Source organism: Brevibacillus sp. Leaf182 (genome assembly GCF_001423865.2).
Classification (GTDB): Bacteria; Bacillota; Bacilli; order Brevibacillales; family Brevibacillaceae; genus Brevibacillus; species Brevibacillus brevis_C.
This window is the reverse complement of record NZ_LMPN02000021.1, coordinates 115,344-171,950: the sequence shown is the minus strand read 5'-3', so window position 1 is coordinate 171,950 and position 56,607 is coordinate 115,344. Positions and strand designations below refer to the sequence as shown.

The 56,607-nt window shown below is 48.1% G+C and carries 60 protein-coding genes (2 of these 60 running past the window's edge); 47 read left to right on the top strand and 13 right to left on the bottom strand.

Features of this window, described 5'->3' with window-relative positions; all coding sequences use genetic code 11:
* Positions 1–427: the final stretch of a YcdB/YcdC domain-containing protein gene (locus ASG16_RS12875; protein ID WP_056491543.1), read on the top strand. The gene continues 950 nt to the left of window position 1, outside the view; only the last 427 of its 1,377 coding nucleotides appear in the window; its start codon lies beyond the left edge, outside the window; its stop codon occupies positions 425–427.
* Positions 428–490: 63 nt separating this feature from the next.
* On the opposite strand, the gene hcp is transcribed toward ASG16_RS12875, so the two are convergent.
* Positions 491–1,786 carry a hydroxylamine reductase gene (gene hcp, locus ASG16_RS12870; protein ID WP_056491541.1) on the bottom strand — a complete coding sequence of 432 codons (1,296 nt, stop codon included), beginning with the start codon at positions 1,784–1,786 and terminating at the stop codon, positions 491–493.
* A gap of 145 nt (positions 1,787–1,931) precedes the next feature.
* Between hcp and ASG16_RS12865 the strand changes: the two genes are divergently transcribed.
* Complete coding sequence (locus ASG16_RS12865; protein WP_056491539.1) at positions 1,932–3,431, top strand: nitrate/nitrite transporter; 1,500 nt, start codon at positions 1,932–1,934, stop codon at positions 3,429–3,431.
* An 83-nt stretch (positions 3,432–3,514) separates the two neighbouring features.
* Here the strand turns inward: ASG16_RS12865 and ASG16_RS12860 are convergent, their stop codons facing one another.
* Positions 3,515–4,222, bottom strand: coding sequence for a Crp/Fnr family transcriptional regulator (locus ASG16_RS12860; RefSeq protein ID WP_056491537.1), 708 nt, complete (start codon positions 4,220–4,222; stop codon positions 3,515–3,517).
* Positions 4,223–4,407: 185 nt separating this feature from the next.
* Between ASG16_RS12860 and ASG16_RS12855 the strand changes: the two genes are divergently transcribed.
* The 10 genes from ASG16_RS12855 (at position 4,408) to ASG16_RS12810 (ending at position 11,870) form a co-directional block, all read left to right on the top strand.
* Positions 4,408–5,448: a hypothetical protein gene (locus ASG16_RS12855; protein WP_056491535.1), complete on the top strand. Its 1,041-nt coding sequence runs from the start codon at positions 4,408–4,410 to the stop codon at positions 5,446–5,448.
* Positions 5,435–7,609, top strand: a complete 2,175-nt coding sequence (locus ASG16_RS12850) for a molybdopterin oxidoreductase family protein (protein WP_056491533.1) — start codon at positions 5,435–5,437, stop codon at positions 7,607–7,609. Before ASG16_RS12855 ends, ASG16_RS12850 begins: the two co-directional genes overlap by 14 nt.
* Entirely contained in the window at positions 7,602–8,171 is a 570-nt protein-coding gene (locus tag ASG16_RS12845) for a 4Fe-4S dicluster domain-containing protein (RefSeq protein ID WP_017251305.1), read from the top strand. The genes ASG16_RS12850 and ASG16_RS12845 overlap by 8 nt, the downstream gene beginning before the upstream one ends.
* A gap of 16 nt (positions 8,172–8,187) precedes the next feature.
* Entirely contained in the window at positions 8,188–8,721 is a 534-nt protein-coding gene (locus ASG16_RS12840) for a Rieske (2Fe-2S) protein (protein ID WP_056491531.1), read from the top strand.
* Positions 8,705–8,908 (top strand): hypothetical protein, encoded by a 204-nt coding sequence (locus ASG16_RS12835; protein WP_056491529.1) that lies wholly within the window; start codon positions 8,705–8,707, stop codon positions 8,906–8,908. Before ASG16_RS12840 ends, ASG16_RS12835 begins: the two co-directional genes overlap by 17 nt.
* A 28-nt stretch (positions 8,909–8,936) precedes the next feature.
* Positions 8,937–9,254 carry a hypothetical protein gene (locus ASG16_RS12830; protein WP_056491527.1) on the top strand — a complete coding sequence of 106 codons (318 nt, stop codon included), beginning with the start codon at positions 8,937–8,939 and terminating at the stop codon, positions 9,252–9,254.
* 57 nt (positions 9,255–9,311) lie between these two features.
* The gene (locus ASG16_RS12825; protein ID WP_241970749.1) at positions 9,312–9,824 is read left to right on the top strand and encodes a hemerythrin domain-containing protein; all 513 of its coding nucleotides are present in this window, start codon (positions 9,312–9,314) and stop codon (positions 9,822–9,824) included.
* 163 nt (positions 9,825–9,987) lie between these two features.
* A complete protein-coding gene (locus tag ASG16_RS12820) occupies positions 9,988–10,272 on the top strand; it encodes a DUF4183 domain-containing protein (RefSeq protein WP_048034488.1) in 285 nt (94 codons plus the stop codon).
* Between the two features lie 107 nt (positions 10,273–10,379).
* Complete coding sequence (locus ASG16_RS31520) at positions 10,380–10,781, top strand: DUF4183 domain-containing protein (RefSeq protein WP_056491523.1); 402 nt, start codon at positions 10,380–10,382, stop codon at positions 10,779–10,781.
* Positions 10,782–10,970: 189 nt separating this feature from the next.
* A complete protein-coding gene (locus ASG16_RS12810; RefSeq protein WP_048034487.1) occupies positions 10,971–11,870 on the top strand; it encodes an SDR family oxidoreductase in 900 nt (299 codons plus the stop codon).
* A gap of 7 nt (positions 11,871–11,877) precedes the next feature.
* On the opposite strand, the gene ASG16_RS12805 is transcribed toward ASG16_RS12810, so the two are convergent.
* Both ASG16_RS12805 and ASG16_RS12800 read right to left on the bottom strand, forming a co-directional pair.
* Positions 11,878–12,477, bottom strand: coding sequence for an undecaprenyl-diphosphatase (locus tag ASG16_RS12805; RefSeq protein ID WP_056491522.1), 600 nt, complete (start codon positions 12,475–12,477; stop codon positions 11,878–11,880).
* 152 nt (positions 12,478–12,629) lie between these two features.
* On the bottom strand, positions 12,630–13,262 hold the full coding sequence (locus ASG16_RS12800) for a hypothetical protein (RefSeq protein WP_056491520.1): 633 nt from the start codon (positions 13,260–13,262) through the stop codon (positions 12,630–12,632).
* Positions 13,263–13,536: 274 nt separating this feature from the next.
* Between ASG16_RS12800 and ASG16_RS12795 the strand changes: the two genes are divergently transcribed.
* From ASG16_RS12795 to ASG16_RS12755, 9 genes are all read left to right on the top strand, one after another.
* Entirely contained in the window at positions 13,537–14,382 is an 846-nt protein-coding gene (locus tag ASG16_RS12795; RefSeq protein WP_056491589.1) for a MurR/RpiR family transcriptional regulator, read from the top strand.
* A gap of 131 nt (positions 14,383–14,513) precedes the next feature.
* Positions 14,514–15,845, top strand: a complete 1,332-nt coding sequence (locus tag ASG16_RS12790) for an ABC transporter substrate-binding protein (RefSeq protein ID WP_056491518.1) — start codon at positions 14,514–14,516, stop codon at positions 15,843–15,845.
* 29 nt (positions 15,846–15,874) lie between these two features.
* Positions 15,875–16,822 carry a carbohydrate ABC transporter permease gene (locus tag ASG16_RS12785; protein ID WP_056491516.1) on the top strand — a complete coding sequence of 316 codons (948 nt, stop codon included), beginning with the start codon at positions 15,875–15,877 and terminating at the stop codon, positions 16,820–16,822.
* Between the two features lie 17 nt (positions 16,823–16,839).
* On the top strand, positions 16,840–17,667 hold the full coding sequence (locus tag ASG16_RS12780) for a carbohydrate ABC transporter permease (RefSeq protein WP_056491514.1): 828 nt from the start codon (positions 16,840–16,842) through the stop codon (positions 17,665–17,667).
* A 23-nt stretch (positions 17,668–17,690) separates the two neighbouring features.
* A complete protein-coding gene (locus tag ASG16_RS12775) occupies positions 17,691–18,653 on the top strand; it encodes a GNAT family N-acetyltransferase (protein WP_056491512.1) in 963 nt (320 codons plus the stop codon).
* A gap of 30 nt (positions 18,654–18,683) precedes the next feature.
* Positions 18,684–20,297 (top strand): glycoside hydrolase family 3 protein, encoded by a 1,614-nt coding sequence (locus tag ASG16_RS12770; protein ID WP_056491510.1) that lies wholly within the window; start codon positions 18,684–18,686, stop codon positions 20,295–20,297.
* Between the two features lie 38 nt (positions 20,298–20,335).
* Positions 20,336–21,250: an N-acetylmuramic acid 6-phosphate etherase gene (gene murQ, locus ASG16_RS12765; RefSeq protein ID WP_056491508.1), complete on the top strand. Its 915-nt coding sequence runs from the start codon at positions 20,336–20,338 to the stop codon at positions 21,248–21,250.
* A gap of 174 nt (positions 21,251–21,424) precedes the next feature.
* Positions 21,425–22,360 carry a cation diffusion facilitator family transporter gene (locus ASG16_RS12760; RefSeq protein WP_048034478.1) on the top strand — a complete coding sequence of 312 codons (936 nt, stop codon included), beginning with the start codon at positions 21,425–21,427 and terminating at the stop codon, positions 22,358–22,360.
* Between the two features lie 121 nt (positions 22,361–22,481).
* Positions 22,482–23,099, top strand: a complete 618-nt coding sequence (locus ASG16_RS12755; RefSeq protein ID WP_056491506.1) for a DUF3267 domain-containing protein — start codon at positions 22,482–22,484, stop codon at positions 23,097–23,099.
* Here ASG16_RS12755 and ASG16_RS12750 read toward each other — a convergent pair.
* Entirely contained in the window at positions 23,096–23,437 is a 342-nt protein-coding gene (locus ASG16_RS12750; RefSeq protein WP_056491503.1) for a DoxX family protein, read from the bottom strand. The two genes, ASG16_RS12755 and ASG16_RS12750, sit on opposite strands and share 4 nt — an antisense overlap.
* A 109-nt stretch (positions 23,438–23,546) precedes the next feature.
* On the opposite strand from ASG16_RS12750, the gene ASG16_RS12745 reads away from it, so the two are divergent.
* Positions 23,547–24,251, top strand: a complete 705-nt coding sequence (locus ASG16_RS12745) for a Crp/Fnr family transcriptional regulator (protein ID WP_082517255.1) — start codon at positions 23,547–23,549, stop codon at positions 24,249–24,251.
* 109 nt (positions 24,252–24,360) lie between these two features.
* Here the strand turns inward: ASG16_RS12745 and ASG16_RS12740 are convergent, their stop codons facing one another.
* A complete protein-coding gene (locus ASG16_RS12740) occupies positions 24,361–25,029 on the bottom strand; it encodes a hypothetical protein (RefSeq protein WP_056491501.1) in 669 nt (222 codons plus the stop codon).
* A gap of 174 nt (positions 25,030–25,203) precedes the next feature.
* A complete protein-coding gene (locus ASG16_RS12735; RefSeq protein WP_056491500.1) occupies positions 25,204–25,398 on the bottom strand; it encodes a YgaP family membrane protein in 195 nt (64 codons plus the stop codon).
* Between the two features lie 158 nt (positions 25,399–25,556).
* Between ASG16_RS12735 and cuyA the strand changes: the two genes are divergently transcribed.
* Positions 25,557–26,555, top strand: a complete 999-nt coding sequence (gene cuyA / locus ASG16_RS12730) for a D-cysteate sulfo-lyase (RefSeq protein WP_056491498.1) — start codon at positions 25,557–25,559, stop codon at positions 26,553–26,555.
* Between the two features lie 62 nt (positions 26,556–26,617).
* On the opposite strand, the gene ASG16_RS12725 is transcribed toward cuyA, so the two are convergent.
* Positions 26,618–27,142: a DinB family protein gene (locus tag ASG16_RS12725; RefSeq protein WP_056491496.1), complete on the bottom strand. Its 525-nt coding sequence runs from the start codon at positions 27,140–27,142 to the stop codon at positions 26,618–26,620.
* Positions 27,143–27,301: 159 nt separating this feature from the next.
* Between ASG16_RS12725 and ASG16_RS12720 the strand changes: the two genes are divergently transcribed.
* The 4 genes from ASG16_RS12720 (at position 27,302) to ASG16_RS12705 (ending at position 32,514) form a co-directional block, all read left to right on the top strand.
* Positions 27,302–28,600 (top strand): hypothetical protein, encoded by a 1,299-nt coding sequence (locus ASG16_RS12720; protein ID WP_056491495.1) that lies wholly within the window; start codon positions 27,302–27,304, stop codon positions 28,598–28,600.
* 234 nt (positions 28,601–28,834) lie between these two features.
* Positions 28,835–30,064 carry an MFS transporter gene (locus ASG16_RS12715; RefSeq protein WP_056491493.1) on the top strand — a complete coding sequence of 410 codons (1,230 nt, stop codon included), beginning with the start codon at positions 28,835–28,837 and terminating at the stop codon, positions 30,062–30,064.
* Between the two features lie 25 nt (positions 30,065–30,089).
* Complete coding sequence (locus ASG16_RS12710; protein ID WP_056491491.1) at positions 30,090–31,511, top strand: M20 family metallopeptidase; 1,422 nt, start codon at positions 30,090–30,092, stop codon at positions 31,509–31,511.
* Between the two features lie 19 nt (positions 31,512–31,530).
* Positions 31,531–32,514 carry a glutaminase gene (locus ASG16_RS12705; RefSeq protein WP_056491489.1) on the top strand — a complete coding sequence of 328 codons (984 nt, stop codon included), beginning with the start codon at positions 31,531–31,533 and terminating at the stop codon, positions 32,512–32,514.
* A 51-nt stretch (positions 32,515–32,565) separates the two neighbouring features.
* On the opposite strand, the gene ASG16_RS12700 is transcribed toward ASG16_RS12705, so the two are convergent.
* A complete protein-coding gene (locus ASG16_RS12700; RefSeq protein WP_056491487.1) occupies positions 32,566–32,781 on the bottom strand; it encodes a hypothetical protein in 216 nt (71 codons plus the stop codon).
* Positions 32,782–33,021: 240 nt separating this feature from the next.
* Between ASG16_RS12700 and ASG16_RS12695 the strand changes: the two genes are divergently transcribed.
* From ASG16_RS12695 to ASG16_RS12680, 4 genes are all read left to right on the top strand, one after another.
* Positions 33,022–33,987: a PfkB family carbohydrate kinase gene (locus ASG16_RS12695; RefSeq protein ID WP_056491485.1), complete on the top strand. Its 966-nt coding sequence runs from the start codon at positions 33,022–33,024 to the stop codon at positions 33,985–33,987.
* A gap of 12 nt (positions 33,988–33,999) precedes the next feature.
* A complete protein-coding gene (locus ASG16_RS12690) occupies positions 34,000–34,893 on the top strand; it encodes an AEC family transporter (protein ID WP_056491484.1) in 894 nt (297 codons plus the stop codon).
* Positions 34,894–34,922: 29 nt separating this feature from the next.
* Entirely contained in the window at positions 34,923–35,699 is a 777-nt protein-coding gene (locus ASG16_RS12685) for a GNAT family N-acetyltransferase (RefSeq protein WP_056491483.1), read from the top strand.
* A 186-nt stretch (positions 35,700–35,885) separates the two neighbouring features.
* Positions 35,886–36,818, top strand: coding sequence for an aldo/keto reductase (locus tag ASG16_RS12680; RefSeq protein ID WP_056491481.1), 933 nt, complete (start codon positions 35,886–35,888; stop codon positions 36,816–36,818).
* Between the two features lie 141 nt (positions 36,819–36,959).
* On the opposite strand, the gene ASG16_RS12675 is transcribed toward ASG16_RS12680, so the two are convergent.
* Positions 36,960–37,436, bottom strand: coding sequence for a hypothetical protein (locus tag ASG16_RS12675; protein WP_056491479.1), 477 nt, complete (start codon positions 37,434–37,436; stop codon positions 36,960–36,962).
* Positions 37,437–37,582: 146 nt separating this feature from the next.
* Positions 37,583–38,035, bottom strand: coding sequence for a VOC family protein (locus ASG16_RS12670; RefSeq protein WP_056491477.1), 453 nt, complete (start codon positions 38,033–38,035; stop codon positions 37,583–37,585).
* Between the two features lie 199 nt (positions 38,036–38,234).
* On the opposite strand from ASG16_RS12670, the gene ASG16_RS12665 reads away from it, so the two are divergent.
* From ASG16_RS12665 to ASG16_RS12640, 6 genes are all read left to right on the top strand, one after another.
* Positions 38,235–38,510, top strand: a complete 276-nt coding sequence (locus ASG16_RS12665) for a DUF2277 domain-containing protein (protein ID WP_056491475.1) — start codon at positions 38,235–38,237, stop codon at positions 38,508–38,510.
* A 241-nt stretch (positions 38,511–38,751) separates the two neighbouring features.
* Positions 38,752–39,081, top strand: a complete 330-nt coding sequence (locus ASG16_RS12660) for a cupin domain-containing protein (protein WP_056491473.1) — start codon at positions 38,752–38,754, stop codon at positions 39,079–39,081.
* Between the two features lie 196 nt (positions 39,082–39,277).
* A complete protein-coding gene (locus ASG16_RS12655) occupies positions 39,278–39,970 on the top strand; it encodes an FHA domain-containing protein (protein WP_056491471.1) in 693 nt (230 codons plus the stop codon).
* 169 nt (positions 39,971–40,139) lie between these two features.
* A complete protein-coding gene (locus ASG16_RS12650; RefSeq protein ID WP_056491469.1) occupies positions 40,140–42,191 on the top strand; it encodes a penicillin-binding transpeptidase domain-containing protein in 2,052 nt (683 codons plus the stop codon).
* 11 nt (positions 42,192–42,202) lie between these two features.
* Complete coding sequence (locus ASG16_RS12645) at positions 42,203–44,212, top strand: peptidoglycan D,D-transpeptidase FtsI family protein (protein ID WP_056491467.1); 2,010 nt, start codon at positions 42,203–42,205, stop codon at positions 44,210–44,212.
* Between the two features lie 95 nt (positions 44,213–44,307).
* Positions 44,308–44,604, top strand: coding sequence for a hypothetical protein (locus tag ASG16_RS12640; protein WP_048034452.1), 297 nt, complete (start codon positions 44,308–44,310; stop codon positions 44,602–44,604).
* An 84-nt stretch (positions 44,605–44,688) separates the two neighbouring features.
* Here ASG16_RS12640 and ASG16_RS12635 read toward each other — a convergent pair whose 3' ends face one another.
* Positions 44,689–45,567, bottom strand: coding sequence for a proline iminopeptidase-family hydrolase (locus tag ASG16_RS12635; protein WP_056491465.1), 879 nt, complete (start codon positions 45,565–45,567; stop codon positions 44,689–44,691).
* A 174-nt stretch (positions 45,568–45,741) separates the two neighbouring features.
* Here ASG16_RS12635 and ASG16_RS12630 point away from each other — a divergent pair, with 174 nt between their 5' ends.
* The 10 genes from ASG16_RS12630 (at position 45,742) to ASG16_RS12585 (ending at position 56,432) form a co-directional block, all read left to right on the top strand.
* Positions 45,742–46,647, top strand: a complete 906-nt coding sequence (locus ASG16_RS12630) for a hypothetical protein (RefSeq protein WP_056491463.1) — start codon at positions 45,742–45,744, stop codon at positions 46,645–46,647.
* A 27-nt stretch (positions 46,648–46,674) separates the two neighbouring features.
* Positions 46,675–48,132, top strand: coding sequence for a sensor histidine kinase (locus tag ASG16_RS12625; RefSeq protein ID WP_056491461.1), 1,458 nt, complete (start codon positions 46,675–46,677; stop codon positions 48,130–48,132).
* Positions 48,129–48,824 carry a response regulator transcription factor gene (locus ASG16_RS12620; protein WP_056491459.1) on the top strand — a complete coding sequence of 232 codons (696 nt, stop codon included), beginning with the start codon at positions 48,129–48,131 and terminating at the stop codon, positions 48,822–48,824. The genes ASG16_RS12625 and ASG16_RS12620 overlap by 4 nt, the downstream gene beginning before the upstream one ends.
* Before the next feature lie 146 nt (positions 48,825–48,970).
* On the top strand, positions 48,971–49,966 hold the full coding sequence (locus ASG16_RS12615; RefSeq protein WP_048034447.1) for a beta-ketoacyl-ACP synthase III: 996 nt from the start codon (positions 48,971–48,973) through the stop codon (positions 49,964–49,966).
* Entirely contained in the window at positions 49,956–51,131 is a 1,176-nt protein-coding gene (locus tag ASG16_RS12610; protein WP_056491458.1) for an ATP-grasp domain-containing protein, read from the top strand. The genes ASG16_RS12615 and ASG16_RS12610 overlap by 11 nt, the downstream gene beginning before the upstream one ends.
* 15 nt (positions 51,132–51,146) lie before the next feature.
* On the top strand, positions 51,147–52,148 hold the full coding sequence (locus tag ASG16_RS12605; RefSeq protein WP_056491456.1) for an NAD-dependent epimerase/dehydratase family protein: 1,002 nt from the start codon (positions 51,147–51,149) through the stop codon (positions 52,146–52,148).
* Positions 52,135–52,989, top strand: coding sequence for an MBL fold metallo-hydrolase (locus ASG16_RS12600; protein ID WP_241970747.1), 855 nt, complete (start codon positions 52,135–52,137; stop codon positions 52,987–52,989). Before ASG16_RS12605 ends, ASG16_RS12600 begins: the two co-directional genes overlap by 14 nt.
* Positions 52,977–54,311 carry a F390 synthetase-related protein gene (locus ASG16_RS12595; protein WP_056491452.1) on the top strand — a complete coding sequence of 445 codons (1,335 nt, stop codon included), beginning with the start codon at positions 52,977–52,979 and terminating at the stop codon, positions 54,309–54,311. Before ASG16_RS12600 ends, ASG16_RS12595 begins: the two co-directional genes overlap by 13 nt.
* A complete protein-coding gene (locus ASG16_RS12590; RefSeq protein ID WP_056491450.1) occupies positions 54,292–55,449 on the top strand; it encodes a GNAT family N-acetyltransferase in 1,158 nt (385 codons plus the stop codon). Before ASG16_RS12595 ends, ASG16_RS12590 begins: the two co-directional genes overlap by 20 nt.
* Positions 55,450–55,544: 95 nt before the next feature.
* On the top strand, positions 55,545–56,432 hold the full coding sequence (locus ASG16_RS12585; protein WP_056491448.1) for a DMT family transporter: 888 nt from the start codon (positions 55,545–55,547) through the stop codon (positions 56,430–56,432).
* Here the strand turns inward: ASG16_RS12585 and ASG16_RS12580 are convergent, their stop codons facing one another.
* Positions 56,433–56,607: the final stretch of an ArsR/SmtB family transcription factor gene (locus ASG16_RS12580; RefSeq protein WP_056491446.1), read on the bottom strand. The gene runs 533 nt beyond the window's last position; 175 of the gene's 708 nt are visible here — the last part of the coding sequence; its start codon lies off the right edge, out of view; its stop codon occupies positions 56,433–56,435.

Sequence of the window (56,607 nt, the reverse complement as noted above, 5' to 3'; positions counted from 1 at the left end):
CCGTGATCAGCTTGCAAATATTTATATGCTTGATCCACAGCCGTATGATGGAGGTCTGAGGGGGAAAGAGACGAATTGGCGGGACTATAAAGTGCATTTTGGATGGTTGAAAAATGGTCTTCTGATTGAGGGCGCAAGATTTAAAGTATCTGTCAACCCGTACTCAGGCAGCAGTATTATAGGGGATGACCAGCTTCCTCCGCCCGTTATTCTCGACAATAACATGCAGAGAGTAGACCTGGCCTTTGCGAAAAAAACGGAGCAAGCCGTAAAAAAATCGCTCGAACTCTACTACTTGCTACCGGATTTAGACTTTAACGAGGTAGAGGAACCAAAACCGCGGCTTGTTTACCGCCTCAGCGGAGACAAAGGAGTTGTCGACGCACACACAGGAAAATGGATCAGTTCCTTAAAAGGTAAAGAATGAAAAAACGGCCGTCATTGGTTAGTCTTACCACTAACTCTCTGACAGCCGTTTTTTCTATTATGCCTACTGAGTGATTCCGAGCATTTGCTTCATATCTTCTTGGGCGTCACCAATCAACTGGATGTGGAACAAGTCTTGCAGTACTTGCAGAACCCCGGGCTGAATGAACTCAGGCAATTTTGGGCCAATCCGTATATCTTGTATTCCCAGGCTAAACAGACCGAGCAGGATGGCAACCGCTTTTTGTTCAAACCAGGAAAGAACGATACTTACCGGCAGCTCGTTCACTTCACACTCAAAGGCATCGGCTAATGCAGCCGCAATCGTAATGGTAGAAACCGAGTTATTGCACTGTCCCAAATCGATATATCTTGGGATGTTGGTACCTGGCACGGTGCCGAAATCTACATCGTTAAAACGGAATTTTCCGCAGGAGGTAGTCAGAATGACTGTTTCTGGCGGTAAGGACGTAGCCAATTCGCGGTAATATTCGCCTCCCTTGCCAGGAGCGTCACAACCAGCGATGACGAAGAAGCGTTTGATCTGTCCTTCCTTGACTGCCTGAATAATTTCAGGGGCGATGCCGAGAACCGTTTTGTGATGATACCCGGTCGTCAATGTCAGTTCCGATTCGATGGAAACCTCAGGGAGAGACAATGCTTTCTCAATGAGCGGCGCAAAATCGTTATCTACAATTTTCGTCACATTTTCCAAACCGGTTATATCATAGGAAAAGAAACGATCGGCGTAGCTGCCTCGAATAGGCATCACACAGTTTGTTGTAGCCAATATGGCACCTGGAAATTTCTCGAACAATTGGCGTTGATCGTACCATGCTTTCCCGATGTTTCCTTTCAAATGAGGATATTTCTTCAGTGCGGGATAGCCATGTGCAGGCAGCATTTCGGAATGCGTATACACATTGATTCCTTTGCCTTCTGTCTGTTTTAACAGCTCTTCGAGAGCAAACAGATTGTGTCCCGTAACAACGATGCATTTTCCTTCGATTTTATTTTGCGAGACTGTAATTGGCTGCGGGACTCCGAAATGATCCGTATGAGCCCGATCCAAAAGCTCCATGACTTTTATCGCAGCTTTGCCTACTTTCATGGCCATTTGCAAATGTTCATCCAAGTTAAAATTCACATTCGTCAATGTAAAATAGAGAGCTTCCTGAGTAATCCCATCCACTTCAGGATCGATATAGCCGAGTTGACGAGCATGTGTGGCATAAGCTGCAATTCCTTTTAAAGCAAAAATTATTGTATCCTGAATACTCGCAAGATCTTCATTCTTTCCGCAAACGCCGATGACCTTACAACCACCTGATGGAGTCTGTTCACATTGATAACAAAACATGTATAATCCACTCCTTCGATTCAAGATTTCGCTTTGATTATAAGCGGATCGTCTGGAAGGAGCTGTGATTAAAATCACAACGAAACCAAACTTTGCCTCTTATCATAGTGGATGAAGAAGATTTCCCAAGTGAGGGGTGTTGTTTATGGTACGAAAATGGCAGTTGCCGTTACAGACGTTGAGTCTTACGGTCGGTTTCATGGTATGGGTCATTCTGTCATCGCTCATGCCTTTTATCAAAGAAACCGTACCCATGAGTGCAAGCGAAGTGGCGTGGGTGACAGCGATTCCAGTCTTGCTTGGATCGTTGCTGCGAATCCCCGTAGGATATTGGAGTAACCGGTTTGGCGCGAGAATACTATTTAGCATCAGCTTTCTCTTGCTGCTGGCTCCTGTTTTTTATATTAGCCAGGCGACCACTTATACAGATTTGTTAATCGGCGGGCTATTTATAGGGATAGGCGGAGCGGTGTTTTCCGTTGGTGTCACGTCTCTACCTAAATACTATCCGAAAGAAAAGCATGGTTCTGTAAACGGAATCTACGGTATGGGGAATATTGGTACAGCAATCACCACTTTTGCAGCGCCAGTTCTGGCTAAATCATTTGGATGGGCCACTACTGTACAGATGTTCATGCTATTGCTTGTGGGATTTGCTGTGCTTACCTTCTTGATGGGGGATAAAAATGAACCGAAGGTAGTGACTCCCCTTGGTCAACAGATCAAGAGTGTCTACAAAAACGAAAAGCTATGGTTAATCAGTTTGTTCTACTTTATTACGTTTGGTTGCTTTGTTGCTTTCACCGTGTATCTCCCGAATTTTTTAGTGAGCCATTTCCAATTGGATAAAGTAGATGCAGGGATGAGAACAGCAGGGTTCATTCTTTTGGCGACACTTGCAAGACCTTTGGGAGGCTGGCTAGGTGATAAGTGGAACCCCTTCAAGGCATTGATAATTGTGTTTGCCGGGCTCGCCTTGTCTGGTATTGTCTTATCGTTTTCGCCATCGATTTTGATGTATACGGTAGGGTGCTTGATGGTGGCGATATGTGCTGGAATCGGTAACGGTGCCGTGTTCAAATTAGTGCCGATGTATTTCTCGCGACAAGCGGGGATTGTAAATGGGATCGTATCTGCGATGGGGGGATTAGGAGGCTTTTTCCCGCCGTTGATCTTGACGATGCTGTTTAATTTGACCGGGCATTACGCGATCGGGTTCATGGCGTTATCTCAGTTTGCGCTGGTAAGTTTGGTTTTGGTGATGTGGATGTTTTATCAAGAGAAGCTACAGCTCGCCGCAACCATTATGGAAAAGACGGGAGAGGCGATACTGATTACCGATACACGAGGAGTTATTAAAAGTGCGAACCACGCTTTTACGAAAGTGACCGGTTATGAGATGAATGAGGTGATTGGCAAGTCTCCCAATATTTTAAAATCAGGCAGACAGGGTGCGGACTTCTATCAAAAGATGTGGGACTCGATCAAGAAGAATGGCTATTGGCAAGGAGAGATCTGGAATCGCCGGAAAAATGGAGATCAGTATCTCCAATGGTTAACGATCAGCGCGATTAAAGACGATGCAGGAGACGTCGAGTACTATGCTGGCATGTTCAGTGAGCTCGCGGAGCAAAGACATGGATAAAGAAGCTTGAATCACTTATGAAAAAAAGTCTTGGACGGACAAGTCCAGGACTTTTTTTGTCCACGAAAATATGTAGAGTTTGCTCACATTTGGCAAATATCAGGAGGGCAATCATCACAATAAATCGCTTCTTTTAAATAGGCAAGGTCCTTAATCAAGATATGCCCGTGGGGAAGCAGATCGATAGAATCCTGTTTTTTCAGATCGGAAAGCATCCGGTTGACACTTTCTCTTGTCAGACCAATGAATTGCGCCAAATCACGATTGGTAAGGGAAAGGTCGATGAGGATTCCGTCGGGGTGTGGCTTGCCGTACGTGTTACTCATGCGGATGAGCGTTGAATACAAGGCGCCAATTTTGCCATTGAGTAGCAAATCACGAAATTTGGACTGCATCCGCCTGTTCATCAATCCCATCCACCGCAGGAAGTCTACGCAAAATTGACCGTTTTTGATGAGCATTTTTTCCAACCCTTGTCGGGGGATGATCCATATCTCACCCTCCATCAGCATGGTGCCTGTGGAGGTGTACGTTAATTCCTGTTCGAAGAGCCCGGAGACGCCGACTAGCTCTCCAGCACCAAACACTTGCAGTGTTAGTTCTTTTCCATCATTTGTGTTCTTTGTGAGCTTGATTTGGCCCGACGAAATTAAGAATAGCTGATCGGCTCTTTCACCATCCAAAAACAGAACGGCTCCGGGAACGAAATTTTTCCGAACAGAAAACGTTTCAAGACTATTCACAAAATCGGAAGAAATCTGCTCCACAAACGTTGTGCCATTTCCGGTCATGTGGGTCCCCCCTAAACCAAGGATACATAGGTAACTCATTATATCATCATAAATTGATGGTTGGGGGTAGGAAATCGTCCTGATTGTGGCAGGGGTGTGAGGTAAATCACAACCTGGGTTACGAGCCATTGCTACAATGGTCTCGAGCGAAAGGAAAAAATGAGCAGCAGCAGGGAGGGTGTTGTATGAACTATCTATTTGCTTCCAAAGTGGCGAAGCGTGCTTTTATCATCATTGCTTGCTTGTTCGTCCTAAGTTACGTGGGAACACGTTTTTTCACGCATATTGATTTGGCGCTTTACGGCTATATGGTGGGGACGCTTGTCTTTATTGGAGGCTTCCTATACCGATTTTCTGCGTGGGCAGATCGCCCGCCAACGAATGTCATTTTGAAAAAGGGGCTACGCCTTCTCTTTCGAAAAAGCACGGCGAATACAACGGTGGATCATCTGGCCATCTATCGCTTTATTTGGAATCGGGGATGGTACCGCTGGACACAACATATTTTGCTGGGATGGGGATGCATCTTGGCCGCGTTTGTCACCTTTCCGTTAGTGTTTGGCTGGATGTATTTCACGATGACGGACAATGGCTACTATCAGGTCGTGTTCATGGGTGTGGATGTTCTGACCGTACAAGCGGATGGCTGGGTTGCTTTTCTCTTTTACAACGCGTTGAACATTACTGCTTTTATGGTCATCGGCGGAGCAGTCATGGCTTTGTATCGCAGACACAAGAACATGCAGGCACGGGCTGAGCAATCCTTTGTCTACGACTTTTTACCTTTATACCTGCTACTGTTTATCAGCCTGACAGGCTTGATGTTAACCGCAAGCAACATGTTCCTAGGCGGCTTTGGGCACCCGGTCATTTCAGTCACGCATCAATTTGCAGTGATTGTGACGTTGATTTATCTGCCATTTGGAAAACTGGCTCACATACCGTTCCGTCCCATGAGTGTGTTTGCACGCAATTATCGCGAGCACTATGGCGAACAGGAAATGAAAAAGTGCAAAGTGTGCAGCAATGAGTTTGTTTCTGCGGAACAATCGGCAGATGTAATCAACGTGCTGGGTAAAAACGAAATGGCTTTTCAAATGGAAGAAGGATTCCACTTGGCTGAACTTTGCTTGCCGTGCCGCAGAAAATACCGGATGTTCCGCTTCACAGGAGTTCCTACGCACGAGATCAATGCCAGGGAGGCAAATCAACATGCCAAAGGATAAATTTTTTAAAGTAATGGAAAACAAGATACATCCGAACGAGAAATTGGTTAGTACGCACTGCTGCTACTGCGGTATGCAATGCGGGATGAACCTGCGTGTAGATACAACGACGAACAAGATTATCGGAGTGGAGCCACGATACGATTTCCCTGTCAATCTGGGTAAGATGTGCCCAAAAGGGGTGACGGCTTATCAGCAGGTGAACCATCCGGATCGGATACAGCGGCCGTTGATTCGAACAGATGCATCATTAAAAGGCACGGCAGAAGGTTTTCGGGAAGCGTCATGGGAAGAAGCACTTGACTTGATCGTTTCCAAGTTCAAGGAGTTGCAGCACAACTATGGCAAAGATACCTTGTCTGTTTACTCTGGCGTTTCCATGACGAACGAAAAATGCTACCTCACGGGTAAGTTTGCGCGGGTCGCCCTGCAAACCCGCTATATCGACTACAATGGACGCTTCTGCATGTCCTCCGCTGCGGCCGGATTGAATCGAAGCTTGGGGATTGACCGCGGTTCTACCGTTCCGTGGACGGACATTCACCAAACAGACTGCTTGTTTTTGGCCGGTTCAAACGCGGCTGAGTGTCATCCAACCAGCATGTTCCGTATTTGGGAAGTGCAAAATCGGGGCGGCTATCTGATCGTAGCCGATCCAAGGGAAACACCATTGGCACGTCGAGCTGATATCCACCTGGATCTGCGACCCGGTACAGATTTGGCGCTGGCAAACGGAATCGTTCATCTCCTGATCAAGAATGGGCATATTGATGAAGATTTTATTCGAAATCATACGAATGGTTTTGAAGAAACAAAAGAAGTGGTTGCTACCTTCACACCAGAGTATGTCAGCGAAATAACAGGGGTTTCGGTGGAGAAGATTGTGCGGGCTGCCGACATTTTCGGGAGGGCACCCGAGGCGATTGTGATGTTTTGCCGTGGTGTGGAACAGCAGTCGAAAGGGACGGACAACGTATCGGCCTATACCAATATGTCGCTCGTCACAGGCAAGATTGGCCGTCCAAAATCAGGTGTGGCAACCCTTACTGGACAAGGAAACGGTCAGGGGGGGCGGGAACACGGGCAAAAAGCCGACCAATTGCCTGGCTACCGCAAGCTCGACAATCCTGAACATGTGCGTGAAATAGCATGTGCCTGGGGCATTTCCCCGGAAGAGATGCCGCAGAAAGGTGTCTCTGCCTATGAGATGTTCCAGTTGATGAAGGATAAAACGATTCGCAGCTTATACTTACTCTGCTCCAATCCGGTTGTAAGTGCGCCAAATCTAAACCATGTTCGGGAGTCCCTGAAAAGTCTGGATTTTATGGTTTGCTGCGACTTTTACTTGTCCGAATCGGCTGAATACGCCGATGTCGTTCTTCCCGTTACGACTTGGGCAGAGGACGATGGAACGACTACCAATCTAGAAGGACGCATCATTCGTCACCGTCAGGCGCAGGAATGGTTTGCCGAATCCAAGCCTGACTGGTGGATTCAGATAGAAATCGCCAAAAGAATGGGGCGCGGACAATTCTTTACTCACTTGAAGTCTCCTCAGGATATTTTTCATGAAATACGTCAGGTCTCCAAAGGCGGAATAGCTGACTATTACGGGGTCACCTACGAGAAAATTGATCAAAACAATGGTGTTTTCTGGCCGTGCCGTGAAGAGGGTGACGAGGGACAGCCTCATTTATTCCTGGATAAAAAATTTTATCACCCGGATGGCAAAGCCAAAATATGTGCGCTGCCTTACCGCCCGCCAGCGGAAGAGCCGGATGAAGAATATCCTCTGCGGCTAACGACGGGACGAGTTGTGTTCCACTATTTGTCCGGGAACCAGACAAGACGAATCCCGTTTTTGAAGGACATGTATCCTGATCCTTTGCTAGAGGTTCACCCAAAAACAGCGACACGTTATGGGATTGAACACGATGAGCTGGTCACTCTGAAAACAAGAAGAGGCGAGGCGCAGTATCGCGTGAAAGTGATCGAGGCCATTCGAGAGGATACGGTGTTTGTCCCGTACCACTGGGGAAAAGCACAGTCTATCAATCTGCTGACCAATCCGGCTTTGGACCCTTACAGCAAAATGCCTGAGTTTAAAGCGTGCGCCGCGAAAATTATCAAGCACAAACATGGAGGAGTTCGCCATGGGTAAACAAGTCTTATACATCGAAATGGACAATTGCATCGGTTGTCGAAGCTGCTTGGCGGCGTGTACACAGTGTGGAGGTCACGACAACCGAAACCGAAACTACGTACTGGATGTGGACCCGTTTATCAACAGACAAACGATTCCTCTCATGTGCTTCCATTGTGTCAATCCTGCTTGTGCCCGTAGCTGTCCTGCTCAGGCGATTCAAATCGCAGATAATGGGGCCGTATTGTCAGCTTTGGTAGAGAAATGCATCGGTTGTCAAAATTGTACGATTGCCTGCCCCTATGGGATTCCCAAATTTGATGAAGAACAGAATCTCATGTACAAGTGTGATCTATGCTACGACCGTACGAAAGAGGGAATCCCGCCGATGTGCGCTTCGGTTTGCCCGACAAACACCTTGCAGTGGATTGAGGAAGCAGAGCTGGAAGAAAAGCGGGCACAGATTCCTTTGGCCAATGGCAAATGGACTGCCAGTCACGACCCGGATGTGCTGGAAGGCGAAACCAATGTGAAAATTAGCCTGCCTGGCATTCTGCAGGGCAAACAGAAGCTATTCTAGAGGGGAGGAATACCTTATGGAGAACGAGAAAACCCGCCCAATTCCGTTGAAGGATGACAATTATACACATAACATCAATCGTTCCAATGAGCGTAGTCTGGATCGACGGAGTTTTATGAAAACAATGGTAGGAGCAGCCGGTCTTTTCGCGGCGTCTACTCTGCCATGGGGGGCATTAGCTGCCAAGGAGCTGATGAGTTCATCCAGCAAGTCGTATCCCACACAAAAAATCGCCAGTCTCAGCGATATAAAACCCGGAGATGCGATTGAGTTTAACTATCCAGGAGAGCATGACAGCGCGTTGTTTGTATATGTGAAGGAAAAGGAATATAAGGCGTATCAAAATGCATGTACCCACCTGCGTTGTCCGGTATTTTGGGACCGAGATGAGAAAGAGCTGCTATGTCCTTGCCATCATGGAAAATTTGATATCGCCACAGGTAAGCCGCTCGCCGGTCCCCCAAGAAGACCACTTCCGGAAATTGTGCTTCAAGAGAAAGATGGAGCTGTATACGCTGTAGGGGTGAAGAGATATGAAGAGCAGCTATAGAGGTGTCATCCTAGTAGCACTGATCTTGTTCGCCAGCATTGTGTGCACCCAGTACACAGTCAATATGTATTTTGCACAGCGATATATGGAGGTGCTATTGCTCAGCGGTGCAACGGTAGTGTTGTTCCCACTGGCATGGATAGTATTGAGAAAAGACCAGCGAGATCGAAGAGAACAAGGGAAATAATCCGGGGAAGGAAGTGTGATCAGTTGCCATGAATCCTAGTAAGAGAACGATTGCCGAGATTCACCAGGAGCTGCCTTCCTTGGTGGATAAAAAAATGGGGATACTCATTCAAGATGTAGCGGATGATGCCGAACCACACAGTCCGGCTCTCTTAGAAAGGCAACTGGCAAAATGGGAGATCACGGAGGATGAGGAGCATCTGCGACTCTATTTTAATCCTTGCCAGTTTGTTGCGATTCCCATCCAGAATGGTCCAGTTGTTTTTTCGCAAGAGGATGATTGCATTCGAATGGTTGTTAGAGACAATCGGGGACAGCTAGCGTATCATATTTCTTTTGGTAACTAACTTCCACTCGTAGATGGAGGGATTGTAATGGGACCACCGCCTATAGGATGTATGGGGATGATGCAGGAGTTTGAGGGGCGAAGGAAGCTGTGTCCAGCTCTGGAAAAATTGAAAGACGAACACCTATCATTAGCTGAGCAGATGAATGATCTGGTACATCTAGCAAATAGCCTGAAATCTACTGCCGAACCTACGAAAAGAAAGAAAGGCTTAACAGAGCTTCATGAGCTGGCGTCCTTGTTTCGGGCAGAACTGGAGAAACACTCCAGACGCGAGGAAGAAGACCTGTATCCCCTGATGGCTAACTATATCGAACGGGAGATGGGACCAATTGCTGTCATGGAGGAAGAGCATGATCTTATTCATGAAAGCCTGATGTCATTCATGCAAATCGTTGAAATGGAAAAGTCTGAGCCTGTAGAGGTAGAAGCTGTCCACACTCATTTGCTGAAGTCAGTAGAAATACTCATGGAACATTTTTTTAAAGAAGAGAGTGTGCTGTTTCCGATGGCAGAATACGTATTGAGTGACGCAGAGAAAGAGCAGTTGCGAGTCCTGTTTCAGGATTAGAAATCATGTCGCCCTCCTACTGGTAAAGTGGGAGGGTAATTTTATTTTCCAATTATATTCTTTTGAGGAAAAATGTGCAGGTTCCTGCTGTCATTTGTCGGTTTCAATCTTATGAAACCAATCATTTACTAGTAGGGATTAAATAGAGGAGGAGGTGTTCTAAGTGCCGATTGTGAAACCGTATTTAACCTCATTGAGATTTACGTCTACCATGGGTGCTGGAACTGGTACTGGTGCTACGTTTGCCATTGCGGCAACAGCCTTTACCAATGACGCGGGCGCTGCTGCGACTGCATTTCCTGGTACGTATGCTTTTTACAATCTCTACATTAACGGGGTAATCCAGGCAGGCAATACTTCCACAATGACAACGACAGCGATTACGATTCCAGATGGAGATGCCGAAAATGATGGTACACCCGTAGTTGTAGAGTTTGTCGTTAACTAAGTTGAATAGGATGGTGGCCCCAGGTGGATGGAATATGCCTGGGGTTCACTCCTATGTGTAAACCGGAGTGAAGGTTCGAAGCACTTCGAGAAAGGACGAGTGATCTCATGAGGCGCCATGTCACACAGTCATACCCAGTGAGGAGACAGTGTCTGCAAATCGTCCAGCCGTTAGGTTGTCCCGGGATTTTCCCAGTAAAACCCTCCCCAACGTGTCCTCCCTGTCCCCCATGTCCATGTACGCCTGGTTTAATACGAACAGAAACCTATCAGTATACGGCCATTTCAGATGGAGTCAAAAACATGTATACCAACAGTGATGCTGTCATCTTATTCAGTACTTCCGGGATTCTGGACCCGAATGAAGTTTCTGTTGTGAATCTATTCATCAATGGAATGCTTCAACCTCCCAATCTATATGTTGTTCAGCCGGGCGTTTTGATTTTGAGTGACATTCCAATACAAGGTGTTCCACTTATTCTTCAGTTCATCAAGATGATTGTCGCATAAATGGTTGCTTCCATAATGGGAAAAGGTCATGTCATACATACATGTCATTTTCCTTCCATGTTGTGCCCTACCAGGGATATTGATCGGCTCGACATACTGGGGAGGCTTGATGGCGTATACGGCGCACAGAAAGAAGGGTAGGCGAATATCATGGCGATATCGACTGAATCCGTACAGGAGGTATTTTCCATGTATCCGAGATACCCATATTATAGTTACAAGACTACTTGCGAAGAGACTCCCCTCACGTTTCCGCCGCAGCATCAGGATCGACAACCGGGGATGGAATACTTGATGGTCCCGCGACCGATTTTCGATAATCCTCACTATATCGGAAGCGGAAAGCTTCGGGGAAAGGTAGCAATTATAACGGGTGGAGATAGCGGGATTGGCCGTGCTGTAGCCGTTGCGTTTGCGAAGGAGGGGGCAGTTGTAGCGATTCCTTATTTGGATGAGCACATCGACGCTGAGGAGACCAAGCAAGTCGTTGAGTATTACGGAGGGCAATGTTTGCTGCTGCCGGGAGACTTGCGCGACGAGGCTTGGTGTCGGGAGGTGGTGCGCCAAACGGTTGGCTGTTTTGGCAAATTGGATGTGCTTGTTTTGAATCAAGGCGTACAGTTTCCACAAGAAAGCATCCTCCATATAAGCCGCGAGCAACTGGAAGACACGTTTCGCACCAACCTTTTCCCCCTTTTTTACATCACCCAAGAGGCGTTGCCGCATTTGCAGCCAGGTAGTTCTATCATTAGTACGGCATCGGTTACTGCTTATGCTGGTCATCCGCAATTGGTTGATTATTCAGCAACCAAAGGGGCCATCGTCTCCTTTACCCGCTCCTTGTCCCTTCAATTGGTCAAGCAAGGCATCAGGGTGAATGCAGTTGCTCCCGGTCCAATCTGGACGCCGTTGCAAGTATCCAGCTATTCCGCAGAGTACATCACGACCTTGGGCGTCGACACACCGATGCGTCGCGCAGGGCAGCCGTTCGAGCTGGCCCCGACCTATGTCTACCTGGCCTCGGATGATTCGGGATATGTCACGGGCCAGGTATTGCATGTCAATGGTGGAACGATAACAGAGACGTAGCGGTGTATCAAAAGTCTCTCGTCTTCGATTTGGCAGGCAAGATCGCTTGCTCTCCTTTTTCATAGAAAGCAAGTAGAGTATGGACAAAACTCAATCTTGGCACGATCATATAGACGGCCAAGGCAGACCCAATGCTGATCAGGGCACCCACGATGACATCTGCCGGATAATGAACGCCTACCAAAATGCGAGAAAGACCGACACAAGCAGCAAGTAGCATCCAGAGTGGCCCCGTCGTCTTTCTAAAAAGCCAGTAGGTCATGCAAAAGGAAAAAAACAGGATCGTATGGTCGCTGGGAAACGAATTGTCGACCGCTTTTTGAACCAATTGATTGACGTTTGCAAGCTCTGCAAATGGCTGATTATTCGCATGTAAGCTGCCGGCTACTTTCCCGAATAGCTCAGCAATGACAAACGTTAACGTCGCACAAAGGACCATGATGCGATTCTCATGTTTTCTCGTAAACCAGTACACCAAAGCACTCAACGCCAGAATAAACACCGTATATTCCGCTACGTAAAAAGCCACGGGATTGAGAGCCGGATACTCTTTCCCCAAGTCATTAATCAAGCGAAAGTAGTGAATGTTGATTTCCATGCCATTCATTTTTGGTGATCCTCCTTTATATGTAACAGGAGAATCGTAATCGATAAGAGAAAAATGGGAAATTGATTTACCTTACGAAATATTACAGGGTTGTAAGGTTGGTTTCGTAGCATCAAGAAAGAGACGGCTGAACCGTCTCTTTTTAATTGGACTCATTCTGTTTTGGGATAGATGTCTTTTTGGATAGCTTTTAATTTTCCGGCACGATCCATGGTTACGTTGATGTAATGATCCGGGGAAGTGTAAATGACGAGAATCTGTGTCTTTTTATCCTGGACAGTAGAGGTCTGGATCTGTGAGAACTTGTATTTTTCTGCCTGTTTTCCAAACAAAAGTTTGAGATGCTCTTTGCCTTTTTTGATCGCTTTCTCATCACCTAAAACTTCTTTCGAAGAGGGAAGTCCGTTTTGGATGGCGACACCGATCAGCTCTCCTGTACTTGCGTTTACATGGACAACTCCAAAGTCTGGGGCAGTACCCTCCGGTGTGCTCGACAAGATTACTTCCAGACGTTCGATAGGACCAGAGGTGGTGACGACGTTCTCTTTTAAGAGCGAGGTGATGTGATAGTTCTTCAGGTCAGGGATAACTTCTTTGACGTGATTCAGAGTCGCTTTTGCTTTTTTATTCAGATCTTTTATGGAAAGCTCTTCTATCTTGCTCGCAGATACAGTTGCTTTCGCTTTGTGGGAAGAGGCTGCTGCGGCTTCGTTTGACAGAACAGGTGTGTTTGGCAAAAGGAGTGTCGCTATCAGGGCGAATGCTAGTGCCTTACGCTTGGTCATTTTTGATCATCCCCATTAATTGTCAATTGGGTGTACATGGATTAATACGGAAAGAGATTCGTAAAAGTAACGGTATAAATTGTGAAATATTTATCACAGGACGAATAAAGGGAGAAAGTGTCGAAAAATAGTTTTGAAATTTTATTTCAAATCTGACAATTCATATTGATATTTTATTTCAAGTGTCTATAATACAAAATATGTAATCATTTACCAAAGTCACACTTGTATGTAAGCGCTTAACAAATTCGCGGACTAAAGGGGTGGTTTCGTGTTGAATGGCGGGTTGCTGCGCATCCGCGAATCGTTGCACAATATCAAGCGTTCTGAACAAAACGCGGCGCATTACATCTTAGCCAATCCGGATGAGGTGATTCGTCTTTCCATCAAGGAGCTCGCGGAAAGAAGCGAATCCAGCCAAGCTGCCATCATACGCATGTGCAAAAGTATCGGTGTAGATGGTTTTCAGGAGTTGAAAATCAGAATAGCGGGTGATCTGCAATCGTCTACCGCTCAGGATGAATACAAAGAGATTCTTCCCGATGCTGATATGTACACCTTGATTGAATCGGTTTCGCTCAACAACATCCTCTCCTTGCGGGAAACGATCAAAATTTTGGATACAGAAGCAGTGGAGAAGGCGATTGGAGAGCTGTTTCGAGCCACTCGGATTGATTTTTACGGAGTGGGTGCTTCGCAATTGGTTGCCCAGGATGCCCAACATAAATTTTTGCGCATCAATAAAATGTGCACCGCCCATTCGGATTCCCACTTGCAGCTTACTTCGGCAGTCACCTTGACGGCTGGTGATGTGGCAGTTGGCATCTCGAATTCGGGGGAAACCTCGCAGATCATAACCACGATGAAACAAGCCCGCAAATCGGGTGCTGTGACCATCGGCATTACCAAATACGGCACGAACTCCTTGGCGGAATGCGTGGATATTCACTTAACCACGTTTTCAACAGAAGCGGATGAACGCAGTGCCGCCACTTCCTCACGAATCGCACAACTCAATGTGATCGACATCTTGTTTAGAGGTGTTGCTGCCAAAAATTACGACGTCTCTGCTGCGTACTTGCGCCAGACGCGTAAAGCTGTTCGGGAGCAATACAAATAAGCAAATCCTCCTGAGAATACACAAACTTCTGCCTTTATCCTTTTTTCCTTACCAGCTTGTAGTACGTTAGGCGTTTCGAAATATCGTTAGCTATGCAAGTTTTTTACTTCATGCAATTGGGGAGGTTTTCCATGAAAAAGAGAAGGTTTCTCTCAGTACTTGGTTTGATTGGCTTAGCCGCGGCATTGCTTATTTCCGGATGTAGCAGCCAGTCCTCCACACAGCAGGGGGACAAAGTCGAATTGTATATGGGCTACAGCTCTGATCCGCCCACGAAGAAAAAGATGGAAGAAATTATTGCAAAATTCGAACAATCACATCCGCACATCAAAATTAAAACGATGACCGCTCCTTATGATGACTTCTATCAAAAGCTGACGACTCAGATCGCGGCCGGGAATGCGCCTGATCTTTGGCAGAGCGACGGGACAAAAGTATTTGGTTACGCCCAACGTGGCGCGATTCTCGACATCACCGACTACGTCACGAAAGAAATTAGCAAAGATGAGCTCAACGGTCTGGAGTTCAACAAAGACTCCGAGGGGAAGTATTGGGGCGTGCCGCAGGGCATCCAGGTCGGAGCCCTTTTCTACAACAAGGATTTGTTCGACAAAGCGGGCGTGCCATATCCTACGGCTGACTGGACCTGGGATGATTTGAAGGCGGCTTCTGTCAAGCTGACCCTCGATGCCAACGGGAAAAATGCAGACGATCCTGCTTTTGATAAAAAATCAGTGAAGCAGTACGGCTTCGCGTTTTTCGGTAGCTCACGCGGTGCGTTTAACATCTTGAAAGCGTATGGGGGCGGGGTACTGGACCCGACGTTGACAAAATCGATTATCAACAGCCCGGAGAACAAAAAAGCGGTCGAGTGGATGGTCGACGGCATGCAGCGAAAGCTATTCCCGAATCCTGCTGATTTGAAGGCGTTCCAAAGCAACTTCAAAGCGTTTTTGAGCGGGGCTGTGGCGATGCAAATCGATATTTACGCAGCAACAACCTCGATGAATGGTGCAGGGTTGAATTACGATGTCGCTCCTATGCCAAAAGGACCGGACGGCAAACGCTTCGCACCCGTAATCGCCAACTCATGGGTCATCAACAAAAAAGCAGAGGAAGAGAAGGTCAAGGCCGCTAAAGAATGGATCACCTACTGGACGACATCAGATGAAGCACAAAAAGAGTGGACAGAAGTAGGGGAAGCCATTCCGGTGAAAAAATCAGTGGCGAATTCCGAAATGTTCCTAAACCCAGCCACGAAGCCGGAAAACAAAAAAGTCTTCCTCGACACCTTGGAGTTCGCGGGCACAATTGATACCAACGCTGTCTTTACCGAGTGGGTGAAGGTGTTCACGGATAATCTGGCGGAGCTGTTTATGGATAAATACGGAACGGATGAATTCATTACGAAAACAGACCAAGGGATTCAAAAAGTTCTGGATGACTTCTTCAAGAAGCAGTAGTCATCTATCAGTGAGGATGTGTGACAACCATGCTAGAGCTGCAAACCAAGCAACAGGCGAAGCCTGCTGTGAAAAAGAGAAAAGGGTTGGATAGCGAGGGGAGATGGGGACTGCTCCTGGTCTCCCCTTATCTCATCCACTTTCTCGTGTTCGTCGTGGGAACATCGGTCGCTTCATTGTACTTCAGCTTTTCGGACTACGATATTTTAAATCCGCCTAAATGGACGGGCTTGGACAACTATGCAAAGCTGTTTGAAGACCCGCTGTTTTATCGCGCGTTATGGAATACGGTCTATTTTACGATCCTGTACGTTCCGGCCAAAACGTTTTTGGCGTTGCTGTTAGCAGTGGCCCTGAATCAAAAGCTGAAGGGCTTGAAATTTTTCAGGATGGTTCACTTTTTGCCTGTTATCTCCTCATGGACGGTGATCGCGTATGTAGCGGACGCGGTATTTAACCAGCGGATCGGTTTTGCCAATGCTTTTCTGTCTAAGCTTGGGCTAGCCCCGCAAAACTGGCTGATTGATGAATTCTGGGTCATCCCAGTCTTGGTTCTCATCGCCATCTGGAAATCAGTCGGCTACATGATGATTATTTTTCTCGCTGGGCTGCAAGGAATTTCTTCTGACATGTACGAGGCAGCCTCGATTGATGGAGCCAACGCTTGGCAAAAGTTTTGGCGGGTGACAGTCCCGATGATTTCCGGCACGACGTTTCTGGTCGTTATCTTGAACACGATTTACTCCTTCCAAAACTTCGAGCAGATTTTTGTCATGACCGGGGGCTCTACGGAGGCAGGCTCGACAGGTGGTGCGAATAACGCCAGCCTCGTCCTGATGCTGTTCATGTTCCGCCAAGCATTCAGCTTTTTCAAAATGGGCTATGCCTCTGCCATCGCGTGGGTGTTGTTCCTCATCCTGCTTGCCATTACGCTCATCCAATTCAAGCTCCAAAAGAAATGGGTTCATTATGATTAAGAGGCAAGGAGGTAGCCATGCAAAAGCGTTTTCCTCTCAATAAAATCGTTGGATACCTGTTTGTCATAGCCAGTACCTTGATTATGCTGGTTCCGTTTTTAACGACCGTGTTTAACTCGCTGAAAACCTACAAGCAGTACATGCAATTTCCGCCAGAATGGCTGCCCAATCCAGCACAGTGGAGCAACTATACAACCGTGTGGGAACAGGCGAATTTTAGCAGCTATACGATCAACAGTCTGATTGTCGCGATTCTCTCGGTTATTGGGGCCCTATTGTCCAGCTCGATGATTGCCTTTGCCTTTGCAAGGCTGCGTTTTCCTTTTCGCGACACGCTGTTCATGATTGTGCTGGGAACGATGATGATTCCGGGGATCGTCACGATTGTCCCACAGTTTATTATCTTTAAAAATTTGGGACTGCTCGACACGTTGGCTCCGCTTTGGATTTTGGAGTGGCTCGGACAGCCGTTTGCCATTTTTTTAATGAGGCAAGCATTTTTGAACATCCCGAAGGATTACGAGGAAGCGGCAAAGCTGGATGGCTGCAATCCGTTCCAGATTTACTGGCGAGTGTTTTTGCCGATGTGCAAGCCCTCCTTGGCAACACTGGCGGTCTTTACGTTTATGGGGAAGTGGAATGAGATTTTGGCGCCAGTCATTTATCTCATTTCGGACGAGAACTTTACGCTGCCGATCGGGATTTTGTCTTTGAGCGGTCAGTACAAGACAGAGGACCAACTGCTGGTAGCAGGGGCCTTGATCAGCTTGATCCCGATTTTGATCGTGTTTTTGTTTGCGGAGAAATATTTTGTGGAAGGCTCCAAAACTTCTGGATTGAAATAGGGCGTAAGGGAGGCTAGCATCCGATGCAATACGTACCTTGGGACGATCAATATGCGGACGCTCTGTGTGAGCTGTGGAATCAGGAGTTGGGTGAGCGCTTTCCCATGCGGCCTGGGCTCATGCGGCAAAACAGCTTCGAGGATCAGAATGTAGTCAAAGCCGGGTCGTGGATTGCGGTAGATGCTGTGACGCAGCGTCCTGTCGGTTTTGTCGTGGCCAAATGCTGGCAGGAAAAGCTCGACATTCAGTTGGGGAAAGGCATTGGCTGGATACAGGTCTTACTCGTTTCTACCTCGCATCGCGGGCAAGGGGTCGGGCGTGAATTGCTGGCAAGGGCAGAAAATGCGTTGCGAGAGCAAGGGGTAGAAAAGGTCTTGCTGGGACGCGATCCGTATCATTATTTCCCGGGCATACCCGATGAATCTGCGGACGTAAAAGCGTGGTTTGAGAGACAAGGGTATCACTCGGAGGATCGGCTGGAGAACGATCTGTTAGGCCAGTATCTCGAACCAGCGGAGCTAGATTTGCCAGAGGTACCAGATGGCCGCTTTCGACTGTTGACGAGGGCGGACCAAGCTGCCTTCTTGGCCTTCCTGCATCGATGCTTTCCCGGGCGCTGGGAGTATGAAGCCATCCACTATTTTCAGCGGGGAGGAACTGGCCGCGAATTCGTCGTGGTGGAGCTGCACGGTGAGATCGTCGGTTTTTGCCGAATCAATGATGCTCATTCTCCGTTTGTTGCCCAAAACGTATACTGGGCACCATTGTTTGCAGATGGGCTGGGCGGCATCGGTCCATTGGGCGTGGATGCGGAGTATAGAGGTCGAGGTTTGGGACTAGCGATTGTAGAGGCGGGCATTGTGGCTTTGCGGAATCGCGGTATTCCAAACATTGTGATCGATTGGACGACGCTGGTCGACTTCTATGCGAGGCTCGGTTATCGCAGTTGGAAGCAGTATGCGAAGTACGGCAAAGCATTCTCATAACAAGAGCAAGTCGGTAGGGAGGTGGATTCCATGCAAGCCGAACATATGACAGTGGAACAGAAGGTCGGGCAACTGCTGATGATCGGTTACCCTACGCTGGATATTCCCGAAGAAATGGAAGCGTGGATCAAACAAAAACAGATTGGCAATGTGATTCTTTTTAGCCGCAATATCGGGACACCGGAGGAGACCTATCAGCGCGTACAGAAGCTCCAGAGCTGGGCGTATGAGTCTTGGCATCCCTATCCGCTGTTAATCGGGACCGACCAGGAAAATGGCGTGGTTTCCCGTTTGCAAAAAGGGGCGACGCGCTTTCCCGGCGCGATGGCTTTGGGTGCGACAGGCAATCTCGATCAAGCCAAGCGCATCTACCAGGCAACAGGTGAGGAGCTGCGTGCAGCAGGGATTTCAGTCAATTTTGCCCCGACGGTCGATGTGAACAACAATGCGGACAATCCGGTCATTGGGGTGCGGTCTTTTGGAGAAGCGCCAGAGCAGGTGGCGCGGTTTGGTGAGTCCGCTATTCAAGGCTTGCTCGCGAGCGGTGTCATTCCCTCTATCAAGCACTTCCCTGGTCATGGCGATACGAGCACTGATTCTCATGAAGCCGTTCCTGTGCTTGGGCATGATCGGACGCGACTGGATCAGGTCGAGTTGGTTCCATTCCAACGCAGTATCGCGGCAGGAGTCCCCATGGTGATGGTTGGACATATCAGTTTGCCGAGTATCGATGAGTCGGGTTCTCCTGCTACGTATTCCAAGGAGATCGTGACGGGAATTTTGCGTGAGTCGCTCGGCTTTGATGGGGTAGCCATAACGGATTGTATGGAGATGGCTGCCATTGCGGGTACCATCGGGGTTCCGGAAGCGGCGGTGCGTTGTGTGCAGGCTGGGATCGATCTGGTTCTGGTTTCCCACACGCATGAAGTTCAGCAAAAAACGTATGAACGCCTCGTTGCGGCCGTTCATTCGGGGGAGCTGTCAGATGAGCGGGTCAACGAAGCGGTAAATCGCGTGCTTCAATTAAAGATACGATTTCTTTCCTGGGAGCATTGCTTGCGAGCAAAAGGCCCTTCTTTTGACCGTGTCCAACATGCAGACATGGCGAAAAGTGCCCTCGCCCAAGCCATAACCTTGGTGAAAAATGAACATCAGGTGCTTCCTTTACAGAAAAGCACGCAACCGCTCGGGGTGATTTTTCCGGGGATGGCCAACCTCACTTTGGCAGAGGATGGGCAAGCAGCTTCTGGCGATTTGGTCGCACCATTGAGAAAATATCGAGAAGTTGAATACCATATGATGTCGACACTCAACCCGACAGAGGATGAAGTGGATCTTGTGGAGAATGGGATGGCATCCTTGGAGCAAATCGTCGTTTTTACGTACAATGCCCATATCTTTAAAGGCCAATCGGTGCTGGTGAATCGGCTCGTTCAACAGGGGAAAAAGGTCGTGGCTGTCGCCCTGCGAAACCCGTATGATCTTCTGGTAATGCCAGAGGTCGATGCGTTTCTCGCCGTTTACGACCATACGTACCATGCCATCGAGCTTGTGGCAGACATTTTGTTCGGGGAACGAAAGGCCGCTGGACATCTTCCGGTTAGCCTGTTTCCATCGGAGAAAAAGCAGCATGGTGTGGGGTAGAAAGAGAAGATGAGAGTAGATGGGTGGGAGGTAACTGGATGAAGTTTCACCTGCGTGATTTAACGACAGAAACAAGAAATCGGAAAACAGAAGAGCTGGATAAATTCTCTACGATAGAAATTGTCCAGATTATGAATGAAGAGGATAAAACAGTTGCGTTTGCCGTTGAAAAGGAGCTGGCTTCGATTGCAGCGGCCGTTGATTTGGTCGCAGAATGTCTGGAAAACGGCGGAAGGCTCTTTTACTTTGGAGCGGGCACGAGTGGGAGATTGGGCTTGCTCGATGCTGCTGAATGCCCCCCAACCTTTGGGACGGACCCCTCATTGGTGCAGGGAATCATAGCAGGCGGGGAAAAAGCGATCGTCAAGGCAGTCGAAGGAGCCGAAGACGTGGAGCAGAACGGCAGAGAAGATGTGATTGCCTATGGCGTAAAGGCAGGGGATGCCGTGGTAGGAATTGCGGCGAGTGGTCGGACGCCCTATGTCATCGGAGCATTGGCGGAAGCAAGAAGGCAGCAGGCAAAAGTCATTTCGTTATCCTGCAACCAGGTGGCGCAAATCAGTCAAGGTGTGGATGTAGCGATTAATGTGGTAGTAGGGCCAGAGGTGGTGACCGGATCGACGCGCTTAAAAGCAGCGACGGCGCAGAAGATGGTTCTCAATATGATTACGACCGGATGCATGGTACGGTTGGGGAAAGTGTACAAAAATTTGATGGTCAATGTGCAGGTAACCAATGAGAAACTGAAGGAACGGGCAAAACAAATCGTGGCAGAAGCGACCCATGTCTCTACCGATGAGGCAGACGTACTGTTGCACAAGGCAGACGGTGACGCAAAACTGGCGATCGTGATGCAAAAGACCGGGTTGCCAGCAGAAGACGCAAGCCGGTTGCTCACCCAGTACAAGGGGAATATTCGACGAATTTTGGAAGGGAATCACAATCAGGAATGATCAGCCTAATCCTTTTGGATGAGGCTTTTTTTGTCTTGGTACGAGATGACTGGTAATGAAAATCACTTGTATGATCCATAAAATGTTCATTTGAATATTGTCGTAAAAGAGGATATGATTACATTAATTCTTACATTATAATTTTTATAATTTAAATGGACAGAGGTGATACGTATGAAAAAGGGTGATTTTCACCATCTTGATCATGTGAAAGAACAGCAAACATCGAAGAAAACATTGTGGATTACGCTCCTATTGACGTTGTTTTTTACGATCGTGGAGGTTGTGGGAGGCTTGATGTCCAATTCACTCGCGCTCCTGTCCGACTCCGCCCATATGATTTCTGACGTCTTTGCTTTAGGGTTGAGTATGACCGCTATTTATATGGCGACACGTAAGCCGACTAAGAAGTACACGTTCGGATTTCTCCGTTTTGAAATTATTGCTTCGTTCTTGAATGGCTTGGCTCTTGCCGTGATTTCGATCGGGATTGTCATTGAAGGGATCAAACGGATGATTAATCCGCAAGACGTTGATTTGCAGTTGATGCTGACCATTGCATCCATCGGTTTGGTTGTAAACATCGTGCTGACCATCGTACTTTCCCGCAGTATGAAGGAAGAAGACAACCTCAATGTAAAAAGCGCGTTATGGCACTTTATTGGAGATTTGCTCAGCTCCGTTGGTGTGATTACGTCGGCAATTCTCATTTACATGACCGGCTACTACCTGTTCGACCCGTTGATCAGCTTGGTGATTGGGGGAATTATTTTTACAGGTGGTGCCAAAATTATTCGCGAATCGCTGCTTGTGTTGATGGAATCTGTTCCAGAGCAGTTTGATCTCGATCAAATCCGTCAGGACCTCAGTGAAGTAGAGGGCGTGGAGGATGTTCATGAGCTGCACCTGTGGGCGGTATCCACGGAACATTACTCCCTGACAGCACATGTGTTCGTTCGTGAAGGAATCCAACCGTATTGTGTCATTCTGGCGATTAATCACATTTTACAAACGAAGTACGGAATTGACCATTCGACGATTCAGATCGAGCACCCGACGATTCTGGATCACGGGGAATATGGCAAGCAATTTTTGCTTAAGCAAGCATAATTGAGCATGAGAAAAAGGCTAGTCTCCAAGGAAGCTCAGGAGATAGCTTTTTTATTTACTTACCCTCGAAGAAACTGAACACATAGAATGAACGTCTTACTAGAAAGGAAGGAGGTTTTTTATGAGAATCACAGCCAAACTGCCCCAGTATCATGAACATGTACATATCGAATTGATGAAAAAGGAATGGGTTCCACTGAAAGAACCACAGAGTTTGGGCAAGGCCACTCTTTTATCGATTCCTTTCATGCTGATCAATGCACTCATTGCCTTTGGGATCATCCATATTTTTTCGCCAATATCCCTTCAAGAATTTGGACTGACATCTGGCTCTCTATCCATAACCATTGACTTCAGTGTGATTTTCTTCTTACTTGCCTTGGTCATTTTTCATGAATGCTTGCATTTGATTTTTATCCCCAATTTCATCAGATCAGAAAAAACATGGATGGGGCTTACCTTGTTTGGAGGGTTTGTCGCAACGGAAGAAAAGATTCCAAAATCAAGATACATACTGATTACCATCTCCCCATTCATTATCCTTTCGGTTTTGCTGCCATTTCTTCTAGGTTTTTTGGGGCTGTTCACTACCGTATTAAAATTTTTGGTTTTGATAAACGCAATCGCTTCATCCGTCGATATGCTGACTCTTTTCCTGGTAATGAAGCAAGTTCCGAAACAGGCAATCTTGATCAGTAACGGACAAAAGACGTATTGGAAAGCGCCTGAAAACGATTAAATCCAAAGGAGAAGCAACGAACAAATAAGCACAAATACCGCATTTATCGCCATGACGGGCTTATGTTTTGCCCGAAAAAGATGGGCATGGATAGCTCCAAGCATGAGGATGGCGAACAGGATGCAAGCGAGTGTTAATCCTCCAGGAATCCAACAGGAGCTAATCACGCCGATAACTCCGACCAGCTCAAGTGAGGCAATCACGTCCATGAACCAAAGTGGGTACCCATATTCCTTCCAGTGCTGAAGCATAGATGTTGCGCGTGAAAACTTCATTAACACAGAGATGGAAAACATCAAAGCCAAAATCAGTGAAAGAATCATGATGAATGTGTTCAACGGTTTACACTCCTTTGTTCATTCGAAATCCATTCCTTAACGAGGAGTATAATGGGAGTGATCCATACAATATGTAGTCCAGCCTACAGTGAGCAGGAGGAAGTGCACGGTGATCGAAAAGGAGAAGTTTTTATCCCGCATCAATTTGTTTCAGTCGTTAAGTGAAGCGGAGCTAGCCCAATTGGAACCAGCGACTCCTATGGAAGTGGTCAAAAAAGGAACGATGATTTCCTCCCCTCACCTGGAGCAGAAAAGGCTATTTTTGATCAAGGCCGGGAAGGTTCGCTTATACAAGCTTTCGGCTGACGGCAAAGAGCTAACGATTGATTTGCTCGGCACAGGCCATGTGTTTGGCGAGATCGGCTCGTTTACGATTAGTTCAACCAATATGTACGCCGAGGCGTGGGAAGATTCGGTGATTTGTTCGATTGATAAAGGACAATTTGAAGAGCTGATGCTAGAGAAGCCGAGGCTTGCCTTGCATTTTATCGAGATTGTCTCGAATCGTTTGCAAGAGGTAGAAGAAATGATGGAGCTCATGGCGTATGGAAGTGTGCGACAACGTCTTCTGTATTTGCTTGGCAGGCTGTGCGAAAAATACGGGGGAGAGCGCCAAGCTGACGCACCAGAATGGATAGAGCTGGCAGTGAACCTGACACATCAGGAGCTGGCTAGCATGATGGGATGTATTCGTGAAACGGTGACGGAGACGCTTCACGAGCTAACAGCGGAAGGTGTTGTGAAGAAGGCGGGACTGCGTAAGCCGTTATGGCTGCATCAGGAACGTTTGAGAGAAGCATTGGAGAGAGTGTAGTTGCTATCGAGGATGGAAATAGAGCCAACCAGTAAAAATCCCGTTGCCCTATCAAAAGGGGACGGGATTTTTGGTATGGCCAGAAATGATAGTGCTCGATATTATCTTTTTAATCCGAAACAACGATCTCAACTGCTTCGGACACTTCATCGTATTTGTTCTTGGCAGTGATATTGATTGTAAATTTACCGGCTTTTTCAGCTTTGAAGAGGATGACTTTCTTGTTTTCATTGCCGAACCGCTTCGTGTAAAGCTCAGTAACCTGTGTACTGTAAGAGAATTGGGGAGTGGATTTTGAACTGTATGTGATGAGAATAGGCACTTCTTTGCCTTTTTTGACATGGATGGTGTTCGGTGTGACATTCAAGGTGATTTTATTTGGGTCTTTGATCGAAAGAGTTGCAATGAGTTCTATTTTCTTTTCTCCTTCAAGGCTCTTGAGAGTGGCTTGGTAAGCGAGCAAGTAGATACCTTGAGAGGTAGGCTTCAAGTAACCTGTGGTTGTATAGGTAGCTTTGGTTTTGCTATGGGTAGTTCGGACACTGGTGATCTTATCCTTGTCATTGCCACCAATTGTTTTCAGCAAAAACTTGGCATCGGTAATCTGCCCGGCTGTTTTTGTTTCTACAGATAGCTTAATCGATTCACCAGCATTGTAAGTTTCCTTTAATCCTACAAACTTCGCCTCGTAAGCGGCAGGATTTGGAGCAGCAAAAGCACCGCTTGACATGGTTAACACCATGGCTAAAGCGATGGCAATTCGCAGGAGTGTTTTCATAGATTTCCCTCCACGATTGAAATTGGTTTACAGTCTGCCGATTATATTATCCCTATTATTCCTGATATTTACAATTGGAAAATGTTTAAATTTTCGACAAAAATTTTAAAAAAAAGAACGCCCCAATAAAGAGGCGCTCTTAGCTCAAGCTATTCAACTTTCGTGACATGTGAATTACGACTTAACCTTGCAGGAATTCATTCCGAAAAGGCGGTAAAGAAAGCATTGTTGAGTCAGTGCAGTATAGAGTAAGGGAACGCCAATGAATGAGAGGTACTGCAAACCTCCTTCTAGAAAAAAGAACAAGGAGAGAAACGCTAACCCAGCAACGACACGAAAAATTTGATCAAATGTACCTACGTTTTTCATAATCAGCCTCCCGATTACTGTGGTTTACGAGACCTATTGTATCGGGCAATCTTATATTTGCCTGTAACAAAGTCACATAATGCGAAGGAATTTGTACACCGCAAAGCGTATGAATACCAAATCACACTTCAAACCTCAAATCGAAGGGAACGAAGGGCATGAACTATATCCGTTACCAGCGTAAAATTTATACACACGGACATACACCAATCGAAAGGCTGGAGCGACTGTCCAAGGAGTTGGGAGGACCGAGTATTTCTATCAAGCGAGACGACTTGCTTGGCTTGACAGCAGGGGGAAACAAGACGCGAAAGCTGGAGTATTTGGTGGCGGAGGCAATCGAGCAAGGGGCAGACACGTTGATTACATGTGGAGCTGTCCAATCCAATCACTGCCGGTTGACTCTGGCGGCGGCAGTTCGCGAAGGGCTGCACTGCCAGCTCGTGCTGTCCGCGCCTGAGACGGGGGAGTACCATTCGCAAGCGAGCGGCAATCATCTGTTGTTCCATCTGCTGGGGGCAGAAAAAATGGAGGTCATTCCCGCAGAGGCAGATTTGCTAGTAGCTATGGAAGAGCTGGCTGAAAGTCTGAGAAAACAAGGCAGGAAACCATATCTGATCCCTGTCGGAGGCTCCAACGAAGTCGGGTCTTTGGGATACATGGCGTGTGCGGAAGAAATCGAGCAGCAGGCTTGGGAAACGACGACTCCGTATGATTATGTCGTGACGGCAACGGGAAGTGGCGGTACGCAAGCCGGTCTGCTTGCCGGTTTTATGGCGCGTCAGTCTAACACAAAAGTAATCGGGATCAATGTCAGCCGCGATCGGGCTGCACAAGAAGCAAAAGTGATGGGGTTGCTGCGCAGTACGGCTGCACTGATCGGTTTGCAAGGGGACATACGAGCAGAAGCTGTGCTTTGCGACGACAGATTTGTCGGGCCAGGCTATGCGATTCCGACGGAGGGTATGATCGAAGCCGTTCAGCTCCTCGCTCGGACAGAAGGGATTTTGCTAGATCCTGTCTATACCGGAAAGGCGATGGCAGGGTTGATCGGCTTAATTCGCGAAGGGCATTTTAACAAGAGTGATCACGTATTGTTCCTGCATACGGGTGGCTCCCCAGCGCTGTATACGGTTCCACAGTTGTTTTTACCGTAAAAAAGACAGGCAGTGGCAGCGATGACGTACTTCTGCGTTCAGAGCTGCCACTGCCTGTTCGGTTATTTGTTCAGGATACCTAAATATTCACTCCATGGCCCTACATCAACTGTGTACCTTTTGGCCATGACCCGTACAATTTGCGCCGTATGCGTTAAATCATGGACGACCCACGTAGAGAGCAATTCTCGTACCTTCACGACCCCAAAAGCGGGATGGAGTCCGGTTAATTCCAGATGATTCTCCGGTTCCACGAGCGTTCGCAGCTTGGCTATGTTTTGGGCACGAATTGTTTTGAATGCCAGCAGCTTTTGCTCGAACGATCTTTCTGACGTCTCCTGTAAGTGAGCGAAGCGATCAAAGGGAGGAAACGGTTTACTCTCTCCCTCTTGAAGAATGACCTCCAGACGCGGGATCCAATTCGTTTTCTCCGCCTCCAAGAGGTGTTCGATCACTTCGGTGGCATGCCAGGTGCCATCGCCTTCGTTGTGCAGCAACCACCCATCCGCTAAACCCGTTAACAGGGATTCCAAAGCTTGTGGCGTACGCTCTAGAACCTCAATCGCTTCTTCCAGATTAAAATTCATGGTACGACTCCTTTCGGTATGGAATCCGGAGTTATTCGTCTTTCACCAACGTCATCCCTTCCTATTTGTTTGGAGAAGGGTGGATTTGTTTGCGTGAATACGTATAGAATGGTCGTAAGTAAGGCTCGTCTAAATAGAAACGCAGAGGTTGATAGATGGATGTTTAAAATCGGCGTGGTGGGTCCCAAGCAATCGGTAGAAAGGATTCTTGCGGTTGCAAAGGAATTCGAGGAAGGAATGAATTTTGTTCCGTATCCGTATACAGAGACAAAAGAGACAGAAAAAATCGTCTTGGAAAATGACCAGTACGTGGATCACTGGCTTTTTTCCGGACCGATTCCGTACTTGATTGCCAGGCAAGCATTGGATGATGACAAGCGGATGGAGCATATATACCCGACGGAGTCCAGCATCTATAAAGGCTTTTTGGAAATGGTCTACACCCATCGGAAATTAATCGATCGCGTCAGCATCGATATGCTTTTATCCACCAAATTTATGGAAGACTCCTTGCACAGCATCAACATCTCTGTTAGCGATATGTATATGAAGACGTTCGAAGCTACGATCGATCCGCAGGAGCTGCTGGATTTTCATCTTGCGCTATGGAAGGAGAAAAAGACAGACGCTGCCATGACCTGCTATCCGACCGTTTATCAAGCGCTAGTAGAGGCAGGTATCCCAGCCTATTGGATCTCACCAAGCCATATGGAGATCCAGCAAACGGTACGCGTGTTTGTCGAGAAAGTGCGGACGTCGTATTTCAAGGATACACAGATCGGAATCGAGATGATTGAGGTCGAGCAATTTGACAGAATCAAGGAGGGCGCAAAGACCCCGTATCATTTGCAATATTTGGAGCTGCGTATAAAGCAAGCCTTGATCAAGCTGTGTGAGCAAGTAGACGGATCACTTCTGGAGCAGGGGAATGGCCGATATGTCATCTTCAGCACACGCGGGACGATTCACAGGGAGATTCCTACCTTGCAAAACACCGTGGAGTTTTTGGCAAAAGAAGCAGATACGACGGTCGCTGTCGGAATCGGTTTTGGAGAGACGGCTTTTGCAGCAGAGATGAATGCCCATCGTGCGCTTCGCCAATCGAAGGAAAAAGCAGCGCGAGATATTGTCATGATTCAGGATGACGGAACGATTGTGGAGTGGGTCGGTCAGGAAGAAGAGCTCATCTACTCGTATCGTGCCGACGATGATGAGGTTTTGGAAAAGCTGAAAAAGGGGAACATCAGCGTCAAAAGCTATAAAAAGCTCGATGCCTTGCTGCAAAAAATGGGTTGGACCGATTTCACGACAAAGGATCTGGCCAAATATTTGCAAATGAGCGAGCGAAATGCACAGCGAATCGTCGCGGATTTGTGCGCTGTTGAGCTGGCGGAAAGCTCAGGGGAGGAATCGCAATCAACGCGAGGAAGACCCATCAAGCGATACCGACTTTTGTAAGCACCCTGTTACGGGTGCTTTTTTCATGGCAGAGAAATCGAAATGTAAAAAAAATCGTTGCCAATAGTCTCAACATTTTGTAATGTATATATAACGACATGTCGTAATATATGCGGTAAATAAGAAAGCTGGACCATATTTGCGCGGAGCGTCAGTCATCGAACGAGATGAATGCGCTTTCGCCAAAATGAAAGACTAGCTTAGTCATGCATCTAGAAGGAGGTATCCACACATATGGTATCAGCACGCACGAGAAACTGGATTTTAGCGCTTCTGTTTTTGGGCTGGGCATTAGGGAACCTGGATCGATACGTCATGAACTATGCCATTTTATCGATCACAGAAGACTTGCAGCTTAGTGCTTCATCCACGGGATTATTGCTCAGTAGTTTTTTTGCTGGTTATGCACTCATGCAAATGCCTGGAGGCTGGCTGGCAGACCGATTTGGTGCCAGAAAAGTACTCATCGCTTCTGTTGTCATGTGGTCCATTTTTACGGGGCTGACCGGAGCCGCTTGGTCGATGGCTTCCATGATTCTCATCCGTTTTCTGTTCGGGATCGGTGAAGGTGGTTTCCAACCAGCCAGCTCGAAGATTATCGCTACCATCTATCCAGTTAAGGAACGCTCGCGAGCCATGTCCGTGATGCTCTCCTCTAGTGCCATTGTTGGGCTTTTCTCTCCGATTTTATCCGTTTGGATGATTCAAACCATGGGCTGGCGAACCATGTTCGTCGCCATTGGAGCGATTGGCGCCATCATTGCTTTCCTGTTCTGGCGCTATATTAAACTTCCACAAACAGATTCTGCAACAAATACAACTGGCTCCGATCAACCAAAAAGCTCAGTGGCTATGCTGTTTAAAACACCGTTGCTTTGGAGTCTGTTAATCGCTTATTTTAGCATTTATGCAGTAAACTGGGGCCTCGTAACCTGGATGCCAACTTACTTGAGCAAGGTACGCGGACTGGATATGATTTCACTCGGCTGGCTGCAAACGATTCCAGGCTTCGCGACGTTGGTTGGTATCTATGTGAGTGGCTATGTACTGGACAAGCTGCCTAAAGGTCGCGAAAAAATCATTGGTAGTTTCTCCTGTGTGGTAGTCGCGGTCCTCCTGTACTTCATGTTTACTGCATCGAGCGTAACGATGTTTATTACGTACCAAGCAATTGTGTCGCTGTTCCTTTCCTTTGTGATCATCCTGTTGCCGTCTGTTGTCCTGAAAAATCTTCCGGCTGCCGTAGCGGGAACAGGGATGGGTATCGTGAATACAGGTGGACAGCTAGCTGGCTTTATCACGCCAATGGCGATTGGTTTTATCGTTGAAGCGTTTAACGGCTCATTTGATGCAGCGTTCTGGATGCTGATCGGCTTCGCGGTTATCTGCATCGGCGCACTATTATCGTTGAACTATGAAAAAGGCGAGCTGTTGAAGCAAAACGCCGACAGTGCATCCGCCTGAACATCGAGAGAAAGGAGCGTATGAAATGAACAGAATCGAAATCATTTCTGCGTTAATTGAACAAAAAAGAGACGCGTTTATTCGCGTTAGCGATAAAATTTGGGAAACACCAGAAATTTACTTCGAGGAGCATCGTTCTGCCGAGTATTTGTATCAAGCTTTGGCAGCAGAGGGCTTTGAAGTGGAGAAAGGAATCGCTGGACTGGGTACTGGTTTTGTTGCCAGTTTCGGAAGCGGCAAGCCCGTCGTAGCCATCCTGGGCGAGTATGATGCGCTGGCAGGTTTAAGTCAGAAAAAAGGCGCGATCAACCATGATCCGATTGTGACTGACGGTCATGGCCATGGATGTGGACATAATCTCTTAGGTGCCGGAGCATTGGCAGCAGCGGTTGGCATCAAGGATTACATGGAGCAAACCGGTTTACAAGGTACTGTTCGTTACTATGGGTGCCCAGCAGAAGAAGCAGGCTCTGGAAAAGCGTATTTGGCAAGAGCCGGCGTATTTGCTGACGTAGATTTTGCACTCTCCTGGCACCCTGCGACAGCGCCAAGCATCATGAACATCAGCTCGCTCGCGAATTACTCTGTTCGCTTTCAATTTCACGGAAAAAGCGCTCATGCAGCCGCCGCTCCGCATTTGGGACGCAGTGCCCTGGATGCCGTAGAACTGATGAACGTAGGCGTGAACTACATGAGAGAGCATATGATTCCGGAAGCACGGGTTCACTACGCGATTACGAATACAGGCGGTATTTCTCCAAACGTCGTCCAGCCGTATGCAGAGGTCGTGTACTTGATTCGCGCTCCAAAAAAGCAGCAAGTGAAGGAACTGTATGAAAGAGTCTACGACATCGCACGGGGAGCCGCCTTGATGACGGGAACCACTATGGAAGCTGTGTTTGAGGGGACAGCTTCTGATCTTGTGCCGAATACGGTATTAGCGAAGCTCATGCACAAAAATCTGGTTGAAGTCGGCGTGCCTACGTACGATGAAGCAGACCAGCAATATGCCAAACAAATTCAGGCAACGTTAACAGCAGAGGATATGAGAGCTTCGTTGTTCGGGTTGGATCGTGAAACAGCGAAGCAACTGAAGGACAAAGCGATTGCGGATGTGATCGGGCCACTGTCAACGCACGAGTTTACGCTTGCTGGGTCTACGGATGTGGGAGATGTGAGCTGGCAAGTTCCAACGATGCAATGCATGACGACATGCTGGGCACTGGGTACGCCTTTCCATACGTGGCAGGTCGTCTCGCAAGGGGCCATGCCTATCGCACACAAGGGGATGCTGCAAGCAGGTAAAGTCATGGCTGCTACAGCGATCGAGGCGATGGAAAACCCTGCGTTGATCCAACAGGCAAAAGCCGAATTGCAGGAACGTTTGGAAGGAGAAGAATATTTCTCGCTCATTCCTGACGATGTTCAACCACCTCAGAAAGTGTAAATCGACGGTGAAAAGGAAGATGGTTAGTCAAGTGGCGCAGCAAACAAGAACGATCGAAACAGACTGCTTGGAACAATGGATCGAGCAATATCGCGGGGAGTCCAGCAAGGGAAAATGCGCTGCTTATATCCCTGCTTTGAAAGAGGCTGACCCAACACAGCTAGGGATTTGTGTGATGGGGCCAGATGGACAAATCAGCAGGGCTGGCAGCTACGACTCTCCTTTTACCCTGCAAAGCATTTCCAAAGTCATCAGCTTTCTTGCAGCATGTACGCACCACGGGATTGCGAATGTATTGGAGCAGGTGGATGTAGAGCCTACGGGAGACGCATTTGATTCGATGGTGCGGCTGGAAATGCACAAGCCGGGAAGGCCTTTTAATCCCATGATCAATGCAGGAGCGATTACGGTTTCTTCCTTGTTGCAGGGGAACGGAGTCCAGGAAAAGTTTCGCTCCTTTCAAGACATGGTCGAGCGCATGACAGGGCGCAAGCATCAGATCAACGAGGAAGTGTATCGCTCCGAGTGGCAAACGGCCAACCGCAATCGTTCCCTCGCCTACTATCTCGCAGCTACTGGTTTTTTGGCTTGTCCGGTCGAGGATGCTTTGGACGTATACATCCGGCAATGCTCACTGGAGGTAACGGCAGAGGACATTGCGAAAATCGGCTTGATCCTGGCGCAAGATGGCTATGATCCGATACGCAAGGAACAGCTTTTCGGCAAAGAGCTGGCTCGCGTGACCAAAGCGCTAATGGTCACATGCGGCATGTACAACGCTTCCGGCAATTTTGCCGCTTTTGTAGGTGTGCCGGCGAAAAGCGGCGTGTCAGGAGGCATTATGGCTGCCGTCCCTCCGCGAGGGCGTTTTGGAGAGCTGCCTTTTGCCGGCGGCTGCGGAATCGGTGTGTATGGTCCTGCTATTGATCCGTACGGAAACAGCGTAGCAGGGGTAGCACTGCTCAAGCATATGGCAAGTGCGTGGGATTTGACGATCTATTAAAAAGAAATGGCTAGAGATCACAGAGCATGTCTGGATCTTTAGCCATTTCTTTTACTTGTGTAATTGATCTTTGATTAGTTGCTCTTCGTATTCTTCAGGATTCGAAATGCTGTTTTCAATAAAAAATTCAGCTTGGCTCTTTATGATGCCAATTTCTCTCTCTTCCTCTACCACTTTCATTCCATCTGGAGTAGTAAGGTGAGCAACTTCTGATAGATTTCCTTCCTTTTGAATCTGATCTAATCGTAAATCAACGAGCACTGTCATCAGAGCTTATCTTTATAGAAGATTCTTGCTGTCACCTGTTTTTTCTCCAAATCAACCAAAGGATAATCAGTTCTGATTCCAACTGGTTCAAAAATGGTAAACCCAACACTTTTCATAGTGGATCACCTCGCTTCTTGATTTTACCAAATGGCAATATCAACAAACAGTTGCTGGCTTTCATTGGCAAAAAAAAGAACCTGTGACATACTGGAGCTATCACGGTCGTCGGAGGAAATCAACATGGTAGATGTGGTCGCATGTGGCGAGTTATTGATTGATTTTACACCGTTACAGCAGAAGGAAAAGCCGGACAGCGCTGCATTTGAGCAAAACCCTGGGGGAGCGCCTGCCAATGTACTAACCGCCCTATCGCGCTTCGGGAAGCGGACTTCCTTTATCGGTGCGGTGGGAAATGATGCGTTTGGACGTTTTTTGCAACAGACCTTAATCAGACAGAATATTGGCACAGAAGGGCTAGTACTCACGGAGGAAGCGCCTACGACATTGGCTTTTGTCCATCTCGATGAGACAGGCGATCGTTCTTTTCACTTTTACCGCAATCCGGGTGCAGATATGATGCTGCGGGAGCAAGACGTGAACGAGGCCCTGATTGCACAGGCAGCGATTTTTCATTTCGGTACGTTGTCCTTGACACATGAGCCAGCCAGATCAGCAACCTGGAAAGCCGTCGAGTACGCCAAAAAGCATCAGGGGCTCCTTTCATTTGACCCGAATATTCGAGCGTCCTTATGGGAGGATCTGGAGGAAGCGAAGGGGATGGCTCTCAAAGGCATGGCGCAGGCTGATATCATCAAGTTGTCCGAGGAAGAGCTGGCTTTTCTCATGGGGAGCGAGGATGTCGTGGAAGCGACAGCGTGGATGCTTGCGCAATATGATCTGCAAGCTGTTTTTGTCACGCTGGGGGAAAAGGGGTGCTTTTACCGCACACGAAATCATTTTGGTACAGTCGGTGGCTTTCCAGTAACCACGATCGATACGACTGGAGCGGGAGACGCGTTTGTGGGAGCGCTGCTCTATCAGCTTCTCCAGGCGGGGGAAAGTATGCTGGATATCCCACAAGCCGCGTTAGAAGACATGATACGCTTTGCTAATGCCGCAGGTGCACTCACGACAACATGCACAGGTGCTATTCCCGCCTTGCCTACGCTGTCTGAGGTCAAAAGCTTCATGGAAGCAGCACGGTAGGAGGGAAGAGTCATGATTTTTGTGGAAGTCATCCTGCCTGTCCTGCTCATTTTTCTTAGCGGCTATATTTTGCAGCGCATTTTCAAAATGGATTTGAAGCCCATCTCTTCCCTGGCGATTTACATCTTGTCAACGGCGCTCGTCTTTCGTACGTTTTACAAGACACAGCTCGACTTGCAATTATTTTATATCGTTGTGATTTCGCTGCTCTTGCTGGCTGCTCTCGTTGTGATTACGCAGTTGACGGCACGATTGTTCAAATACGACAAGCAACAGGAAAGCGCACTAATGCTCGCGACAGCCTTCATGAACAGTGGCAACTACGGGACGCCGATTATTTTGTTCGCCTTCGGAGAGGCTGGCTTTACGTATGCGGTGCAAATCATGGTTTTCCACTCGATCATGATGGGCGTATTCGGCGTGTATTTTGCCTCCCGAGGCGGGAATGGGATGGGGACGGCCATCAGGGCGATCTTCAAGCAGCCGTCCAATTACGCTGTGGTTCTCGCGATTTTGCTGCAACAGCTTCAAGTCGTCATTCCGCAAAGCTACTACCAGGCAATTGATCTCGTTGCACAGGCGGCGATTCCAGTTGTGATGCTCATCCTGGGCATGCAGCTCGCCAATGTATCTACCAAAGCGCTAGAGTGGCAGGGACTCAGTGCTGCGAGTGTCATTCGGCTGGTGGCGTCACCACTTTTGGCGTACCTCATCTGTCTGTTATTCCCGATTGACCCGCTTCTGCAAAAGGTGTTGGTCGTTCTGGCAGCCATGCCTTCTGCCGCCACTACAGCGATCTATGCGATCCAATTCAACATGCGACCGCAATTCGTCTCCAGCAGCGTGTTGGTTACGACGGTGATCAGTATAGGAACATTAACGTTTTTGCTAAACATTTTGCATTAGTCCTGATGTAGACAAGGGAGGATGAAAACATGAACAAGACAGAAGTATTGCGGCTTTTTGACAAAGAGATGAGGGTGGAAATCACCTATCCGCCCCTCCGCCGGGAGGAGACAGAACACCTCGTTCGTCACGTCTCACCCACCCCGGATGATTCCGGAGTCGTCTTGTTTTCCAGGCTGTCTGAAGAAAATGCAGAGGAAGTTATCAAGCAGGAACTTGAATATTTCTCACGTCTTCAGCAATCCTTTGAGTGGAAGCTGTTTGATTATGACCAACCGGCTAATTTGCTTGAGAGGCTAAAAGGCCATGGTTTTACAGTTGATGAGGAGGAAGCGACGCTTGTGTTAGAGGTGGCGCAGGCAGAGGAGTTACGAAGCCTTGTCATTCCGCCAGAGATACGGCAAATCACTGACTCGGCGGGCATTGATGATATCATGCACTTGAAGGAGCAGGTATGGGGCAGTGCTAATGAGGAGCTTTCTGCGAGATTAAAACGGGATTTGGCCGAAAATCCGGAGCACTTGCTTGTGTACGCTGCATACAGTGGTGATCAGGCAGTGAGTGCAGCTTGGATGTACTTGCATGAGGATACGTCCTTTGGCAGTCTGTGGGGAGGCTCTACTTTACCCGACTTCCGAAACAAAGGCTATTATACGGCCCTCGTAGCAGTCCGGGTACAAGAAGCACAGAAACGCGGGTATCCGCTGTTGATGGTAGATACGAGTCCGATGAGTCGACCGATTCTGGAGAAAAAAGGCTTTGAATTTCTCGCCTATTCTTATCCTTGTTTTTATGAGTATAAATAGTATCGTGGAAAAGGAAGCTGCCCATTGTTACGTGGGGCAGCTTTTGTAGTTGCAGAGATACGTATATGCAAAAAAAACATTTTGCACTTGAAGCTTACGTAACGTAATGAATTATGCTGTAAATACCGGTAAAAACCTCGCGCGAAAACGTACGCTAAGCATCAAAATGAGAGGGAGTTGGAGAGAATGATGAAACAAACACGAATTGGTAAAACAGATTTAGTTGTCAATCCAATCGGACTTGGAACAAGCGCTGTAGGTGGCCACAATATTTATCCGAATTTAAATGAAGAAGTAGGGAAAGATTTGGTGCGGGCTGCGATCAACCATGGAGTGAATTTTTTAGATACAGCGTTTTTTTATGGAACAGGACGTTCAGAGGAGCTAATAGGTGAAGTGATAAAAGAAGCAGGAAAGCGACATGAACTCATCCTTGCAACAAAAGGTGGCCTTATACTTGTCGGCAATGATGTTACAATGGATAATTCACCTGCTTATTTAAAACAAGCCGTTGAAGATAGTTTGAAAAGGCTACAAACAGATTACATAGATTTATTTTATATTCATGCTCCAGATCAGGATACACCAAAAGATGAGGCGGTTGGAGTCTTAAAACGGCTAAAGGACGAAGGTAAAATCAGAGGAATTGGCGTTTCTAACTTCTCACTGGAACAATTGAAAGAAGCAAATAAGGATGGGTATGTCGATGTATTACAGGGAAACTACAATTTGCTGCAGCGTGAAGCGGAACAAGAATTCTTTCCATATACGACAGAGAATAATATCTCGTTTATTCCATACTTTCCACTAGCATCAGGCTTGCTTGCCGGTAAATACAAGAAGGATATGACATTCAATGATCTACGCAAAGATATGCCGCACTTCCAGGGCGACAAATTCAAAAAAAATCTAGAAAAGGTAGAGCAGCTCCGGAAAATTGCAAATAAAAAGAATGCCGAAGTTGCCCATATAGTCCTTGCTTGGTATTTCACACATGATTCAATTGAGGTTGTCATTCCCGGAGCGCAAAGAGCAGAGCAAATGCTGGATAATTTAAAAACAGTAGACGTCCACCTGACAGAAGAAGAAATCAACGAAATTGATCGTATTTTTAAATAGGTCTCTGTGGCGAATCTTCGTACTACTGCCCTTTCGTATTAGGAGGTTAGTCAGTTGTTACTGGTTGACCTCCTTAGTTACACAACTTTACCGTTACTTGTGATACGGTTCACCGTACATGATCTTGAACGATCGACCCCGTTAGTTGAACGGTTTAGTTGAACTAATTAGTAGATTTTGTTGGTCTAATCGCTTTAATGCGTCATTGACTACTTCTTTTGAAAAGTTTTTCACAAGTACCTGATTCTCTATTAAGAAAACATTATCGCCCATGCACCGCTCAATGTAATCCAACAATCCAGCCTTAGTGCAAAGGGAACACCATCTCTTTTCACCTTCACTAAAGGTGACTGTGACCTCAATATGTTCTAAAGATTCTTCACTTGAATCTTGAATCGTATCGTCAAAAGCCCAGTTAACTAATACTGGTACACTACTCCCGTCAGGTACGAAATAATACTTTCTAAACCATCTTGCTCGGTTATTGTCACCAACAACCCTTATCTGTTCTTTTACTTCGTCCTCAGCTAAAACTTCGTAATGCTTACCACGTGTCAGAGCGTCAAAATAAAGACCCACATCCTTGCAAATTACGATCGTTCTTTTGTTGTCTGCCACCTTCGTTCACACCACCTGTTTTCCAATGACAATAGTGCAATTACTTCCACGTTCCTTGTTTCCGGGACCGAGGGTCGCCCAGACCCGGAGCGTGAACGCGGTATTTAGTAATGTATATTTCAGTTAAGTCTTCTTTTAAACGGCACTTATTTATTACCGAGCTGTTCCGCCAAACCGATTAGAAGTCCTTCAATTCCACGAATGTAGCAGAGCCGATACGAGTCCTGGTACTGAACCACTTCTCCGACGAGCTGAGCGCCATGCTTAGTGAGCCTGGATACCATTTCGTCAATGTCTTCAACGGTGAACATGACCCGCAGATAACCGAGGGCATTTACAGGAGCGGTTCGGTGATCTGATATAGTAGGTGGGGTGAGAAATCGCGAAAGTTCAAGTCGGCTGTGGCCATCTGGGGTAACCATCATAGCAATCTCTACACATTGTGAACCCAGCCCGGTTACGCGACCAGCCCATTCACCTTCGACAGTAGCGCGCCCTTCGAGCTTCAAGCCAATCTCCTCGAAGAAAGAGATGGCGTCATCAAGGGATTCTACAACGATACCAACATTGTCCATTCTTAGTAATTTGTTATTTGCCATTAGTTTTTTCTCCTTATGTGTACAAATTTATTACCTGATCATCTTCATATTATTCTATCAAGGATTACCAATTCCCCCCCAAACGATTGACATTACGACGCCTCGTCAGTGAGATTTTTGAAGCACAATCAGCCCAACCTAGGATTCAGTGCTTACGTATAGTAGAATGATACAAAAAAGGGAACAGAAGGTGTAAGCGATGTGCCGAAACATCAAAACCTTGTTCAACTTCGATCCACCCGCGACAGAAGGTGAGATTCAAGCAGCAGCCCTGCAATTCGTGCGAAAGCTCTCGGGCTTCAACACGCCTTCGAAGGCCAATGAAGAGGCTTTTCACCGCGCGGTCCAGGAAGTCTCCGTTGTTGCGAGAAACCTCCTGGATTCGCTCGTGACGAATGCAGAGCCACGCAATCGAGAAGTCGAAATTGAGCGTGCTCGTGCGAGAAACGCCAAACGGTTTGGCATGACAGAGTAGTGAGATGAGAAAGACATACAGTCTTTTTTAGGGGCAGTCTGTTAGGGCGACTGCCCATTTTTATTTTGCGAGAAATGAATACGTGGTGTCAAAGATGGGAGATCGAGATTTTGTTCCCTCTCATTCTTAATCAGAAATTTCGGCATCTTATCATCGTCTTATGAGATGATTTATCATTTCGCTACTATGTCTCTCTCCTGCGAATTATATTATCGTAGAAGGCAAAGGGGAGAGGATCATCATGGAAAAGGTGAACATCGCACAACATTTATCACGCTTGCAAGATTCCTGGGGCTCTCTGGTTGTCGGAGAGATGAATGATACGTCTATTAAGCTAGAGAAGCTGCAAGGTGAGTATCCTTGGCAACAAAATGACCAGAAAGATGAATTGCTGTTTGTCGTCAAAGGCAGACTGCTGCTGATGTACCACGAGCGTAATATATGGGTGGAAGCCGGAGAGTTTATCGTTGTGCCAAAGGGAGTTTCGTACAAGCTGTTTATCCCGAATGGCGATTGTCATCTACTGGCGATTGAACCGAAAAAATTCGCTGCTCTCAAGCGCTGCTCCTAAGACGATCAACATAGAAAATCGAGCGCTATTCGTTCGCGAATAGCGATGATATAGAGCTGTCAATCGACCGGTCACTTTCGTTGTCTGGACAATTGGCGGCTTTTTTGCTATTAATATATGTTCAAAAAAGTGTTGACTTATGCGTAATTTAATATGTAATAAATACTGATAGCTCCAACTCTTTTCGAGGTGATGAATGTTGGACGACGGCATATATGTATTGATTAAAAAAGGAGACCCCGAGCAGCTTCAGAAGCGTCAGTTTCTACATAAGGAAGAGTGTACGATTGGGAGACGGGGCAATCAATTACAACCTGACATTGCTTTTTCCAGTCCGTATATTTCCAGAAGGCATGCCGTGATACGGAAAATCAATAACCAATATACGATTTCTGATTTGCAAAGCAAGCATGGGACAGAAGTGAACGGAATGTCGATACAGCAAGCGCCGCATTTTCTTTATCACGGTGATCATATTACGCTGGCCAAAGGCGTCGTAGAGATGATATTTTTCGCAGAGGGTAGCGAGATGGATGTGACGCGGGAGTTCTCATTCCCTTTGACGATTCAAAAAGAAACTACCTCCACGTCTGGATTGGTCATCAATCTGGAACGCAGAGAAATTCGTCTCGATGGCGCGAGAATCCATTTGACCGGAAAAGATATGGACTTGCTCATGCTTCTGTACCAACGTTCGAATCAGGCGGTCAGCTACGAGGAAATCATGGTACTCGTCTGGCCGGAACGGTTGCTGAATGCGGAGAGCAGCGTCCCGGATGTTGGACGAGCCGAGATCAACGCTCTTGTTTATCGCTTGCGAAAGCGGCTGGGCAGATATGGCGAGAACGTCACCACGATCCCGCGCTTCGGTTACATGTGGGAAGAATAGTAGACAGTACGGCAGACACAGGATGAATTTCCTGTGTTTTTTTGCATTTGATGTAACTATCTGACACTTATCATCGTCCTATGAGAATAGTCTCATCTAGTCATCATCTTTTTTCCATATATTATGGTATCTGACTGTAATATCGTGTGGTAGGGAAGGTGAATGACTAGTGAAAAAGACATGGATAGTATTTTGGACGGTTTTTTTCGTTGTTCTTTCAGGGTTTTTCTATCTTTTCTGGGACTTTTGGAAGGACAACACGCAGTCGGACGGCGAGAGGGCAAAGGCAGCATTCACCGCGTATACGACAAAGTGGGGAGAACAGAAATTCTCTGACATGTACGAGCAGCTTTCTTTACATACAAAAAAGACCATCAGCAAAGAAGAATTCGTTTCGCGTTACCAAAACATTTACGGCGGAATCGAGGCCAAAGCGATTGCGGTCGAGCCGATGTACAATGGCGACGTCATGCCAGGTGAGGATGGGCAGATCAACTTTCATTACCGGCTGACGATGGAAACTTTCATTGAACCGATTTCCTTTACGGGGAAAGCGACGCTTGTTAAAGAAACGCAGAAAGACTTGGAGGACTGGTACATTCATTGGAATCCTTCTTTTATTTTTCCAGAAATGAAAGAAGGGGACAAAGTAAGAGCCAATACGATGTATCCCAGACGAGGTGAGATCACGGATCGGGCAGGGCGTCCATTGGCAACAGAGCGTGTCGTGGTAGATATCGGGATAAATCCGGCAGAGTGGAGCCAGGCTTCGCAGAGCGGGAAAATGGAGGTCAGCAAGCTTTTGCAAATTCCATTGGATGACCTCACCGCGAAGGCCCAAGCTACGACAAGCAAGTCGACCAAGTTTATCCGGATCGCCACGCTGCCGCAGGACGATGCACGCATCAAACAATTAGAAAAAACAGAAGGGCTCAAATTGCATAAAAAGAAAGTCCGTTACTATCCCTATCAGGACGCAACAGCCCATCTGGTTGGCTATGTAGGAGCGATCAGTCAGGAAGAGTACGAGAAGCGAAAGGGGCAGGGCTATAAAACGTCTGATGTGATTGGCAAATCAGGACTGGAACAGATTTTTGAGGAACAGCTAAGAGGGAGTGCAGGTGGGCGTATCGTCATTACGGATGCAGATGGAACGGAAAAAAAGACCGTGGCGGAACGCTTCGCCAAGCATGGACAGCCACTGGCATTAACCATCGATGCTGAAGTACAGCAGACGATTTACCAGGAGCTGAAAAACGAAGCAGGCACGGCTGCAGCGATCTCACCAAAGACCGGGGAAATACTGGCCCTCGTCAATTCTCCGTCCTTTGATCCGAATGCGTTTGTGCTTGGGATGTCGGCTACAGAGTGGAAGCAAATGAATGAAAACCCGCAAAAGCCGCTTCTCAATCGATTCGCGCGCGGGTTTGCGCCGGGCTCTACCTTCAAGCCGATTACGGCGGCGATTGGACTTGAGTCAGGTGCCATTACCCCTGCGGATAGTATCCATGTCCGCGGACTGCATTGGCAAAAGGATGCGTCCTGGGGTGGATACGAGGTAACGCGGGTCAGCGATTACGGAGGACCTGTCAATTTGGAAAAAGCATTGGTGTACTCCGACAATATTTATTTTGCGAAAGCGGCACTCTCCATGGGGGAGGAGCAATTCGTGAAAAAGAGCGAGTTGTTTGGATTCCATGAAGCTCTCCCGATTCCATATCCACTGGACAAGTCGAAGCTGTATAACGACCGTTTCAAAAACGAGATTCAATTGGCAGACTCCGGTTACGGTCAGGGCGAGGTAACGATGACGCCGCTTCATCTCGCGTTGGTGTACAGCGCTTTTGCAAATGACGGAAATATCGTTCATCCATCACTGTTGCAGGATGACAAAAAAGCAGGGTATTGGAAGGCGAATGTCATACCTGCCGATGTGGCGAGCACGGTGAAGCAGCATTTGATACAGGTCATGGAAGACCCGCGCGGCACCGGACGAGGAGCACGCGTGCCTGGTATTCACATGGCGGGCAAGACTGGAACAGCGGAGCTGAAACAAAAAAAGGGCGAGCTCGGATTAGAAAACGGATGGTACGCCGTTTTTAATGTAGATGATCCGCGTTTGCTGGTTACCATGATGATCGAAGATGTCCGTGGCCGGGGTGGCAGTCATGTACTCGATGCACGTATTAAACGGATTTTCACGAAGGTACTGAAAGAGTAGGGAGAGCAAGGATGAAGGAAGAAAAAAATGATCGTTTGAAACGACTGCAAATCGTCTATATCGTCGTATTTCTGATGTTTGTGGTAATTATTTTGAGATTGGCGCAAATCCAAATCCAGCAAGGGAGCGATTATGCAAATGAGCTGGCAGACAGATCCTATAAAAAAGATTACATTCCCGCTATGCGAGGAAACATTTATGACCGCAACGGGTATGTTATTGCCGAAAGTCGGCCTTCCCATCTCGCTGTCTTCCGTGAACAAGAGATCATGGAGAAGAAAGCGTACTTTGACCTGGTGGAAAAGCTGGAGAAAATACTGAGCCTCGACAAGGCCACGCTGCTAAAAAAGATGGATGTCGGCTATGCCTACGAGAAAGGCAAGTATGTGGAAGCGGCGCGACAATTGCCGCGCTATTTGGAAAAAGAGCTGAAGGTTGATTTGACGGAGAAAGAAATCGCAGTGCTGGGTGAGCATCGCGGCGATTTGCCGGGAATTGAAGTAGTGACAAAACCGATCAGGAAATACGATCCCAAGCAAATCGCCGTACAGGCGGTCGGGTATGTTCGGCCCTTTCATATTGCTGAAAATGTGAAGCTCGCCTCTTACAAGGATGAGAGCACGCGGTATTTGCCGAACCAGTTAGTCGGGCTCGATGGGATTGAGCTATCTTACGAAAAAGAGCTTCGCGGGAGCAACGGTTACCGGATGTATGAGGTCGCAGCCGATCAGACGGTTGTGAAGCAAGTGGAGGAAGTTCCATCCGTCCCAGGCAATCATGTGTATCTCACCATTGATCAGCGGGTACAACTGGATATCCGGGATTCGATCCGAGCATTTCTTCCGAAGATGCGTGCAACCATCCCCGAGGCGAGGGCTGCAAAGGGAGCGTACGTCGTGGCAGTCGAGGTCAAGACAGGCAAGGTTGTCGCGATGGTCAGTTATCCGGAATACGATCCAAACGTGTGGATTGAGGGGCCCGATCAAAAAACATATGACGAGATCAAGCTGGCGGTGACGAATGGGACGATTCGGGAAGCGCCATACGATACGAGGCCATTAACGGGCGAGGCGGCTATCCAGGAGGGCTACAAGCATCCGGGCTCAATTGTGCCATCAGGGTCTGTCCTTAAGCCGATTACGGTATTGCTTGGTTTGCAGGAAGGCATCATCTCTCCCTCCGATCGTTGGAATGATGGAGGGGTGTATCACTATGGACGTGGAACAGACCGGATTAAGAACGACAACTCCAAAGCACATGGCATGATTAGCCCTGCGATTTCCCTGCAAAAATCATCAAATACGTACATGGCGAGAATCGGGGAGGAGCTGTCCCGTCGAAAAGGAAAAGAGTCAGCGTCCGTGCTGCAATCGTACTATCACGCATTCGGGTTAGGAGTTCAAACTGGCGTGGATTTGCCGAATGAAAACAAAGGCAAAGAAGACTATTTGGTGATGGATGAAAACTACGGACCACTAGCAGCGATGGTGCAGGCTTCCTTTGGGCAGCAAGTACGGGCAACGACGATGCAATTGGCACAATATGCGGCCACGCTTGCGAATAAAGGTGTACGTTTGCAGCCGCAGATGGTAGATAAGATCACAGACGCAGATGGAAAACTGGTGAAAACGTACACGCCGAAAACCATGAGCACCTTCCCTCACCCTGAAAAATACTGGGACATTCTGGAGCAAGGCATGGTGATGGTGACGAAACCAGGGGGAACAGCAGTCCGCGCGTATGAGGGAATGGCGTTTCAGGTAGCTGCAAAGACAGGAACATCGGAGCAAGATATTTATGTACCGGTGACGGAGACAGATGAGAAAACAGGGCAGAAAAAGACAAGGTGGAAAATGCACGGTCGCATTACGAATGGTGTCAGCATTTCGTATGCCCCAGTCGACGATCCTGTTCTGGCAGTAGCCGTAATCGTTCCTGAGGGTGGTTATGGGGGAAGGTCGGCTGCGATCATTTCACGTTCTGTATACGATGTGTATGACAAGCATATCGGATTGAAATAGCAGGATAGATAGGGAGAGGTAAAAACAGGCTGTTCGAAGTGGTTCTGTCGAGGAGCTACTTCGGGCAGCTTCTTTCGGAGATTAGGAGGATGACTATGGCAGGGATGGAGATAAACGAATTACTAAGATTCGTTTTGATTACTTTTATCATCAGTTTACTAGTTATTTCCGTTGCTTTATTGCTTCAAAAGAAACGAGGTAATCTTGTCAATGGATTCACACTTAGTATGATTTCAGCAATTTCAGTAATCGTTTCTGGAACGAATCTTATGGTTATGGGTTACATAGCTGATGAATTTAACCTAAGTGGAGATGCTATGTCCACCTATATGTTTTTCATCATTTTAGGATTGAACATACTTAATTTCCTTATTTACTTAAAAAAAGCATGAGGATTCGGAAAAACTCGCATCGTCGATGATACGAAGTTTTTCCGTTTTTTCATGTCACGCTAAGCCAGCGAGGCCGCGGCGGTTTTATTTCGTATCTGCTTTTTGCAAAAAGCTGCGGATAACCTGCACGTATTCGTCTGTCTCTTCCAGATAGCCGACATGCGAGCTGTTTTCAAAGACATGGAACTCGGCGTTTGGCACCAGAGACTGATAATAACTTGTCGATTCAGGCGTCGCTTCATCATATCGGCCACAAACGAACAGGGAAGGGATACTGATTTGATGCAGCTTGGGTGTGTAGTCGAATGTTTTCAGATTCCCTGTCGGGCAAAACTCAGAAGGTCCCCACATCGTCATGTACACTTCTTTGTTCGCTTTTGGACGGCTTTCTGTCATGACTGTTGGCATTGGATCAAGGCGGCACACATGGCGCTTGTAGTATTCCTTCATGGCATCCTGGTATTCTTGTGAATCAGTTGTGCCCTGCTCCTCGTGTGTGGCGATGGTTTGTTGCACATCCTCTGGCAATTGCTCGATTAAACGATCTGCGTCCTGTTTCCAACGCTCTGCGCTCAGACATGGGCTGGAGAAGATGATGCTCTGAATCCCTTCCGGCTTGGCATCGACCAAATAAGCTGCTGCCAGCATCGTGCCCCACGAGTGCCCCAGAATGTGAACCTCTTTTAAGCCAAGGGCTTGTCTGATGCAAGCCAGCTCTTCCACAAAGCGCTCGGTTTTCCAAAGAGTCAGATCGGTCGGGCGATCGGAATTTCCTGACCCGAGTTGATCATAGAAAATGACGGGTCTGTCGTTGCCTAAGACATGAAGCGTTGATTTGAGCGGATCATGCGTATTGCCAGGTCCTCCGTGCAGGACGATCAGAGGCGTTTTCTCCCCTTCGCCGACACGACTGTACCATACTCTTCCGCCAGGAACATCAATATAGCCTTCTTGCATACTCATCGATAATGCCTCCACTTCAGGTTCATGCTGATCACTTCTTCTTTCAATATAGCATATGGAATTGTTTTTACACTTTTTTTAGAATTGATTTAGAGCGTGTTTAGACCCTCTATTTATCATCACTGGTATAGAAAGCGATGACAGTTGCTTTCGATGAAAATAGGAGGGACCATCATGCGAAAAAAATGGTTGGGTATCGGCTTGTCGGTTGGAATCACAGGAGCATTGATTTGGGGATACGGGGCATCAGCGAGTGCGGATAGTACGACGATGGGCGTATATGAATCAGCTCTGCATCAAACGAAGGAAGCGAAGAACATGACGGCCCACGCGCAGCTATCGCTCACAGACAACGGAGCGAAGCTGCTCACACTGGAGGGAGTCGCAAAGATCGATCATAACCAGCACATCGGAAATGTAGAGGCGACTTTTACAGACACGCTGGGCGAGAAAAGCATGCAAGCCTTTCTGGAAAAGGATCAAGTTGTGGTTAAAAAAGGGGATAGTAACGTTTATCGGGTCATGGAAAAAATGGATAGGAGACACCAACCAGAAAATGACGCCGATAACAAACGCGGGGCCATGATGCATAAGCTGTTTGCTTCGGTATTCGGCGATCTCGGAAAAAACGCGACCGTTGAGAACCTACCGGATGGAGGCAAGCGTACGTCGCTTCAGCTCTCCGAAGAGCAAATTCCGGCATTTATCCAGGCAGCCGGACCTATTCTCTATGATAAGCTCGCCGAACATAGTCAAGAAGCGTCTTCCTCCGAAAACCATCTATCTGTGAAGCTTCCTCGCTTGCAAGAGGATTTTCAAGTGGACCAAGTATTGCTTAACGCCAAGATCGACGAGAAAAATCAAATCGAACAGCAATCTGCTGTGGTAAACCTCTCGGGAACGGACGCGTCTGGGAAAGAGCACAAGCTCCAGCTTTCTTTGGATATCCGCTTGACCGATTTGGGCACGACCACACCTGATCGCATCGATCTTACTGGCAAGCAAGTTGAGAAGGTTTCCCGTGAGGACATGAAGAACAAATGGGGAAAAGGCTGGACGAAGCATTCCGATTCCGAGTAAACCATGACTGCAAGGGGGTGATGAACCATGTCAATCAAAACAAGACTGTTGCTCTCCTATATTGCCATGATTATTATCCCCCTTGTTTTGTTTGGATTGGTGGCATCGGGATTGGCGAATTACTTTTGGGAGGAACGGGAGGCAGGCAAACCATTCATTCGTGATACGCTCAATAAACGAGACGAGTTGTTTGCTGGTGTCACATTCATGGCTAAATACGCTCCCGATCAATTGACGAACGAGAACATGCTGACAGAGACGGATGAGCAGTTACAAGCAGTTGGCGGTGCATTGATACTGACAAAGGACGAAAAAGTGCTATTCCTCTCTCAGTCGATTGATAGCGCTGACGTGCCTGACTATTTGCAGGATCAACCAGATCAGGGGCGCATGCATAGCTGGAAGCAAATTAATCAGGACGGCTACACATTTGATACGTACGAGTTTACTTTTGCTGATCAAAGTAAAGGGAAGCTCTACTTCCTTGCGAATTCTTTCCTATTTATGCAGACAGGCATTTATTTTTTTATCACATTGATTCTCAGTCTTCTAACGATTGTGGCGCTGACGAACGGTGTACTCACGTTTCTTGTTTCACGCAGTATCATTCGTCCTTTATACGCCTTAAAGCAGGCAGCATACGAAATCAAAGAAGGCAATCTGGAGCGCCCTGTTCAACTCCATCGCAAGGATGAGCTGGGAGAGCTGGGAGAAGCATTTGAAGAGATGCGTGGCAGATTGTATGATTCTATCCATTTGCAGCTACAGTATGAGGAAAATCGTAAACAACTGATTTCCAGTATTTCGCACGATCTAAAAACACCCATAACAGGAATCAAAGCCTGTGTAGAAGCGGTTCAGGAAGGGATTGCGGATACGGAAGCGAAGCGGGAAAAATATATGAAGATGATTGCCATCAAATCAGAACAGATGGACCGTCTGATTGATGAGCTGTTTTTATTCTCGAGACTGGATTTGAACAAGCTTCCCTTTCACTTTGAAGAAGTCGATATGCGAGCATATTTGGCGCAGTTTGCCGAGGAGCTGCGGCTAGACCCGCGGATGCACGGTGTATCTATTCGCTATGACGAGGAAAATGAAAGTCCGATTCCAGTCATGGCTGATCAGGAAAAACTCCATCGCGTGCTCATGAATATCGTGGACAATAGCCTGAAGTACTTGAACAAGGACGAGAAGCTGCTCCGATTGGAGGTGGAGAAAGCCGACGGTGAAGTGATCGTGGCGATCTCCGACAATGGGACAGGGATTGAAAAAGAAGCCATACCTCATATTTTTGACCGTTTTTATCGGGCGGACCCTTCGCGTAATTCGGCCATGGGAGGCAGTGGTCTTGGACTCGCCATCGTCAAACAAATTGTGGAGGGGCACGGTGGTCGTGTATGGGCGGAGAGTGAGAGCGGACGCGGTACCCGCATTTGTTTTACCTTGCCAGATTTCAAGAGAGTCGGGGGTGACACGGATTGAAACATATTTTAATCATTGAAGATGACATGGTGATCGCAGAGGTGCAAAAGGATTACTTGGAGGCAAACGGCTACTCGGTCGATGTCGCGACTTCCGGCGATACGGGGTTGCAAAAGGCGCTGCAAGAGGAGTATGACCTCCTGATACTAGACCTGATGCTCCCGATCGTGGATGGCTTCGAAATCTGCAAGCAAGTCCGCAAAGCCAAAAATATTCCGATCCTGCTCGTCTCCGCGAAAAAGGAAGACATCGACAAGATCCGTGGACTGGGTCTGGGTGCCGATGATCATATTAGCAAGCCTTTTAGCTTAGGAGAACTGGTAGCGAGGGTCAAAGCTCATCTGGCGCGTTACGACCGCCTCGTCTCCGATTCCAAACCGCATACGGCAAAAGAGGAGATCAGGCTTCGGGGGATTCGCATCGACAAGCTGGCGAGGAGGGTTTACATCAACGGAAACGAAGTGGCGTTTACTTCCAAGGAATACGACCTCCTGCTCTTTTTGGTAACCCACCCCAACTGGGTATTTAGCAAAACAGAGCTGTTTGAAAAGATTTGGGGTCTCGATTCGTACGGGGATATCGCGACGGTGACGGTGCATATTAGCAAGCTGCGGGAAAAAATAGAAAGCGATCCGGCTAAGCCGCAGTACATTGAGACGGTGTGGGGTGTCGGTTATCGCTTTTTACTATAGTAGTAGAAGTAATGCGGCATACGTAAACACTTGGGTAATTAGTACCAAGTGTTTATTCTGTTTCCCATAAATCGACAAACTTATGTAAAATATAGGGCAGATGTCGAATCGTGTGTGAGTAATGCGAGCTAAGGGAGACACAGATCATGGAGAGAAAAATCAAAATCCTCGGAACAGGGAAATACTTGCCTACTCGGCGTGTGACAGCGGCAGAACTGGAAGAAAAGCTGGGACTTGCGGCTGGATGGGTAGAGAAAAAGTCCGGGGTAAGCGTCAGGCATTTTGTGACGAACGAAACGGCTGCACAGATGGGAGCCATCGCTGCTAGGCGTGCTTTGGAAGCGGCGGGCCTCTCCCTTCACGATATCGATTGTATCGTATGTGCAAGCGGGACGGCACAGCAGGAAATCCCATGCACGGCTGCCTTGATTCAGGAAGAGCTTCAACTAAGTAAATCAGGTATTCCCTGCTTTGATATAAATGCGACATGTCTAAGTTTTGTCACTGCGCTGGATGTGATGTCGTGCCAAATGGCAGTCGGTATTTACGAGCGAGTCTTGATCATTTCATCGGAGATATCCTCCGCAGGTTTGAATTGGGAGCAAAAAGAGAGCTGCGTGCTGTTCGGAGATGGAGCTGCGGCTGTTGTCATCGGCAGGACGCCAGAAACAGAAAGCTCCCGTATCTTGGGTTCAAGTATGAAAACATACAGTGAAGGAGCGCACTATTCCGAAATAAGGGGGGGCGGTACGCTGATCCACCCGAGCCAATTTGCGCAAGGAAGAGAAGCAGACTTTGCATTTGATATGGACGGACGGAAAATTTTTCGCCTGACCTCGCAGTTGATTACCGGCTTTGTGGATCGCTTGTTGTCTTCAGCCTCCGTAACCAAGGAGCAAATTCGTACAGTTATTCCTCATCAGGCCAGTGGGATGGCGATGCGGATCATGGCAGGCAAGCTTGGGTTTCGCGACCAGCAAATGGTGAACATTCTGGCAGAGCATGGCAATGTCATCGCAGCTTCGATTCCGATGGCGCTGCATGAAGCGATTGGGCAGAATCGGGTACAGCGAGGCGATCTCCTGATGCTGCTGGGCACTTCTGCTGGCTTGTCTCTCGGAGGAATTGTGCTTGAATACTAAACAATCAGTCTTGCTGACAGGAGGACGAGCTCCAGCTACGTTAGAGCTGGCGCGGTTGCTGGGTTCTGCGGGACATCGGGTCATTGTAGCGGAGAGTGCGCGGCGACATTTATGCCAGCACTCTCGTTATGTAGAGCGCTCCTACCAAGTGCCTCCTCCCCGTCAACAGCCCGATGCTTATATCGAAAAGCTGTGCGAAATCATGCAGCGTGAGCGTATCGATCTTTTGATCCCGACTTGCGAGGAGATATTCTACGTATCGCGCGGGCGTGATCGCTTGCTTGATTTCGGTGAAGTGCTTGTAGAAGGAATCGAGGTGCTGCGTTCGTTGCACGACAAATGGCTTTTTGCCGAAATGGCGCGCGAGGTGGGAGCACTGGTTCCACAGACGGTGCGGGTACAATCTCCTGCTCACTTGCGGGAGGCTATGCTGCAAGCAAGGGGACCTGTTGTGCTCAAGCCCGTCTATTCTCGCTTCGCAGCTCATGTACGAATCGTAGCAGACCCGTCCTCTGCGGCAGGGCAGTCCAAGCTACCCGAGCCGACAGTTAGGCAACCATGGCTAGTCCAACAGCTTATAAAAGGAAAACAGGTGTGCAGCTACGCTGTTGCTCAGGATGGACAGCTCACCTTGTACGCCGATTATGAAACAACACATACAGCAGGACAGGGGGCCTCGATTCACTTCGCCTATTCAGCCCACCCACAGGTAAGAGAATTTGTTAGTCGCTTCGTGCAACGACATACGTTTAGCGGACAAATCGCATTTGATTTCATTGAGAATGAGCAGGGAGAGCTATACGTAATCGAGTGCAATCCGCGACTGACAAGCGGTGTGCATTTGTTTGCGGGACAGCAAGAGGCAGCGACTGCTTATTTTTCTGATCAGGGAAAAACCGTTGTTCCTGCTGGAAAGCAAGCTTGCATGCTGGGGATGGCGATGCTGACATACGGCCTTGCTGGCATGACGAATGGCCAGAAGGCAAAGCGTTGGGTGAGCGATCTGCTTTCAGCAAGGGATGTACTGTTTAGGCGGGATGATCCGCGGCCTTTTTTTGATCAGTTCTCCATGCTGGCAGATTTGGCTTGGCAGAGCTTTCGAACGAAAAAAAGCATGATCGCTTGCAGTACGAGCGATATTGAATGGAACGGAGAAGAGGCGTAAGGACGTGAGGAAGAAATGAACAAGCGAGTTCTAGTAACAGGGGCGACGGGGTTTCTCGGACAGAAGCTGGCTACACGACTGCATGAAATGGGCTATGAGGTGACAGCACAAGGACGCGACGAGCGAATCGGCCGACAATTGCAGGATCGAGGCATTCGATTCCTTCGGGCAGACCTAAGAGACAGAGAAGCTATGTTGAACGCTTGCCGTGATCAGGATATCGTGCATCATGCGGCTGCTTTTTCCTCCCCGTGGGGAACGTACCGTGACATGTACGAGACGAATGTGACAGGAACCATTCATGTGATCGAGGGCTGCAAGCAGCACGGTATCCAGCGTCTGGTCCATGTATCTACGCCGAGTATTTATTTTACTTTTGACGACAAGCTGGGAATCCCCGAAGATGAGCCGATGCCCGTACGGTTTGCCAATACATACGCACAGACCAAATACCAGGCGGAGCTGGAGGTCGACAAGGCGTTTCTTGCCGGGCTTCCGACGATTACGATTCGTCCTCGTGCCTTGTTTGGCCCTGGGGACAATGCAATCCTTCCCAGATTGATCCGCGCCAATGAAAAGAAGTTTGTTCCGCTGATCGACGGAGGCAAGGCGATCGTTGATTTGACCTATGTGGAAAATGTCGTGGACGCGCTGATCTTGTGCATGGATTCTCCAGCGCACACATTGGGCCAGGCTTACAACATTACAAATGGCGAGCCAGTGACGATGATCGAGGTGTTGTCAGATGTGTTTCGTCGCTTGGGGGTTCCGCTGAAAACGCGCGAGCTGCCATATTGGAAGGCGTATGCGGCAGCTTGGGTGCTGGAGACACTCTCCAAGACCGTTTTGGGCTATCGCGAGCCGGTTTTGACGCGTTACTCGGTAGGTGTGCTCGCCAAATCACAAACCTTGGATATCTCAAAGGCGAAGCGCGATCTGGGCTATGAACCGCGGGTGAGCATTGCCCAGGGTATCGAGAGCTTTACCGAATGGTGGAGGACGCATGATGGACGTTAAACTGACGCTGATAGATACGGGCTACTGCCAGCAGCTCGAGATGTTTTCACGAAAAGGCGGCCGGATGAAAAACATTCCGTTTCACGCCATCGCAGGGCTTATCGAGCATCCCGTCCACGGCTTGCTGCTCTTTGATACGGGTTATTCGCAACGCTTTTTTGAAGCCACGAGCAAGCTTCCTTATTCGTTGTACGGCAAAATAACGCCTGTATTCTCGGAGGCACACGAGAGTATTTCTGAACAGCTCGCAGCACGCGGAATCAAAACGACAGACATAGCAGGTATTCTCATTTCTCATTTCCATGCGGATCATATCGGCGGTTTGCGCGATTTTCCGCATGCCCGACTATACTGCTTCGAGAGTGCCTACAACCATGTCAAGGGAAAGACGGGGTGGGCGGCGCTACGGGAGGCGTACTTGCCTGATTTAATGCCTGACGATTTCGAAGAACGGGTGACTTTCATTGATCGAGCAGGGCTGGTGGCATTGCCTGAAGCTTACGCGCCATACATCGTAGGTTACGATTTGTTTGCGGATCAGAGTCTGTACATCGTCGATCTGAACGGACATGCAATCGGGCAGTTGGGTGTGTTCCTGCGCGATCGGGATCATGGGGATGTATTTTTGTGCGCGGATGCCGCTTGGTCGAGTGAAGCTTATCGCGGCAACTTGTTGCCTCATCCACTGGCTAGGTTGATTATGGCGGATCGACAGGCGTATCGCGAGCATTTGCACAAGCTGCATATGCTATCCCGCCAACGTCCCGACATGAAAATCATGCCGACACACTGCGGGGAAGTCTGGCAGGCCAGCAGAGGAGCGTTCACATGGAGATCATGACACTCTTGAAGCAGTATGTAAAAACGAAGTGGCATGCCCGTCGGTTTTCCTCGCGTGAGCAGCTAGTAAAATGGCAAGAAGCGCAGGTCGGAGCGATGCTGTCACGCATTTTGCCAGCTTCTCCTTTTTACCGAAAGAGAGTGGGAACGCCAGAACAATGGAGACAAATGGAGCCGATTGATAAACAGCGCATGATGGACCATTTTGACGAGCTGAATACGTGCGGGATCAAGAAGGAAGAAGCGTTTGCGATTGCACTGAAAGCAGAAACGACACGGGATTTCACTCCCCAATTAAATGGCGTGACCGTTGGCTTATCTTCTGGGACATCTGGTAATCGCGGGCTTTTCCTCGTAGGGCCGCAGGAGCAGGCGAAATGGGCAGGGGTGATTTTGGCGAAAGCACTGCCTGGTCAGCTATGGTCGACACATCGGATTGCTTTTTTCTTGCGAGCGAATAGCAACCTGTATACGGCGGTCAACAGGCGTCGCATTCAATTCTCGTTCTTCGATTTGCAAATACCGCTCGATCAGCACCTTGATCACCTGAATCAGTATCAGCCGACTGTGCTGGTTGCGCCCGCCTCGATGTTAAGAATGCTCGCGACTGCCCAGCGTCAGGGGAAATTGCGGATATCTCCGATCAAGGTGCTCTCGGTGGCAGAAGTGCTGGACCCGTTGGATCAAACATACATCGCAGAAGTGTTCGGGCAGATTGTGCATCAAATTTATCAATGCACAGAAGGGCTGCTTGCGGTGAGCTGTTCACACGGAACGTTGCATGTCAATGAAGACCTCGTAGTGGTGGAAAAGGAGTATCTCGATGAGCAAAAGGAACGATTCTTTCCGATCATCACAGATTTTTCCCGGACGACACAGCCGATTATCCGTTATCGGTTGAACGACATTTTGACGGAAAGGCGTACGCCATGTCCGTGCGGCTCGGTGTTTATGGCGCTGGAATCGATTGAGGGCAGGGCAGATGATCTGTTTGTTTTTCGCCATGAAAACGAAGCGCGATGGATATCGGTATTTCCTGATTTCATCCGTCGTGCTGTCATTACCTCGTCTGATGCGATAGAAGCGTATACGGTACGACAGCAAAGCTACGAGCAAGTCGAGGTAGCACTGCTCATGAAGGGTGGGGAAGGACCATCCACGCAAGAGCAGGAGCGAGTGCGCCAAGGCCTGGAGCGAGTCATTGCCGATCAGCAAGGGCAATTGCCTGCGATTGTGTTTGCACCGTATGAGTTGAATCTCGGTACGAAAAAATTGCGGCGGGTAGAGAGGATGTTTGTTCAAGGTGAGCAGGCAATGGATTGAATGGTATGAAGGGACCTCGGCGGAGCAAATCCCTTGGGAACAGGCGCAAGATGCCGATTATGTCAAAAGCTATTTGCTGCCCATGATGACGGAACAACCATCCCGCTATGTGCAAAATGTACAGACGCAGATGCATGCACTCCGTGTAGGCGATCGGATCATGCCTGTAACGGTGAACGATACCGAGTACGACAATTCGTATGTCAGTTCGGTGTTTACCCACTACGTGACGTACGCGAAGGAAGAGCTAGGCATGCTCGATTCAGGGGTGCTGAGGCGGGTGTTGTCGACTGTACTCACAGGGCTTGGACGCTGGATGAAAAAAAGCCAATGCAACAAAATGGTCATCGTCAACAATTGGCTGTTATCAACGAATCTGTATCCTGACGTGAGTGCAGATGAAGTGAAGGACATCACGGAAAACGGCATCCAAAAGTTCCCCGGTCATATCATCGCGTTTCGATCTGTTTGTCGCAGGCTGTATCCGGATTTTTACAAGGGGCTCGTAGAGAAGGGCTATCTCATGGTTCCCAGTCGCTACGTCTACCTGTTTCACCCCGATTGGCCAGCGCAGGGCAAGTGGCGGGTCCGCAATACGCTCAACCGCGATCGGAAAATGCTTGCCAAATCCGGCTATCGCATTCTGCGTCATGAGGAGTTGGAAGAACAGCATGTCGAGCGTATCGTTACTTTATATAACGCGCTGTATCTGGATAAATACTCTCAGCATAATCCACAGTTTTCGGTGGAGTTCGTCCAACTGGCGATACAAAAGAGGACATTGACCCTCATCGGCTTGGAAAAAGACGGACGACTGGACGGCATTCTTGGCTATTTTGAGCGAAAGGGTGTGATGACGACACCGCTATTCGGCTATGATACGACGCTCCCCAAAGAGACCGGGCTGTATCGGATGTTGTCGTGCCTCTTGGTACATGAAGCACAGAGCAAAGGCATCCTGCTCCATCAAAGTGCTGGCGTTGGCGCATTCAAAGCGGACAGGGGAGCCGAGGGGGAACCGGAATATACAGCGGTGTATGTCAAGCATTTGCCGCTTTATCGTCAAGCTGTCTGGAAGGTGCTCGCTGTCTTGCTGAATCAAATCGGGATCAAGATGGTAGAGAAGTACCGACTGTAAACTATTTGCACACTTCGACCCTCATCGAACTAACCGTCAGGTACACTACATGTAAGAAGAAACAAGTAGCTTGCCTGAAACGGGGGAACAATGCCATGAATAAAATTTTGTTCGGGATACTTGTCGTCGTGACGACATCGTTGATGGGTTCGTCTTTTGCCGTAGGAAAGATTGGATTGGCCTATTTTTCACCATTGCTTTTGGTAGGGCTGCGCTTTACGTTGGCAGGACTGATCATGGGCGCGTGGGTATGGAAAAAGCCGCTCCCGAAGTCGGCGGGTGACTGGGGGAAGCTGTGTTTGATCGGATTTTTGCAGACGGCTGCCGTCATGGGATGTATCTTTTTGAGTCTGCGTACGATCACAGCGGGTGAATCCTCGATCCTGACATTTATGAATCCACTGCTCGTGGTCATATGGGGAACGTTGTTTCTAGGAATATCCTATCGGCTGACGCAATGGATGGGAGTTCTGATTGGACTGGTTGGGGTGTTCATCACGCTTGGCTTCCATTTGCAATGGGAGACGGGGACGCTGTTTGGTATCGGGTCCGCCCTTGCGTGGTCAATGGCCACGATTCTCGTGAAAAAGTGGGGAGGCCGCTTCAATGTGTGGGTGATGACAGCCTATCAGATGCTGTTCGGAGGAGTTCTTCTTCTCGTGATGGGGTTCACGTTGGAAACGCCGAAGCTGATTGTGACACCGACCGCTGTGTTCGTCGTCCTATGGCTCGCGATCATGGCTTCCATTGTGCAGTTTGCGACGTGGTTTTTCTTGCTGAATCACGGAGATCCGGGCAGGACGAGTGCTTTTTTGTTCCTCGCTCCGTTCTTCGGTGTTTTGTCAGGTTGGGTGTTGCTGGGTGAGGTAGTGCACTGGCAGGTGTATGTGGGAGGATTGTTGATTTTTGCAGGGATTTTCCTGGTGAATTGGACGTTTGCTCCGCGAAGGCGAGTAAGTGAAAAAGCACAGCTGGCAGAGTAGCTAGCTGTGCTTTTTGCATTCATCTACATGCAGTCCGAACTCGGTCATAAATCCAGAGGTGCCTAACGGCGTGACACGGACTGCTCTCCCTCCTGGCACTCGCTCGATCCAGCCAAGCTCAAAAAATCGGTTGGTGAGTGAGGCCCCGAGGCTGCCTGCCAAGTGGTGGCGACGC

What these genes read in the sequence shown, in the direction of transcription:
- ASG16_RS12625 (WP_056491461.1), top strand. Translation starts at nt 46,675, where the DNA reads ATGTCAATCAAAACAAGACTGTTGCTCTCCTATATTGCCATGATTATT.
- ASG16_RS12690 (WP_056491484.1), top strand. Translation starts at nt 34,000, where the DNA reads ATGATTTTTGTGGAAGTCATCCTGCCTGTCCTGCTCATTTTTCTTAGC.
- ASG16_RS12835 (WP_056491529.1), top strand. Translation starts at nt 8,705, where the DNA reads ATGAAGAGCAGCTATAGAGGTGTCATCCTAGTAGCACTGATCTTGTTC.
- ASG16_RS31520 (WP_056491523.1), top strand. Translation starts at nt 10,380, where the DNA reads ATGAGGCGCCATGTCACACAGTCATACCCAGTGAGGAGACAGTGTCTG.
- ASG16_RS12735 (WP_056491500.1), bottom strand. Translation starts at nt 25,398, where the DNA reads ATGAAAAACGTAGGTACATTTGATCAAATTTTTCGTGTCGTTGCTGGG.
- ASG16_RS12615 (WP_048034447.1), top strand. Translation starts at nt 48,971, where the DNA reads ATGGAGAGAAAAATCAAAATCCTCGGAACAGGGAAATACTTGCCTACT.
- ASG16_RS12725 (WP_056491496.1), bottom strand. Translation starts at nt 27,142, where the DNA reads ATGAATTTTAATCTGGAAGAAGCGATTGAGGTTCTAGAGCGTACGCCA.
- ASG16_RS12685 (WP_056491483.1), top strand. Translation starts at nt 34,923, where the DNA reads ATGAACAAGACAGAAGTATTGCGGCTTTTTGACAAAGAGATGAGGGTG.
- ASG16_RS12775 (WP_056491512.1), top strand. Translation starts at nt 17,691, where the DNA reads ATGCAATACGTACCTTGGGACGATCAATATGCGGACGCTCTGTGTGAG.
- ASG16_RS12640 (WP_048034452.1), top strand. Translation starts at nt 44,308, where the DNA reads ATGGCAGGGATGGAGATAAACGAATTACTAAGATTCGTTTTGATTACT.
- ASG16_RS12855 (WP_056491535.1), top strand. Translation starts at nt 4,408, where the DNA reads ATGAACTATCTATTTGCTTCCAAAGTGGCGAAGCGTGCTTTTATCATC.
- ASG16_RS12680 (WP_056491481.1), top strand. Translation starts at nt 35,886, where the DNA reads ATGATGAAACAAACACGAATTGGTAAAACAGATTTAGTTGTCAATCCA.
- hcp (WP_056491541.1), bottom strand. Translation starts at nt 1,786, where the DNA reads ATGTTTTGTTATCAATGTGAACAGACTCCATCAGGTGGTTGTAAGGTC.
- ASG16_RS12850 (WP_056491533.1), top strand. Translation starts at nt 5,435, where the DNA reads ATGCCAAAGGATAAATTTTTTAAAGTAATGGAAAACAAGATACATCCG.
- ASG16_RS12805 (WP_056491522.1), bottom strand. Translation starts at nt 12,477, where the DNA reads ATGAATGGCATGGAAATCAACATTCACTACTTTCGCTTGATTAATGAC.
- ASG16_RS12660 (WP_056491473.1), top strand. Translation starts at nt 38,752, where the DNA reads ATGGAAAAGGTGAACATCGCACAACATTTATCACGCTTGCAAGATTCC.
- ASG16_RS12755 (WP_056491506.1), top strand. Translation starts at nt 22,482, where the DNA reads ATGAGAATCACAGCCAAACTGCCCCAGTATCATGAACATGTACATATC.
- ASG16_RS12710 (WP_056491491.1), top strand. Translation starts at nt 30,090, where the DNA reads ATGAACAGAATCGAAATCATTTCTGCGTTAATTGAACAAAAAAGAGAC.
- ASG16_RS12645 (WP_056491467.1), top strand. Translation starts at nt 42,203, where the DNA reads ATGAAGGAAGAAAAAAATGATCGTTTGAAACGACTGCAAATCGTCTAT.
- ASG16_RS12865 (WP_056491539.1), top strand. Translation starts at nt 1,932, where the DNA reads ATGGTACGAAAATGGCAGTTGCCGTTACAGACGTTGAGTCTTACGGTC.
- ASG16_RS12770 (WP_056491510.1), top strand. Translation starts at nt 18,684, where the DNA reads ATGCAAGCCGAACATATGACAGTGGAACAGAAGGTCGGGCAACTGCTG.
- ASG16_RS12695 (WP_056491485.1), top strand. Translation starts at nt 33,022, where the DNA reads ATGGTAGATGTGGTCGCATGTGGCGAGTTATTGATTGATTTTACACCG.
- ASG16_RS12705 (WP_056491489.1), top strand. Translation starts at nt 31,531, where the DNA reads ATGGTTAGTCAAGTGGCGCAGCAAACAAGAACGATCGAAACAGACTGC.
- ASG16_RS12585 (WP_056491448.1), top strand. Translation starts at nt 55,545, where the DNA reads ATGAATAAAATTTTGTTCGGGATACTTGTCGTCGTGACGACATCGTTG.
- ASG16_RS12825 (WP_241970749.1), top strand. Translation starts at nt 9,312, where the DNA reads ATGATGCAGGAGTTTGAGGGGCGAAGGAAGCTGTGTCCAGCTCTGGAA.
- ASG16_RS12830 (WP_056491527.1), top strand. Translation starts at nt 8,937, where the DNA reads ATGAATCCTAGTAAGAGAACGATTGCCGAGATTCACCAGGAGCTGCCT.
- ASG16_RS12810 (WP_048034487.1), top strand. Translation starts at nt 10,971, where the DNA reads ATGTATCCGAGATACCCATATTATAGTTACAAGACTACTTGCGAAGAG.
- ASG16_RS12595 (WP_056491452.1), top strand. Translation starts at nt 52,977, where the DNA reads ATGGAGATCATGACACTCTTGAAGCAGTATGTAAAAACGAAGTGGCAT.
- ASG16_RS12655 (WP_056491471.1), top strand. Translation starts at nt 39,278, where the DNA reads ATGTTGGACGACGGCATATATGTATTGATTAAAAAAGGAGACCCCGAG.
- ASG16_RS12715 (WP_056491493.1), top strand. Translation starts at nt 28,835, where the DNA reads ATGGTATCAGCACGCACGAGAAACTGGATTTTAGCGCTTCTGTTTTTG.
- ASG16_RS12840 (WP_056491531.1), top strand. Translation starts at nt 8,188, where the DNA reads ATGGAGAACGAGAAAACCCGCCCAATTCCGTTGAAGGATGACAATTAT.
- ASG16_RS12605 (WP_056491456.1), top strand. Translation starts at nt 51,147, where the DNA reads ATGAACAAGCGAGTTCTAGTAACAGGGGCGACGGGGTTTCTCGGACAG.
- ASG16_RS12700 (WP_056491487.1), bottom strand. Translation starts at nt 32,781, where the DNA reads ATGACAGTGCTCGTTGATTTACGATTAGATCAGATTCAAAAGGAAGGA.
- ASG16_RS12670 (WP_056491477.1), bottom strand. Translation starts at nt 38,035, where the DNA reads ATGGCAAATAACAAATTACTAAGAATGGACAATGTTGGTATCGTTGTA.
- ASG16_RS12720 (WP_056491495.1), top strand. Translation starts at nt 27,302, where the DNA reads ATGTTTAAAATCGGCGTGGTGGGTCCCAAGCAATCGGTAGAAAGGATT.
- ASG16_RS12630 (WP_056491463.1), top strand. Translation starts at nt 45,742, where the DNA reads ATGCGAAAAAAATGGTTGGGTATCGGCTTGTCGGTTGGAATCACAGGA.
- ASG16_RS12790 (WP_056491518.1), top strand. Translation starts at nt 14,514, where the DNA reads ATGAAAAAGAGAAGGTTTCTCTCAGTACTTGGTTTGATTGGCTTAGCC.
- ASG16_RS12845 (WP_017251305.1), top strand. Translation starts at nt 7,602, where the DNA reads ATGGGTAAACAAGTCTTATACATCGAAATGGACAATTGCATCGGTTGT.
- ASG16_RS12760 (WP_048034478.1), top strand. Translation starts at nt 21,425, where the DNA reads ATGAAAAAGGGTGATTTTCACCATCTTGATCATGTGAAAGAACAGCAA.
- ASG16_RS12785 (WP_056491516.1), top strand. Translation starts at nt 15,875, where the DNA reads ATGCTAGAGCTGCAAACCAAGCAACAGGCGAAGCCTGCTGTGAAAAAG.
- ASG16_RS12860 (WP_056491537.1), bottom strand. Translation starts at nt 4,222, where the DNA reads ATGACCGGAAATGGCACAACGTTTGTGGAGCAGATTTCTTCCGATTTT.
- ASG16_RS12665 (WP_056491475.1), top strand. Translation starts at nt 38,235, where the DNA reads ATGTGCCGAAACATCAAAACCTTGTTCAACTTCGATCCACCCGCGACA.
- cuyA (WP_056491498.1), top strand. Translation starts at nt 25,557, where the DNA reads ATGAACTATATCCGTTACCAGCGTAAAATTTATACACACGGACATACA.
- ASG16_RS12600 (WP_241970747.1), top strand. Translation starts at nt 52,135, where the DNA reads ATGATGGACGTTAAACTGACGCTGATAGATACGGGCTACTGCCAGCAG.
- murQ (WP_056491508.1), top strand. Translation starts at nt 20,336, where the DNA reads ATGAAGTTTCACCTGCGTGATTTAACGACAGAAACAAGAAATCGGAAA.
- ASG16_RS12740 (WP_056491501.1), bottom strand. Translation starts at nt 25,029, where the DNA reads ATGAAAACACTCCTGCGAATTGCCATCGCTTTAGCCATGGTGTTAACC.
- ASG16_RS12780 (WP_056491514.1), top strand. Translation starts at nt 16,840, where the DNA reads ATGCAAAAGCGTTTTCCTCTCAATAAAATCGTTGGATACCTGTTTGTC.
- ASG16_RS12635 (WP_056491465.1), bottom strand. Translation starts at nt 45,567, where the DNA reads ATGAGTATGCAAGAAGGCTATATTGATGTTCCTGGCGGAAGAGTATGG.
- ASG16_RS12800 (WP_056491520.1), bottom strand. Translation starts at nt 13,262, where the DNA reads ATGACCAAGCGTAAGGCACTAGCATTCGCCCTGATAGCGACACTCCTT.